Here is a 56,924-nt window from a genome sequence, read left to right as displayed (position 1 = left end):
GCGCGGTCGAGACGGTCGAGCCCGATCGGGTCGACGTCGTAGAGCTCGAGCGCCCCGTTGACCGACGCCATCCCCGCGCCGCCGCCCCTCACCAACGCGAAGTCGCGCACGCGACGCAACAGGCGGTTGGCGATGCGCGGGGTGCCCCGGCTGCGAGTCGCGATCTCGCGACGGGCGTCGCCCGGGATGTCGAGCCCGAGCAACCGCGCCGCGCGCGCGAGCACCTCGTCGAGCTCGGCGTCGTCGTAGAACTCGAGGTTGGCGGTGAAGCCGAAGCGGTCACGCAGGGGGTTCGGCAGCAGACCGGATCGCGTCGTCGCGCCGACGAGCGTGAAGGGCGCCAGATCGAGCGGGATGCTCGTCGCGCCCGCACCTTTGCCCACCATGATGTCGATGCGGAAGTCTTCCATCGCGAGGTAGAGCATCTCCTCTGCCGAGCGGGCCATGCGGTGGATCTCGTCGATGAAGAGCACCTCCCCCGGCACGAGGCTCGAGAGCAGCGCGGCGAGGTCGCCGGCGTGCTGGATGGCCGGGCCGCTCGACATGCGCAGCGGACGGTTCGACTCGTGGGCGACGATCATCGCGAGGGTCGTCTTGCCGAGCCCGGGCGGGCCGGCGAGCAGGATGTGGTCGGGCGTGCGGTTCTGCAGCGCCGCCGCGTCGAGCAGGAGCTGCAGCTGACCGCGCACCTTGGCTTGTCCGACGAATTCGGCGAGCGATCGCGGCCGCAGCGCACCTTCGAAGGCGAGCTCGGCCTCGGACTCCGCGGCGGGGATGCCGATTCCGTCGTCGCTCATGTCTCGACTCGATGGGGGCTCGGATGCTGTTGCGGACCCAGCCGGGCGAGCGCGAGACGCAGCAGCGCCGGCACGGGCAGGGCGCCATCCTCGGTCGCCGCCTCGACGACCTCGTCGACGACCTGAGCGGCCACCTTCTCGTTCCAGCCGAGACCGACCAGTGCCGTGACGACGCTGCGCGTCGTCGACGTGGCGGGTGCGGACGGAGCGGTCGGGGTGCCCGCCGCCGGCAGGATCTTGCCGGCCAGCGAGACCACGATGAGTTTCGCCGTCTTCGGACCGATCCCCGAGACCTTCCGGAACGGGGCGTCGTCTTCGCTGGCGACCGCCGCGGCGATCTGATCGGGGGTGAGCGTCGCGAGCACGCCGAGTGCCGACTTCGGTCCGACGCCGGAGACACCCCGGAGGAGGTCGAAGGTCTCGAGCTCTTCGCGCGTCGCGAAACCGAAGAGGCTCTGGTCGTCTTCCCGCACGATGAGTGCCGTGTGCAGACGCGTCTCCTGCCCGACGCGCAGCGAGAGCCCGAGCTGCGGGGTGATCTGCACGGCATAACCGAGCCCACCGACCTCGACGATGACGTGCGAGCCGGTGAGGCTCAGCACGTCACCTCTCACCGACGCGATCACGACGCCACCCTACGTTTGCCCGCCGACCTCTCGGCCGCATGCCACGCCGCCTGCGCCGGTGTGAGCGCGCCGCCCGCCGCCGCGCCGGCTGCCGGGGCGCTCGCGGCGCCGCCTCGCCAGCCGTGGCAGATCGCGAGCGCGAGCGCGTCGGCGGCATCCGCAGGTTTCGGGATGGCGTCGAGCCCGAGGATGCGCATCACCATCGCGCCGACCTGGGGCTTCTCCGCGGCACCGTACCCCGTGATCGCGGCCTTGACCTCGCTCGGCGTGTGGAGACCGACGGGGAGTCCGTGCTCCGCTGCCGCGAGAATGGCGATGCCGCTCGCCTGCGCCGTGCCCATGACCGTGCGGAGGTTGTGCTGCGCGAAGACGCGCTCGACGGCGACGGCCTCCGGCGCGTAGTCGGCGATGAGGGCGCGGATGCCCGTCGAGACCGCGAGGAGGCGGGACTCGAGCGGGTCGTCGGCGGGCGTGCGGATCACCCCGGCGTGCACGAAGGTCACGCGGCGACCGGCGCCGAGCTCGACGACGCCCACGCCGCACCGGGTCAGGCCCGGGTCGATACCGAGGATGCGCACGCCGCGAGCCTATCGAACGTATGTGCGAATAGGAGTCTCGACACGCGCGACGCCCGTCTCGGGCGTCGGTTGTCGGCCGAGGCCGTCTACTCGTCGGCGTCGAGCTCGGCCTGCACCGATTCCGGGATGTCGAAGTTGCTGAAGACGTTCTGCACGTCGTCGCTGTCCTCGAGCGCGTCGATGAGCCGGAAGACCTTGCGGGCCGTCTCGGCGTCGACCTCGATCGCGAGGTTCGGCACGAACTCCGCTTCGGCCGCGTCGTACTCGATGCCGGCCTCCTGGAGCGCCGAGCGCGCCCGGACGAGATCTGACGGGTCGGTGACGACCTCGAATCCACCGCCGTGGTCTTTGACCTCCTCGGCGCCCGCCTCCAGCACCGCCTCGAGGATCGCGTCCTCGGTGACGCCGTCGGTCTTCGTGATCGAGATGACGCCTTTGCGGCTGAAGTTGTAGGCGACGCTGCCCGGATCGGCGAGCGTGCCGCCGTTGCGGTTGAGCGCCGTGCGCACCTCGGCGGCCGCGCGGTTCTTGTTGTCGGTGAGGCACTCGACGAGGAAGGCGACGCCGTTCGGACCGTACGCCTCGTACATGATCGACTCGTAGTTGACGGCTTCGCCGCCGATGCCCGCGCCGCGCTTGATCGCCCGATCGATGTTGTCGTTGGGAACCGACGTCTTCTTGGCCTTCTGCACGGCGTCGAAGAGGGTCGGGTTGCCGGCGAGGTCGGCGCCGCCGATCTTGGCCGCGACCTCGATGTTCTTGATGAGCTTCGCGAACGACTTGGCACGCCGGGCGTCGATGACCGCCTTCTTGTGCTTGGTCGTCGCCCACTTGGAATGACCGCTCACGATGCTCCTCTACTGCATTCGAAACCGCGGCACGGGCCGCGGGTTGAGGAGCGCCTGGCGAATGCCGGACGCGTCTCGAAACCCGTCCGATCTTAGCTGGCGTGGCATCCCGGCCCCGCCTAGGCTCTCGGGGTGGTCGCCCGCTGGTTCCGGATCTCGTTCGCCGAGAACGCGTTCCGCCGCTACCTCGCGCAGACCGACGACGCCCTCGAGGAGTTGCGCATCGCGGGAGCTCTCGCCGCGACGACGGCCTTCTACGCCGATGCGCGCGCGCAGCACACGTCGATCCCCGACGAGGGTGACGGGCTTCTCTGGCAGTGGGGACCGGATGCCGACGCGACGCGTTTCACGGCGGGCATCACGCGACAACTCCTCCGCGAGGGCGACGATCAGCCGATCGTGCAGGTGACGCTCTGCCTCGCGTACCGCTGGACGCCGGCGCGGCGCGCCCTCGGCCGCGGACACCTCTGGCACTTCGACCCCGCGACGGTGGGCGACTTCGCGGCAGCGGTGCGTCGCTCCCCCGGCTATCGCGCCGTCGCCACCGCGGCTCCGGTCGAGGTCACCCTCACGACCGACGTGCTCTGAGCGACGTCCCTAGCTCTCCCGCAGCCGCACACCGGCCGCCTTCAGCTCGAGCTGGGCGAGTTGCCGGACGGTGTCCGGATCGCCGCGGCGCCAGGCGCCCAGGGCATCCGGATCGATCTTCACGATCGCCGCGAGCTTCTGCGTCGTGAGGGCGCGAAGCGCGAGCAGGTCCATCCCCGCCTCGGCCTGCACGACCGCCTTCGCGCGCCCGGCGCGACGGATGAAGAGGATGCGCGGCACGAGCCAGAGGGCGAGGATCGTGAGGATCGGGAGCAACGGGATGCCGACGCCGAGCGTGATCGCGAGTTGCAGCACCGCCTCCTGCTGTTGCTGCCCCGCCGCCTCGAGCGCCGCACCCGCGTCGCTCGCACCGTCGAACGGGAGTCGGATGCCCGGTCCGATGAGCGGGATGCCGCCGAGGGTGTCGCCGATGTCGGTCATCGTGTCGCCGAAGCCGGCGCCCGCCTGCTCCATCTGCACGCCCCACGACGCGAGGCCTTGGATGAGGTGGAAGACGGTGACGCCGAACCAGATCCACAGCGTGATCGCGCCGAGCGCGACGACGTCGCCCACGATCTGACGGGTGCGACGTCCGGCGTAGTCCGAGTAGATCTTCATGACCCGATCATGCCGTCGTCGACCGGGTCGTGGTGCGGGACGCGGACTACTCGATCGCGTCGATCTTCCAGGAACCGCCCTCATCGACGAGGGTGTAGGTGTACTCCGCCGTGTTCTCCTGGCCCTCGAGCACCCACGACTCGGTCGTCACGATCGTCGCGGTGGCACCGTCGATCGTGGTCTCGTCGATGACGACTTCGTAGTCGGAGAAGTTGTCGACGAAAGTCTGCGCCTCGGCCTCGAAGTCGGCGCAGGTCGGTGCGAGCGCCTCGCGATAGGCGTCGGTGGTCACGGAGACGAACAGTGCGCAATCGACATCGGCGTACGCCTGGTCGTAGCCGACCACCGCCGTCGACGGCCCGCTCGCGGTCGTCGGGGTGAGCAGCAGGAACGCGGCGGTGCCGGCACCCGCGAGGAGCAGCACGGCGAGCACGATGCCGCCGATGACCCAGGGAAGCCTCGACGTCGCACGACTCGGAGGCGAAGCATCATCGAGTTCCGCCGGCGGCGGCGCGACGGGCTGTCGGGCCAGGGCGTCGGAGGCGGTGGAGGTGTTGGAGACGCCGGAGGCTTCGGAATCGCTCACCTGCCGACCCTATCCCGCGACGTTCGCGAGGAAGCGCGCGTGGAACCTCGCGTCACCCGCGACTTCCGGATGGAACGACGTGCCGAGAAGCGGACCCTGCTCGACCGCGACGACGCGTCCGTCGGGCAGCGTCGCAAGTGCGCGTGCCGCGGGGCCTACCTGCTCGATCACGGGGGCGCGGATGAAGACGGCATGCACGGGTTGCCCACCCAGCTCCGGCACGTCGAGGTCGGTCTCGAACGAGTCGTTCTGGTTGCCGAAGGCGTTGCGACGCACGACGACGTCGAGCCCGCCGAGGGTGCGCTGCCCGTCGATCGCGTCGCGCACCGTGTCGGCGAGCATGATGAGGCCCGCGCACGTGCCGTACACCGGCATCCCGTCGGCGATCCGCGACCGTAACGGCTCGTACAGCCCGAACAGGCGGGCGAGCTTGTCCATCACGCTCGACTCGCCGCCCGGGATGACGAGGCCGGCCACGTCGGCGAGCTCGCTCTCACGACGCACCGGCACGGCATCCGCCCCCAGTCCGCGCAGCACCGCGAGGTGTTCGCGCACGTCGCCCTGGAGCGCGAGGACGCCGACCCTCGGTGTCGACACGCCTGCGGCTACTCGACCACCGAGGCCGTTACCAGCCACGCTCGGCGAGGCGGTGCGGTGCGGCGAGGTCGCTGACGTTGATGCCGACCATCGCCTCGCCGAGTCCGCGCGACGCCTCGGCGATGACGCTCGGGTCGTCGTGGAAGGTCGTCGCCTTGACGATCGCGGCGGCGCGCGCCTCCGGGTTGCCCGACTTGAAGATGCCCGAGCCCACGAAGACGCCGTCGGCGCCGAGCTGCATCATGAGCGCCGCGTCGGCGGGGGTCGCGACTCCCCCGGCGGTGAACAGCACGACCGGGAGCTTGCCCGTCTCGGCGATCTCGGCGACGAGGTCGTAGGGCGCCTGAAGCTCCTTCGCGGCGACGTAGAGCTCGTCCTTCGTCTTGGACTTCAGCGCGTTGATCTCCCCCGTGATCGTGCGGATGTGCTTCGTCGCCTCCGACACATCGCCCGTGCCCGCTTCGCCCTTCGAGCGGATCATCGCCGCGCCCTCGGTGATACGACGCAGCGCCTCGCCGAGGTTGGTCGCACCGCAGACGAAGGGCACGGTGAACGGCCACTTGTCGATGTGGTTGACGTAGTCGGCGGGCGAGAGCACCTCGGACTCGTCGATGTAGTCGACACCGAGCGACTCGAGCACACGGGCCTCGACGAAGTGGCCGATGCGCGCTTTCGCCATGACGGGGATCGAGACCTCGGCGATGATGGCGTCGATCAGGTCGGGATCGCTCATGCGGGCGACGCCGCCCTGCGCACGGATGTCGGCCGGCACGCGCTCGAGCGCCATGACGGCGACGGCTCCGGCATCCTCGGCGATACGCGCCTGCTCGGGCGTCACGACGTCCATGATGACGCCGCCCTTGAGCATCTCGGCGAGGCCGCGCTTCACGCCGCGCGTTCCGGTGGCCGTCGTGCTGGAGCCGGTGTCCTGGTTCGTCGTCATGGCGACGATGCTACGGCGGTGCGCACCGGCGGAGCCGCCCCGGCATCAGGCCAATCGAGGAAGAAGTGGCATGATCGACGCCGCGCCGCCGAGGCACGCGAGAATGGCGGGATGAGGGTTCTCTCCATCCAGTCGGCCGTCGCGTACGGACACGTGGGCAACTCGGCTGCCGTGTTCCCGCTCCAACGGATCGGCGTCGAGGTGCTTCCCGTCTACACGGTGAACTTCTCCAACCACACCGGATACGGCGCCTGGAAAGGTCCGCTCATCCCGCCCGCGGACGTCGCGGCGGTCATCTCCGGCGTCGAAGACCGCGGCGTCTTCCCCTCCCTCGACGTCGTGCTCTCCGGCTACCAGGGCAGCGCGGGTATCGCCGACGTCATCATCGACACGGTCACACGGGTGAAAGCCGCCAACCCCTCGGCGATCTACTCGTGCGACCCCGTCATGGGCAACGCGAAGTCGGGATGCTTCGTCGCCCCCGAGATCCCGGTGCTGCTGCGCGAGCGCGTCGTGCCCGTCGCGGACATCATCACACCGAACCAGTTCGAGTTGGGCTTCCTCACCGACACCTCACCCGACACCGTCGAGTCGACGCTCGCCTCGGTCGAAGCCGCCCGGGCGATGGGGCCGCGCACGGTGCTCGTCACGAGCGTCGAACGGCCCGATCGCGAGCCCGACACGATCGAGATGCTCGTCGTCGACGACGCCGGTGCCTGGATCGTGCAGACGCCGTTGCTGCCGATGAAGGCGAACGGCTCGGGCGACGTCACCGCGGCGCTGTTCACCGCGCACTACCGCGAGACCGGGGAGGCCGCCGTCGCCCTCGCCCGCACGGCGTCGAGCGTCTTCGGGTTGCTGTCACGCACCCACGCGTCGGGCGAGCGCGAGTTGCAGCTCGTCGAGTCGCAGGAGCACTATGCGCACCCGCGGCTGGAGTTCGACGTCAGGAAGCTCTAGGCCACGCCGCGGCGAGCTCGTCGCGCACCTCGCCGAGCAGACGCGGGAGCGCCTTCGTGCGGGCGACGATCGGGAAGAAGTTCGCATCCGCCGCCCAGCGGGGTACGACGTGCTGGTGGAGGTGCGCGGCGATGCCGGCACCCGCGATCGCGCCCTGGTTCATCCCGATGTTGAACCCGTCGGCGCGCGACGTCTGCGCGATGACACGCATCGCGGTCTGGGTGAGCGCGCCGATCTCGGCCACCTCGTCGGCACTCGCCTGGTCGTAGAGCGCCACGTGGCGGTACGGCACGACGAGCAGATGACCGGAGTTGTAGGGAAACAGATTGAGGATCACGTACGCGGTGTCGCCGCGGTGCACGATGAGCGCTTGCTCGTCGGTCAGCGTCGGGGCCGTGCAGAACACGCAGTCGTCACCCGGCGCCGCACCGCCCTGTTCGATGTAGGCGATGCGATGCGGGGTCCACAACCTCTGGAAGCCGTCGGGGATGCCCGCGAACGCGGCCGATGACTCGACGTCGGGATGCTCGGTGCCGTCGTAGTCGGTGGGCGCGCCGTCGTGCGTCACGTCAGACCTGCGCGTGCGTGTCGATCGCCTCGCGGATGCGCCGCACGGCTTCGTCGACCGGCACGCCGTTGTCCTGGGTACCGTCGCGGAAGCGGAACGACACCGTGCCGGCGTCCCGATCCTTCTCTCCCGCGATGAGCTGGAACGGCACCTTGGCGAGCGTGTGGTTGCGGATCTTCTTCTGCATCCGCTCGTCGCTCGTGTCGAGCTCGGCCCGCACGCCGTCGCGCTTCAGCCGGTCGACGATCCCGCCGAGGTAGTCGGCATAGTCCTCGGCGACCGGGATGCCGACGACCTGCACGGGCGAGAGCCACACGGGGAACGCTCCGGCGTAGTGCTCGAGCAGGATCGCGAAGAACCGCTCGATCGAGCCGAAGAGCGCCCGGTGGATCATGATCGGACGCTTCTTCTCGCCGTCGCGATCGGTGAATTCGAGCTCGAAGCGCTCCGGCAGGTTGGGGTCGACCTGCACCGTCGACAGCTGCCAGGTGCGCCCGATCGCGTCGCGCGTCTTGAGGTCGATCTTGGGTCCGTAGAACGCGGCCTCGCCCGGCATCTCGGTGAGCTTCAGCCCGGAGGCCTTGGCGACATTCCGCAGCGCGTTCGTCGAGTACTCCCAGAACTCGTCGGAGCCGATCCACTTCGACTTCTCGTCGTCGCGCATCGAGAGTTCGAGCTCGAAGTCGTCGAGCCCGAAGTCGCGCAGCATCGAGATGACGAAGTCGAGCACCTTGCTGGTCTCGTCCTCGAGCTGCTCGGGGGTGACGAAGAGGTGCGAGTCGTCCTGCGTGAACCCGCGTACCCGGGTGAGGCCGTGCAGCGCGCCGGAGAGCTCGTTGCGATAGACCGTGCCGTTCTCGGCGAGCCGCATCGGCAGGTCGCGGTAGCTGCGCGCGCGCTCCTTGTAGATCAGGATGTGCATCGGGCAGTTCATCGGCTTGAGGTAGTAGTCGACGCCCTGCTTGGTGACGTTGCCGTCGGCATCCGTCTCCTCGTCCATGCGGATCGGAGGGAACATCCCCTCCTTGTAGGTGACGAGGTGGTTGGACTGCAGGAAGAGATCCTGCTTCGAGATGTGCGGCGTGTAGACGTAGGTGTACCCGGCCTCGACGTGGCGGCGGCGGGCGTGCTGCTCCATCTCCATGCGGATGACGCCGCCGCGCGGGTGCCAGACCGAGAGGCCCGAGCCGATCTCCTCCGGGAAGGAGAAGAGGTCGAGCTCTCTGCCGAGCTTGCGGTGGTCGCGCTTCGCGGCCTCCTCGAGTCGCTCGAGATACGCCTTGAGCTCGCCCTTGTCGGGCCACGCGGTGCCGTAGAGCCGCTGGAGCTGCGGGTTCTTCTCCGAGCCGCGCCAGTACGCCGCGGCGATGCGGGTGAGCTTGTGGGCGCCGAGGGCGCCGGTGTTGGGCACGTGCGGGCCGCGGCAGAGGTCTTTCCAGACCGTGACGCCCTCGCGGTCGACGTTGTCGTAGATCGTGAGCTCGCTGCCGCCCACCTCGACGCTCTCGTCTGAACCGGCAGAGCCGTCCGCTCCCCCGCCCTTGAGCCCGATGAGTTCGAGCTTGTACGGCTCGCCCGCGAGTTCGGCGCGCGCCTCGTCTTCGGTGACGACCCGGCGCTGGAAACGCTGGCCCGAGCGGATGATGCGGTCCATCTCCTTCTCGATCGCGGGCAGATCCTCCGGGGTGAAGGGGGTCGCGACGTCGAAGTCGTAGTAGAAGCCGTCCTGCACGGGCGGGCCGATGCCGAGCTTCGCCTCCGGGTTGATCCGCTGCACCGCCTGCGCAAGGACGTGCGCGGTCGAGTGGCGCAGGATGTCGAGGCCGTCGGGCGAGTCGATGTGCACGGGCTCCACGGCATCCGTCGCCTCGACCGTGGTGGCCTTGTCCTTGAGCTCGCCGTTGACGCGAAGGGCGACGACGGCGCGGTCGGGGAAGAGGTCGAACCCGGTCTGACTCGTCGGCTGCGCGGCACTCACCCGGTCAACGATAGTCGCGCTAGGACGGTGGAATTCTCAGGGGTGAGGGAGGCCACTCGCTCAGTTCAGCCCGAGCCCCGCACCCACGCCGGCCATCCACTCCTGCACGATCGGACGCGTGAGGGCGGTCGCCCACGCGATGCCGATCTGCGCCACCGCGACGAGGTCGGACAGGAAGGTCTGCCATCGGGTGCGCGCGGCAGGGATCAGGGCGATCGCGAGACTCGTCATGAGGATGAACGTGTTGCCCGCGGAACCCGAGGGGATGAGTCCGGCGACGAACGCGCCGAGGATCGCGAGGAAGACGAGGGTGGAGATGAAGATCGCGCCCGGTCGCCGCACGATGATCGCGACCAGCCAGGCGCTCACGACCGCGGCGATGAGGAGGGCGCCGTTCGTACTGAAGATCACGTCGCCGAGGCGGGTCCACCGTTCGCCGGTGCCCGCGAGCAGCCCCTCCCCGATCGAATTGAGCGGCCGGCCGGTGAAGATCCAGTTGAGGAAGAACATCGCGCCGAGCGCGGCCGCCGTCGGATAGATCACGACGAGCACGTTCGCGCCCCGCGCCCCCTTCTGGTCGGCGCGGGCGAGCGACAGGAACGGCGCGGCGAGGGCGACCGTGAGCACGTAGAGCGGTCCGCTGAGGTCGGAGAGGGTGGCGAGCATGAGCAGGATGCCCGCTCGGAACCCCGCGCGGGTGTTGCGCCACGAGACGAAGCGCCCGAGGTCGGCCGCGGCGAGGGCGAAGAAGCTGAGGCCGAGGAACGTGGCGAAGTTCTCGGTCGCGTTGTACGCGAACAGCGGGTTCGCGGCGAGAGCGAGGATGAGCAGGACGATCGTCGACGGCGGGAAGCGCCGCTGCACCATGACCTCGATGAGCTTCTGCAGCAGGATGCCTGCGACGAGCGCACCCGCGACCGCGAGCCCCGCGCGCCCACCCGGGATGATCGCCGCGAGCAGGGTGCTGAGCGGCGGGAAGATCTGCCCGATCCACTCCGGGTCGGCGCGGTTCCACTCGATCGTCGCGAGGTGGTCGAGCAGCTGCTGATTCGGGGTGGCGACCTCCGCGGTGCGCCCGCCCGTGCCGAACCAGGCGACGAGCAGGTAGGGCACCGCGAGAGCCAGTCGCAGCGACCAGCGCAGCAGCGGGTCGCGCGGGAAGTCGTCGAGACGCGTGCGCGGCGCGACGCGTCCGTGCCGGTGGCGGTCGGGCGACATCCGCTCGTCACCGTCGCGCGAGACCACCGGGGCCGTCACGGAGCCACCGCTTCGGCGTCGTGGCTGCGGTTCGTCAACCCGTGCTCGGTCTTCTCCCAGTAGTGCGGCTTGAACAGCAGCTGCCAGAGCGCCTTGTAGGAGGCGAGCGAGTGGAGGATCCAGTACACCGGGTTGAGCAGGGCCCAGAGGATGAGGTCGAAGGTGCCGCGCTTGAACGGCCCCATCATCGACAGGTAGACCATGACGGCGTTGCCGATGATGAAGTTGATGAGCGTGATCCAGAGCAGCCAGACCGGGAAGTAGGGGCTGAACCATCCGTTCGGGACGAAGACCGACAGCAGCGTCACGAGGTAGAGCGGGATGACGCCGAGGAAGGTGAGCGGCGTGCCGGCGATGAGCAGCGCGAACGCCGCGAAGCGTCGCAGACCGATCTCGCGGATGAGTGCCAACGGGCGACGCGCGTGCACGAGCGAGGTCTGCATGTAGCCCTTGATCCACCGGCTGCGCTGGCGGACGAAGTTCGGCATCGAGGTGTTGGCCTCCTCCATCGTCGTGGAGTTGATCACCCCCACCCGGTAGCCGAGCGCGCTCGCGCGGATGCCGAGGTCGGCATCCTCGGTGACGTTGTAGGGGTCCCAGCCGCCGAGTTCGATGAGCGCGGAGGTGCGGAAATGGTTGCTCGTGCCGCCGAGCGGGATCGGGAGGTCGTAGGCGTCGAGTCCGGCGAGCATGTAGTCGAACCAGTAGTTGTACTCGAGCGTGAACATGCGGGTGAGCACGTTCTCGTCGGCGTTGAAGTAGTTGAGTGCCGCCTGCACGCACACGGTCTTCGCGCCGCCGCGGCGGAAGGCGATGAACGCCTTCTTGAGCTGGTCGGGCTCGGGGGCGTCTTCGGCGTCGAAGATGACGAGGTACTCCCCCGACGCGAAGAACAGCCCGACGTTGCAGGCCCGCGGCTTCGTCTGGGGGGTGCCCTTCGGGATGGTCACGATGTGGAAGTTGGGCGGCGGGTTCGACCCGAGGTACGCGTCTCGGGTGAGGTGGTCTTCCTCCTCGATCAGCACGAGCACCTCGAGCTTGTCGGCCGGGTAGTCGATCTTGCCGAGGTTGCCGACGAGCTGCGGCACGATGTTCGCCTCTTTGAAGACCGGGACGAGCACCGTGTAGACGGGCAGTTCGGCATCGGTCAGGTTCTCGACCTGTTCGCGCGTGACCCGCTCCACGATGTCGTACTTGGCACCCTGCATCGCGACGGCGTACTTGAAGACCGTGCTCGCGAGGAACGTGACGCTCACCACGGTGATGATCGTGACGACCGTCGGCACCGGCCAGACGATGAGGGCGGCGAGGGTCAGGATGCCGAGGGCGATGAAGCCGACCTTCTGACCACGGGAGAACACGACGCGCGCCGACAAGCCCGGGTTCTGACGGAACAACTCGTTCGCCGCCTCGTCGGCGATCTGCGTGCGGAACACGGTGAGCACGAGGTTGCGGATGTCCCACGAGGTCGCCGCGACGAAGCTCGCCCGCTCCCCGATCACGGCCTCGATCTCCGCGCGACGCTCGGCGTCGGGCACCCGCGCCGTGGCGACGAGGACGCGACCGTCGCCGTCGCGGCGCACCGGCATCCAGTTCTCGGCGATCATCCGCTGCCCCGACCAGCGGCTGATGAGCTGCTCGTCACGCTCGGTCGCCGCGAGGTCGATCACGGGGATGCCCCATGTGCGCGCCATGAGGCTGCGCAGTTCGTCGGTGGAGATCATCCCGAGGCTGATGAGCACCTCGTCGATGTGGGAACCGGTGCGCTCCTTCGCGGCGCGCGCGAGTTCGAGTTGTTCCTCTGTGATCAGCCCCGATCCGACCAGAAGCTCCGCGAACTCGGCACTCTGCGTCGAGGGCACCCCCCGTGCCATGACTCCATCGTGTACCCCGGGCGTCCCCGGGAGCAACCCCCGATGCACCGATGGGTCGGGGAGGCGTGCCCCTGACGCTTCCCGCCATCGGCGGCCGCTAGGACCTCACGGGGTGGGTGCGGGGGTCGGGTCGACGGGTGGGTCGGTCGGCTCGACCGGGGTCGTGGGCTCAGGGGTCGGCGCCGGTTCCTCCGGCTCGGGCTCGGGCTCGGCGGGAGCCGGGTCGACCGGCGTCTCGACCTGCTCGGTGGGCGTCGGGGTCGGCGTCGACGACGGCGACTCGGGCGTCAGCGGAGTCCCGCTGCGGGAGAGCAGAGGCCCGAGCGCCGCGAGAGCGAACACGAGCGCTCCGACGACGACCACCGCGATCAGGACGCCGATCAGGACGCGATCGGCTCGCGTGCGCCGCGGAGGCGGCGGCGCCGCGGCATCGAGCTGGGCGGTGCGGACGTCGGCGACGGGGACATGCGGTGCGATGACGGGCGCGTCGGCGACGGGGTCGACATCGGCGGGTTCGACGCCGAGCGGCTCGGTCGGCTGGTCGGCCGCGCCCGGGGTCGGTCGGTCGGACGCAGGTTGATCGGATGCCGGCAGCGGTTTCGTCGGGTCGTCGTCTCGGGACATGGGTCGAGCCTGACGGTGTCGTGCGGTGTCGCCCAGTGTCTTGCGCGCGAACGCGCGGTCGGATAGCGCCGAGTCGGAGAGCGCTCGAGTCTTCTAGAACGGCGGCGGGTCGTCGGAACGGTGGACGGCACCGGTCGGACTCGTCCATTCGAACGCCGTGTCAGCGCGCCGATATCGCCACCGTGTGACGTGTTTCAGACGGTGGTGATGTCGACAGAGCGGCGCGAGGTTTTCGACCGAGGTGACCCCGCCATCCGCCCAGTCGTCGCCGTGGTCGAGGTCGGAGTCGCGCGCCCGGCGTCCGCAGCCGACGAACACGCACCGTGGATGTCGTGCCAGCACCGCCCTGCGGAGGTCGGCCGGAGGGCGATAGCTGGTTCTGTCGACGTCGAGCAGCGCACCCGAGACCGGGTGGGTGAGGAGACGCTGGAACGAGGGAGCGTCGGCTGCGAGTCGACGGGCCGTCTCGGCGTCGATGGGTGTGACACCGTCGAGCGTCGCCGGCTCGTCGGAGCAGCCGAGCAGGGTGAGCACCGGGACGGTGACCAGGACCGTCGCCCGGACGGCGGTCTCACCGCCCGTACCGGTGGTCAAGAGGTCGACGGCGATGTCGGCTCGGAGCTGGTCTTTCGTGCGAGTCTCGCCGGGAAGCGACGAGAGCAGACGCGCCTCCTCGTCGACACGAGCCATCACCCGGGCCGCCGCCTCGTCGGGTACGTAGAGACCGAGCCATGACATTCCGTCGCGATCCGAGTCGATGCAGAGGCGACGTCGTTCGGCAGCACGTCGATGCCGCACGGCGAGGGGCTCGGTCGCGAGTCGCTCGACCACGGTGCGCAGGCGGCCGGCGAATCGCGCCGGCGAAAGCCCCGCGAACGTCAGAGCGGCCTCGTCGAGCTCGCGCCAGCGGCTGTCGGGAACATCCGCCACCCGGTCGGCCAGCGCCCGAGCGTTGGGCGCCGAGATTCCACCGTCGCGGAAGGCGGCCCAGACGCGTGGCGTGGCACGCAGGAGCGACCGCCCTTGGTGAGCCAGCACGAAGACGGTGCCCTCCGCCATCCCGATGCGCGCGGCCAGATCGGCCGCCGCGGCGCGCTCGGCGTAGGAGCGCAGCTCTTCGTCGGCCATCCGACCGATCATCTGGGGCACGATGAACGACCCGGGGTGGCGGCGTGCCTCGTCGAGCACCTCGACGATCGCGCGCATCTGCGCCGCGGTCGCCCGCGCGATGGCCGCCGCCGCGATCTCGGCCTCGGCGAGCCCGAACTCGAGGCGCACGTCGGAGTGCGTCTCGTCGAGCAGCCAGAGGTCTTCCATGACCTCAGTAGAGCACCTGCCACCGACATCGGACCCGACTACGATCAGGTCTTTGCGATCGATCGGTATCGCTGGTCTGGGGAGGAGAAGCAGAAAGCCCCCGACCGGCGGGGCTCTCATTCGGTGGGCGATACTGGGATCGAACCAGTGACCTCTTCCGTGTCAGGGAAGCGCGCTACCGCTGCGCCAATCGCCCGTTCCCGGCGCGGTACCTATCCGGGTGGGTGAGAGAGGTGGCGACGGGATTCGAACCCGTGTGGACGGCTTTGCAGGCCGCTGCCTCGCCTCTCGGCCACGCCACCATGTGTGTGGGCCACCCGTTCCGCCGTGTGACCGGCGGTCCGACTGGACCGTGAGACTTCTCCCTCGAGCGGATGACGAGATTCGAACTCGCGACCCTCACCTTGGCAAGGTGATGCGCTACCACTGCGCCACATCCGCGTTGCCCGCTTGCGCGTGCGGGTTCGACTCTAGCCGATGCCTCGACCCCCGCCAAACCGAACGCGCCGTGTTACGCGGATGCCCGCTCCGGCGGCACGCGCGACCAGGCGAGTCCGTCGGGCGAGCCGCCGACGCCGATCTCGCGGCGCACCTCGCCGGCGGCGATGTCGATCTCGACGACGAGGTCGGACTGGTCGCACGAGACGTAGGCGTAGTCGTCGGGCCGCTCGTCGGACGCGGTGCGCTCGCGATCCTCCTCCGACGTGCGCGGCGGCGGGATGACGATGCGCTGCGGTGTCGGGGGCACGTCGAGCAGGTTCAGCAGCTCCCCCGACACGAGATCGAGAATGCCGACCTGCGACGTCGGCCGGAAGCCGATGAGCAGGCGGGTGCCGTCGGGCGTCGGCGCGGTGGCGTAGCCGATCGCCGGCAGCACGACCCAGCGGATCGACCAGTCGGTGGTGGAGAGGATGCCGAGTCGCGGCGACTCCTGGTCGGCGACGTAGACGACGCTGTCGTCGCGCGCGATCGAGATGCGGTTGATCCTGGTGCCGAACTTGACGATCTGAATGAGGGTTCCGGCGCCGAGGTCGAGCACGCTCACGCTGCCCGGCTCGACGTTCGCGGTGTAGGCGAACCGGCCGTCGGACGAGAGCGCGACCATGTGCGACTGGTCGTGCCCGGTGCGTACCGACTGCACGACCTCGAGGGTCTCGGGATCCAGGATGGTGACCGCGCGCAGGTTCTCGGTGGTGACGTAGATGCGGCCCTCGACGCCGAGCGCGACGTCGTGCGGGCGGGCCGGTTCACCGAGATCGATCGTGACGTGCTGACCCTTGTCCTCTTTGACCTTCCGGTCGTCGAGCTCGCGCAGATCGATCACATCGATGGTCTGCCCGTCGACGCCGGGCTGCCCGACGTTCGCATCGCCGTAGACGGGAAGGAACGCGCGCTTACCGTCGGCGGTCGCGACGACCTCGTGCGGCGTGAAGCCGCTCGCGCGCACTCCCCCGATCCGGCGCCCCGAGTCGAGGTCGATCACCCCGACCGAGCGGTCGGCCTTTTCCACCACGAGCAAGCGTCCTGCGGGCATGGCGTCAGCCTAGAGTCGCGACGTTCCGGGAGGGTCCGGGGGCCCGGGGAATGGGACGCGGCCACCGTCGGCGCGACACGACCGGGTGTCGCGATATGGCAGGATGGAGCCCGCGGGCGATTGGCGCAGTTGGTAGCGCGCTTCCTTCACACGGAAGAGGTCATCAGTTCGAGTCTGGTATCGCCCACCACTCATTCGCCCTCCGGCTCCCGCTCGACGCGGAGCAGCTGCCCCCGCATCGCGTCACGCTGCTCGGGGCTCAGGTTGGCGATCGCGACGATGACGTCGACGACCAGTGCGCGGATGCTCACGCGGTCCTCCTCGGGGTCTCACCCTGTCGACGTTCGGCGAGGCCGCGAATCGACAGGGCGACCCCGGGATCAGACCTCGTGCCCCAGTTCCCGCAGCCGTCGGCGGAGGAACCGCACGTCGGCATCCGTCGGCGCGAGCCGCAGCGCCTCCCGGTAGGCGTCGACGGCCTCCGCATCTCGACCCGCCCTCCGCAACAGGTCGGCGCGCGCGGCAGGCAGCAGGTGGTACTCCCCCAACGTTTCCTCGGCGACGAGACGGTCGAGCGCGGCGAGCCCGGCCGGGATGCCGTCGGCGAAGCCCACCGCGATCGCGCGGTTGAGGGCGACGACCGGCGACTCCCCGAACGTCGCGAGTTCGTCGTAGAGCTCGACGATGCGCGGCCAGTCGGTCAACGCCACCTCGCTCACGAGCGCGTGGGCGGCGGCGAGCTCGGCCTGCACGCGGTAGCCGCCGCGCACCCGGTACGGTCGATCGAGCAGCGCCGCCGCCTCGGAGAGCATCCCGGCATCCCAGGTGCGACGGTCCTGCTCCTCGAGCGGAACCAGGTCACCTGAGGCGTCGACACGCGCCCCGCGTCGCGCGTGGTGGAGCAGCATGAGCGCCAGCAGCGCCCGCGTCTCGTCACCGTCGTCTTCCGGCACGACCTCGACGACCAACCGCGCGAGCCGGATCGCCTCGGCCGCGAGATCGAGGCGCATACCGCCGGTCCCCGACGACGCGGAGTAGCCCTCGGAGAAGATCACGAACAGCACCGCGAGGATGCCGTCGAGCCGAGCCGGCAGCTCCTCCGCCGTCGGCACGCGATACGGGATGCCCGCGGTGCGAATGCGCCGCTTCGCCCGCACGAGGCGCTGCGCCATCGTCGCCTCCGAGACGAGGAAGCTCGCCGCGATCTCGCGCGTCGTGAGGCCTCCGACCGTCTGGAGCGTCAGAGCGACGCGGGCCTCCATCGCGAGCGCCGGGTGCGCGCACGTGACGATGAGACGCAACCTGTCGTCGGCATCCTCGTCCCAGGTGTGAGCTGCCGCGTCGGCGGGGTCGGGGGCGACCGAGGCGCCGCCGCGCTCATCCAGCACCGTCACCTCCCTGAGCTTCCTGAGTTCGTTCGTCTGCCGACGCAGCACATCGAGCGCGGCGTTGCGGGCGACGGTCGTCAACCAGGCGCCGGGGTTGTCCGGGATCCCGTCGGCGACCCACCGCGTCGCCGCCTTCTCGAACGCGCCCTGCGCGACGTCCTCCGCGAGCGACCAGTCCCCCGTCACACGGATGAGCGTCGCGACGATGCGCGCCCACTCCTCCCGGTGGGCGCGCGCGAGCGTCTCGGCGACGCCGGGAACGTCGGGACTCAGTCGGCGCCCCCGGCCGCGTCCTCGACGGGATGCCCGTCCTCGTCGACCTCGAGCGGCCAGAACGGACGCAGCTCGAGCGTGCCGAAGCGCGCCATCGGATGCTTCGACGCGACCTCGATCGCCTCGTCGAGGTCGCGGCACTCCAGGATGTCGAACCCCGCGACCCACTCCTTCGCCTCGATGAACGGACCGTCGGTGACGAGCAGCTTGGCCCCGCGCACGCGCACCGTCGTCGCATCCTCGACGGGACGCAGGCGGTCGCCGTCGATCGCGATGCCGCGCCCGGTCATCTCCTCGACCCACTGGCCGATGTTGTCCTGCTCACGGTCGTACGGCTCCGCCGCCGGGTCGGCGACGACGAACATCAGATAGCGCATGGTGTCTCTCCTTCTCGAGGATTGTCCTCACCCCCGCGACGAACGGCTCGGGCCGGAAACGACAGTTCAGCTCAGATTCCTCGACGGTCGAGCAATTCCAGCAGCGCCGTGGGGTCGACGTCCACCCGTCCGTCGAGCACCCGAGCGAGCGTCGCCCCCTCGAGCTCATCCCACACGGCGACGCGGGCGAGCCGCACCTCCCCGGCGGCGGCGAGGGCATCCCGCATCGCGTCGTAGAGCGCGCGTTGCTTCCACCGGGGTGAGCCGTTGCCGGTGAACTCGCCGGGTTCCGCGGCGGGCCCGAACATCCGCTCCGTCGACGGACTCGCCCAATAGCCGCCGCGCTTCGCCTTCCGCAGCGCCGCCGCCTCCTCCTCGTCGCAGTAACGCCGGTAGTCGGATGCCCACGGCAGCCCGTCGGCCCAGTCCGGTTCGAGGGTCGCGCGGCGGTAGCGGTTGAAGTGCTGCTCCTCGTCGAGTTCGACGATCAGTCCGTCGGTGAGCACGATGTCCCAGACCCCGGGGCGGAACACGACGAACTCCGCGGCGCTCCCGCCGAGCGCGCGATAGAGATCGAGCACGCGCTCGGCGGCCACCGGCGGCATCGCGTCGAGACGCGGCGCGGGTGGTCGCACCGCAGCCTCGCGCCGACCCAGGTCGGAGAGCAGGCTGGCGAGCCGCGCCTGCCGTTGCCGCTGATTCGCCATCAGTCCGTCACCGGTCGTCCGAAGCGGGTCTCGACCCCGGGAGAGAACAGCACCGAGTCGGGTGCCCGATCGACGATCCCCGGCAGTCCCGCCGCCGCGACGAGCCCGTCGTCGAGCTCGAGCAACTCGGCGGCGCGGAGCGGCCACGGTTCGTGCCAGTTGGGCATGAACACCGTGCGACCGCGGCGGCGCGTGAACATCCCCCATCGCGCCGTGAGGAAGTCGGCGAGCGGGTCGGCCTCGACGACGTCGCCCACCCGTGCGACGATCCGGCTCGACACCCCGCCGACGTGGCGTCGCGATCGGTAATCGATCACGTCTCCCGACCGCGCCATCGACGTTGACGCCCATGCGTAGGGCAATGCGAACGCGGCCCGCGCGGCGAGGACCGCGAGCAGCCGCGACGCCTCGAGCGACCGGAACACGACTCCGCGCCGACCCGCGGCGTCGACGCCGTAGAGGCGCACGTTCACCTCGACGAAGGTGCCGACATACGGGACGGGCGGGCTGCCGAAGATCGTCGCCCGGTCGAGCAGGAACGGGATGAGCCCCACCCACGTCGAGCCGTCGTGCTCGTCGGGGCGGACGCCCGCCGGGAGGAGCGGCGCGATCCGCGACGACTCGACCCGCCAGTGCAGGAAGGTCAGGTCGCTCCAGCGCTGGCTCGCGATCGCCGGACCCGCGAGCGGCGGCGCGGTGCGCGAGATCGGCTCCGGCATCCGTGCCGTCACGCTGTCGCCGACTTCTCGCCGGGACCGGAGGAGGCATCGGCGTCCTCCCGAGCGGCCTGGCGTCGCCGCAGCAGCACCCAGACCGGCGCCGACACGAGCGCCGATCCGACCGCGACGCCGAGGAACGCCATGAGAGGCGCGGCGAGGATCCCGACCTGCGCGCTGAACAGGATGCCGATCGTGTCACCCCAGACCGGCGGAGCGAGGAAGCCGACCGCGGTCGCCCCGAGCAGTGTGAGTCCCCAGCGCGGAGCCGGCCCGGCCCGGGAGATCGGCCGAGCCGAGTGGATGAGCGCCGCGAGGATGCCGGCCAGGATGCCCACGACCGCCGACCACGGGAACGACACCGTGACGGCACCCGACGTGGTCGCGGCGATGCCGGCGAGGAACCCGAAACCGAGGGAACGGGGCACCGAGCGGTCGACGGCCTTGAGTCGGTCGACGAGCAACCAGCCGAGCGCGGCGGCCGCCGGCCCGACCGCCCCGGCGAGCAGGATGCGCGGGAGGTAGGCGTCGAACGCCGCCTCGAGACTCGTGAGCCAGAGCGCGAACGCGAACCAGAATCCGAGCACGCCCGCGAGTGCCTCTTGACCGCGTGGGATCGGCAGCGCCCGCGCACGACGCGGTGCCCAGGCGAGCAGCACGAAGGCGCTCGCGGAGACGAAGAGCGGCAGCGCCCCGCCGAAGTCGACGAAGGCGCAGCCCGTGAAACGGCAGGATGCGGTCAGCGCGAGCGGCACGAGGGCGGCCGCCGGGAAGACGACGACTCCCCAGGTGAGCATGAGCGCCCAGCGCGACAGGCGGTCGGCGCCGGAGCCGATGGCCGCCGCCTCGAGCATCACAAGCACGGGGAGCGTGAACGCCGAGAGCGCCAGCAGGTAGTCGAGCCGAGCGATGCCGCTCAGGGTGCCGGCGAGGCTCGTGACGAGGGTCGTGAGTGCCGCGGCGGCGAGTGCCGGCCAGATCATGCGGCCGCCGAGCACCGGTCGGACGAGCTGGAAGGCGGCGAGAGTGGCCAGCGCGCCGCCCGCGAACGAGATCGCGACGAAGAGCGTGGTCATGGAGCGAATGTACGGGGCGCCGCCTCCGAAGAGACGGCGCCCCGCGCGGCCATATCAGCGAACAGACTGAGTACGGCCAGGTGCTCGACCTACTTGGCGTCGAGGACGTAGCCCTCTTCGCCGTGGACGATCGTGTCGATGCCGGCGAGCTCGTCCTCGTTCTTCACGCGGAAGCCGATCGTCTTCTCGATGATGAAGCCGATCACGAACGCGAGCACGAACGAGTAGATCATCACGCCGAAGGCGGCGATCGCCTGCACGATCAGCTGCGACGGGTCGCCGCTGAAGAAGAGTCCCGTGCCGTTGGCGAGGAAGCCCAGGTAGAGCGTTCCGATGAGACCGCCGACGAGGTGGATGCCCACGACGTCGAGCGAGTCGTCGAAGCCGAGCTTGAACTTCAGCTCGATGGCGAGGGCGCAGACGACACCGGCGACGAGGCCGAGCACGATCGCCCAGAGCGGGTGCAGCGAGGCGCACGCGGGGGTGATCGCGACCAGACCGGCGACGGCACCGGAGGCGGCGCCGACCGACGTGGCCTTGCCGTCCTTGAGCTTCTCGACGACGAGCCAACCGAGGAGCGCGGCGGCGGGAGCGGCGATCGTGTTGATGAACGCGAGTGCCGCGGTGCCGTCAGCGGCGAGCTCCGATCCGGCGTTGAAGCCGAACCAGCCGAACCACAGGAGGCCGGCGCCGAGAAGCACGAAGGGCGGGTTGTGCGGCTGGTGCGCACCCTTCGCGAAGCCGACGCGCTTGCCGAGCACGAGCGCCAGGGCCAGGGCGGCCGCACCGGCGTTGATGTGCACCGCCGTGCCACCGGCGAAGTCGATCGTGCCTACGCCGAAGACCGACTGCAGGCCGTGCGTGATCCAACCGCCGTAGGCGAAGCTTCCGTCCTCGGCGAGACCGAAGTTGAAGACCCAGCTCGCCACGGGGAAGTAGACCACGGTGGCCCAGATACCCGCGAAGATCAGCCAGGAGCCGAACTTCGCGCGGTCGGCGATCGCACCGGAGATCAGGGCGACGGTGATGATCGCGAACGTCGCCTGGAAGGCGGCGAACGCGAGCGGCGGATACGCGGCGCCTTCGGGAACCTCGAGGAGGTTGTTGAGGAAGACCGCGCCCGAGTCGAACGACCACGGGAAGATCGTGCCCTCGGCACCCGGGAACGCGATCGCGTAGCCGTAGATGACCCACAGGACGCCGATGAGCCCGATCGCGCCGAAGCTCAGCATCATCATGCTGATCACGCTCTTCGCCTTCACGAGACCGCCGTAGAAGAACGCGAGTCCCGGGGTCATGAGAAGGACGAGAGCGGCCGCGATGAGCAGGAAGGCGGTGTTGCCTTGATCCATTTCAAAACCTCTCTAGGGGTTGCAGGAGATGCACCGTCGGACCGTCGCACTCGGGAGAGAGTCGTGCCTCGGGTACGCCGGTCAGTCTGTCGGCGGGGTGTTACCGGAGCACTGTGTGAATGTTTCGCGATCGTTACACCCCGGGCATCGGTGTAAACATCGTGTTTCGCGCGGCCACCGATCCGCTTGGAGTCTCGCAATCGGGCTGGCGGTGGAGCGCTGCGGGGAGGCTGTTACTCCCGAGCGCCCGACGTGAGCGCGATGAGGCGCGAGATCGCCCGGAGGTACTTCTTGCGGTAGCCGCCCGCCAGCATGTCCTCACCGAACACCTGATCGAGCGGCACCCCGGTCGCCAGCACCGGGACTCGCGCGTCGTAGAGCCGGTCGACCGCGGCGACGAAGCGCAGGGCATCCGTCTGGTCCTGGAGCACACGCACGCCGCGCAGCCCGACCGCCGAGAGCCCGTCGAGCAGCTTCACGTAGCGCGACGGGTGCACGGTCGCGAGGTGCCGCAGCACGGCGTCGAAGTCGTCGACCGCGACGGTGCCGCCGATCCGGTCGACCGCCGCATCGAGCGCGGCCTCGTCGGCGAGGGCGACGGCGTGCCCTTCGACGTCGCGGCGGCGGTAGTCGAGACCGTCGATGCGCTGGATGTCGAAGCGCTCCGCGAGCGCATGGATCTCGCGGAGGAAGTCGACCGCGGCGAACCTCCCCTCGCCGAGCGCGTTCGGCGGCGTGTTGGAGGTCGCCGCGATGCGCGTGCCCGACTCGGCGAGCTGACCGAGCAGCCGCGTCATCATCATCGTGTCGCCCGGATCGTCGAGTTCGAACTCGTCGATCGCGACGAACGTCGACCCGGTGAGCAGCTTCACGGTGGCCTGGTAGCCGAGCGCGCCGACGAGCGCGGTGTACTCGATGAACGTGCCGAAGTACTTGCGGCCCGGCGCGAGTTTCCAGAGGGCCGCGAGCAGGTGGGTCTTGCCGACGCCGAAGCCGCCGTCGAGGTACAGCCCCGGCTTCGCAGGTGCAGGGCCCTTCTTGCGGAACAGCCCTCCCCCGCCACTGCCCTTCCATCCCGCGGCGAACGCCCGCGCGCGCTCGACGGCTTCCGTCTGCGACGGGTAGTCGGCATCCGGTCGGTAGTTGTCGAGCGTCGCGTCGTCGAACTGACGCGGGGGCACGAGCGAGCCCGCGATCTCGTCGCCCGACATCGCCGGCGCGCGGTCGAGGAGCGAAGTGATCGTGGTCATGGGAGCCTTGTCGGAACGGTGCCGGCTGGAGACGGCGGACGTGTGTCGAACTCTTACGGCACACCAGCGGGCTGAGAGCCGACTGCCTAACCTGAAAGACAACGCACCAACCCTATCCACAGGAGCATCCGATGACCGTCGAGACCGACGCCTCCCCCGAGTTCGCGGGCTACGCCCATCCCGAGCGACTCGTCAGCACCCAGTGGCTCGCCGACAACCTCGGAACGCCCGGGCTCGTCGTCGTCGAATCCGACGAAGACGTGCTGCTCTACGAGACCGGCCACATCGAGGGCGCGGTCAAGATCGACTGGCACACCGACCTCAACGACCCTGTCGTGCGCGACTACCTCGACGGGGCCGGGTTCGCGAAGCTCCTCTCGGCGAAGGGCATCTCGCGCGACGACACCATCGTCATCTACGGCGACAAGAACAACTGGTGGGCCGCCTACGCGCTGTGGGTGTTCTCGCTCTTCGGACACGACGACGTGCGCCTCCTCGACGGTGGCCGTGCGAAGTGGGAGGCCGAAGGGCGCCCCTACACGACCGAGGCGACGACCCGGCCCGCAACCGACTACCCGGTCGTCGAGCGCGACGACACGAAGCTGCGCGCCTACAAGGACGACGTGCTCACCCACCTGGGCAACCCGCTGATCGACGTGCGCTCCCCCGAGGAGTACTCGGGCGAGCGCACCACCGCCCCGGCCTACCCGGAAGAAGGCACCCTGCGCGCGGGCCACATCCCGAGCGCCCAGAGCGTGCCGTGGGCGAAGGCGGTCGCCGACGACGGCACCTTCAAGAAGACCGACGAGCTCAACGCGATCTACCGCGACGGTGCCGGGCTGAAGGAGGGCGACGACGTCATCGCCTACTGCCGCATCGGTGAGCGTTCGAGCCACACGTGGTTCGTGTTGCAGCACCTCCTCGGCTTCGAGAACGTGCGCAACTACGACGGCTCGTGGACCGAGTGGGGCAGCGCGGTGCGCGTCCCGATCGTCAAGGGCGCCGAGCCCGGCGACATCCCGGCGAAGTAGTCGACCCCGCGAAGTAGGCGGGCGGCGCCGCGAAGTAGGCTGAAACACGTGAGCGACTCCGACCTGCCGTCCGCGCTCGCGACCACGCGCGACGACTTCCTGGCCCTCGAACAATACGAACGCCTGCAGCTGCTGCTGGAGTTCGCGAACGAGCTGCCCGAGCTGCCCGAGCGGTACGCCGACCATCCCGATCTGCTCGAGCGCGTCGAGGAGTGCCAGTCGCCGGTGTTCATCTTCGTGGAGGTCGTCGACGACATCGTGCACCTCCACGCGACGGCTCCCAAGGAGGCGCCGACGACCCGCGGCTTCGCCTCGATCCTCGTGCAGGGCCTCGCCGGACTCACCGTGCAACAGGTGCTCGACGTGCCCGACGACTATCCCCTGACGCTGGGGCTGACCGAGGCCGTGAGTCCGCTGCGCATCCGAGGGATGTCCGCGCTCCTCGGCCGCACGAAGCGCCAGGTGCGCGAGAAGACCGCAGCGTGATCCTCCGCCGGCTGTCGCCCGTGGGCGACGCGACCGACGCTGTCGCCATCGACACCACCTCGCCCGACGCGCGCGCGCAGGTCGCGGCGCTCTATCCGCCGCCGGGCCTGCGTGTCAACCTCGTCGCGACGCTCGACGGCGGCACGTCGGATGCCGAGGGCACGAGCGAGGGCATCACGGCGGGTGCCGATCGCCTCGTGCTCGGCGCCATCCGCTCGGTCAGCGACACCGTGCTCGTGGGCGCGGCGACGCTGCGCGCCGAGCCGGGCCTCGTACCGAGACGCACGCATCTCACGGTGCTGACGACGACCGGCGACTTCACCGGGGCGGCCGTGCGTGACGACATCGAGCCCGGTCGCATCCTCGTGGTCGGCCCCTCCGGCGCGGAAGACCGCGCACGCCGCACCTTCTCGGCACCGTTCGAATATCTCGCGGTCGACGGCGACCGCGCCGTGCCGTTGTCCCGCCTGCTCGAGGCGCTCCGCGAGCGGGGACTCGCGCGCGTCGTCTGCGAGGGCGGTCCGCGTCTCGTCGGCCAGCTGCTCGCCGCCGATCTCGTCGACGAGCTCTGCCTCACGACGGTGCCGCGCATCCTCGGCCGTCCGCAGGTGCTCTTCGGCGGAGCCGCCCCCGGGCCGCGCGACCTGGAGCTCACGCAACTTCTCGCCGACGACACCGGCACGCTCTACGCGCGGTGGCGTCCGACCCCGTAGCGAGACCCGCGGGTCAGCGCGGCAGCTTCGCGAGCCAGCCGCGGATGGCACCCTCCCAGCGCTCGCGGTCGTAGTTCCACAGCTTCGTGTGGCGGGCGACCTCGAACGCCTCGAAGGTCACGATGTCGGGCCGTGCGACGGCGAGGGCGCGGGACGCCGTCGAGGGCACGAAGCCGTCGTCGTCGCTGTGCAGCACGAGCATCGGCCGATCGAGTTCGCGGGCTCGCGTCACGAAGTCGAGGCGGTCGACGTCGAGTGGCTCGGCGAGACCCGTGAAGATCCTCCCCCAGCGCTTCTGGAAGAGCAGGATGACGAACGACCGCACGAACACGGGCAGCCGACGCACCCTCACCTGGAAGTCGAGCGCCGCGATCCAATCGACGACCGGCGACTCGAGGATGACGCCCGCGACGCGGTCGCCGAAGGTCGAGCGGGTCAGCGCCTGCAGCACCGTCGCTCCACCCATCGACCAGCCGACGAGCACCAGCTCGGTCGCACCGTGACTGACCGCGTAGCGCATCGCCGCGTCGACATCCAGCCACTCACGGTCGCCGAGCGCGTAGCGGAAGTCGTCGCTGCGCGGCGCCTCGCCGTCGTTGCGATAGGAGACGACGAGCGAGGTGAACCCCGCCTCGCGGAAGATCGGCACCGCACGCAGCGTCTCGGGGCGCCGCACGGCGCGCCCGTGCACGTGGATCGCCCAGCGCGTGCCGGACTCCCCCGACGCCGGCGGGACGAGCCACGCGGGGGCGTCGCCGAGCGGGGTGGCGATGTCGATGTCGTCGAATGCGACGCCGAGGTCGGCGGGCGTCAGGTAGAACCAGCCGGTCAGCCGACCGCGACGCGCCGTGGTGAGGTCGCCCAGGTCGACCCCGAGGATGCGGCGGGTCACCGAATCGGAGGTCGTCGCGACGATCTCGCCGAGACGCGCATGGCCCGACTCCCGCGTGAACCAGAAGCTGTAGTCGCCGGGGAGGAGTGAGTCGGGAGTGCGGTCGAGCACGATGAGTCCCTCGTCGAGGTCGACGGCACGCACCGCGACATCCTCCTCGCGACGCGACGGCGGGATGATCACTCTGCGGGCCACGAGCACCGCGACGGTGGCGGTCGCGACAGCCGCCGCCCCGACGAGCGCGAGGGTTCCGACGACGCCGCCGACGGCGATTTTCGTGCGGGTGCGCATGCCGTCCTCCTCAGTGGCCGCCACCCTCGCGACGTGATCGGTGTCGGCGTGGCACGTGACGGGCCCCTGTCATGAACCCTAGTGTTCCTTTCGTGGCCTCTGATGCGTACGAACCGGTCGTTCCGGCCGTGTTCGGTCGTGCGTTGACCGCGGTTCGCGGTGCCACCATCCGTCCGGAGTTGCAGCTCGGCGAGATCCCCGCACCGGGCGGACTCGCGCCGCACGCGATCGCGATGGCCGCCGACGTCATCCCCGTGAAGCACGGCCTCGACTCGGTGCTGGGCACCGGCAGGTTCGTGCTGCTCTACGACCCCGAAGAGCCCGAGGCCTGGGGCGGGGCGTTCCGCGTGGTGTGCTTCGCGCAGGCACCGCTCGAGACCGACATCGGTCTCGACCCGTTCGTCGCCGAGGTCGCCTGGTCGTGGCTCGTCGACTCCCTCACCTCCCGCGACGCCGGCTACACGGCCGCGTCCGGCACCGCCACCAAGGTGCTCTCCACGGGCTTCGGCGAACTCGCCGGTCAGGGCGACGGCGCTCAGCTCGAGGTGCGCGCCTCGTGGACCCCCGACGCCGCGGGCGTCGGTGCCTCCGTCGAAGCCTGGAGCGACCTGCTGTGTCGCCTCGCCGGGCTGCCGCCGACGCCCGATGCCGTCGGCCTGCTGCCGAATCGCCGAGCGGCGCGTGGCTGACGGCCTCTTCTCGCACGCCCCGGACAGCGAGCCGATGCGTCCGGCTGCGTCGCCGCCCCCGGCAGCTCGCGAACCTGCCGAGGTACGCGAACCCGCACCGGCACGCGAACCCGCCCCGGTACGCGAACCCGCTCAGGCTCCGAAGCCCGCCGCGGCGCACACGACCCACGAGCACGTCGAGGTGCTCGACACCGTCGAGCAGTACCGGGACGCCGTCGCGAAACTCGCTCAGGGCACCGGCCCGTTCGCCGTCGACGCGGAACGCGCCTCGGGGTTCCGCTACTCCCAGCGCGCCTACCTGATCCAGGTCTACCGCCGCGGATCCGGGTCGTTCCTCTTCGACCCACCCGCGATCGGCGACTTCTCGGAGCTCGCGGAGGTGATGGCCGGCGAGGAGTGGATCCTGCACGCCGCGAGCCAAGACCTCGCCTGCCTGCGCGAAGTCGGACTCGACCCGGAATCGCTGTTCGACACCGAACTCGGCGCACGGCTCGCCGGGCTCCCCCGCGTCGGCCTCGGCACCGTCGTCGAAGACCTTCTCGGCATCCACCTCGCCAAGGAGCACTCGGCCGCCGACTGGTCGACCCGTCCGCTGCCGCAGAGCTGGCTCGTCTACGCGGCGCTCGACGTCGAGCTGCTGCCCGACCTGCGCGACAAGATCGCGGAGCTGCTCGAGCAGGAGGGCAAGACCGAGATCGCTCGGCAGGAGTTCGAGGCCGTGCTGCACCGCGAGCCCGTCTCGCGGCACGATCCGTGGCGGCGTCTGTCCGGCATCCACGCGCTGCGCCAACAGCGCAACCTCGCCGTCGCCCGCGAGCTGTGGATCGCGCGCGACGACTACGCGCGCGAGATCGACAGCGCGCCCGGTCGGCTCGTGCCCGACGCGTCGCTCCTCGCCGCGGCGCGCGCGCTGCCGCAGAGCAAGCGCGACCTCGCGGCCCTGAAGGAGTTCAACGGCCGCGCCAGCCGCTCGCAGCTCGACCGCTGGTGGGGTGCCGTCGAGCGCGGGCTCACGACCGACGACCTGCCGGTCAGCCGCCCGCCCGGCGACGGGATGCCGCCGCCCCGGGTGTGGGCCGACAAGAACCCAGAAGCGGACGGCAGGCTCAAGCGCGCCCGCGCCGCCGTGGTCGCGCGGTCGGAGGAGCTCAACATCCCGACCGAGAACGTGCTCACCCCCGACACCCTGCGCCGCGTGGCGTGGGCGCCGCCCGCCGACATCGACGCAGGAGCCGTCGGGGAGGCGCTGCGGGAGCTCGGCGCACGGGACTGGCAGATTGAGGCAACCGCACAGTTGATCGCGCAAGCCTTCGTGGAGAACCCACAACAGCCGGAAACCCCCGAACTGCCCGAGTCGTCGGAATAGTCAAAGGATTCTCGGGCCCAAAACCCCCTGCCTAGGATCGAGAAGCAAGCCGATCTAGTAGAGGTGGAGGCATCGTGGCCGAGGTGAAGGACGTCGTGTTCGTCGACGGGGTGAGGACCCCGTTCGGGCGAGCCGGTGAGAAGGGTCAGTACTGGAACACCCGGGCTGACGATCTCATCGTGAAGGCCATGATCGGGCTGCTCGAGCGCAACCCGAACCTCCCGCCGGAACGCGTCGACGACGTCGCGATCGCCGCCACCACCCAGACGGGTGATCAGGGGCTCACGATCGGGCGCACCGCCGCGATCCTCGCCGGTCTGCCCATCACCGTTCCGGGCTTCGCGATCGACCGCATGTGCGCGGGCGCGATGACCTCCGTCGCCACGGTCGGCAGCATGATCGGCGTCGGCATGTACGACGTCGCCATCGCCGGCGGTGTCGAGCACATGGGGCACCACCCGATGGGTGAAGGCGCCGACCCGAACCCGCGGTTCCTCGCCGAGAAGCTCGTCGACCCGCAGGCGCTCAACATGGGCAACACGGCCGAGCGTCTGCACGACCGCTTCCCGTCGCTCACCAAGGAGCGCAGCGACCGGTTCGGCATGCTCAGCCAGCAGAAGGTCGCCGCCGCCTACGCCGCGGGCAAGATCCAGCCCGACCTCATCCCCGTCGCCATCAAGAGCGAGCAGGGCTGGGGCCTCGCCACGACCGACGAGGGGCTGCGCCCCGAGACGACGATGGAAGGTCTCGCGACCCTCAAGACGCCGTTCCGCCCGCACGGGCGGGTCACCGCCGGCAACGCGTCGCCGCTCACCGACGGCGCGACCGTGTCGCTGCTTGCGAGCGCCGACACCGCGAAGGATCTCGGTCTCACGACCAAGATGCGGATGGTGTCGTTCGCGTTCGCCGGCGTCGAGCCCGAGGTCATGGGCATCGGCCCGATCCCGTCGACCGAGAAGGCGCTGCGCAAGGCGGGCCTGACGATCGACGACATCGGACTGTTCGAGCTCAACGAGGCGTTCGCCGTGCAGGTGCTGTCGCTGCTCGACCACTTCGGCATCGACGACGAGGATCCGCGCGTCAACCCGTGGGGTGGTGCGATCGCGATCGGGCATCCGCTCGCCTCGTCGGGCGTGCGGCTCATGATCCAGCTCGCCCGGCAGTTCGAGGAACGTCCCGACGTGCGCTACGGCCTCACGGCGATGTGTGTCGGCCTCGGCCAGGGCGGCAGCATCATCTGGGAGAACCCGCACTACAAGGGAGCCAAGAAGTGACCGACTTCAGCAAGCTGGTCGGGCTCGACCCCGACGAGGTCGTCACGCACTCCTACGTGCGCGACATCCGGATGCCGAGCGGCAAGACCCTCGCGCTGCTCACGCTCGACAATGGCCGCGACCACACGCGCCCGTCGACGCTCGGACCCGCCACGCTGCTCGAGTTCTCCGAGCGCCTCGACGAGTTGAAGGGCCGCGCGGCCAAGAACGAGATCGACGGGGTTGCCGTCATCGGCAAGCAGTTCATCTTCGCGGCGGGCGCCGACCTGTCGAAGGTGGGCGACATCCCCGATCGCGAGACGGGTCTGCTCATGGCGCAGCTCGGCCACGAGGCGCTCGGCAAGCTCTCCGACCTCGGAGTGCCGTCGTTCGTCTTCTACAACGGGCTCGCGCTCGGCGGTGGCGTGGAGATCGGTCTCAACGCGACCTACCGCACGGTCGACTCGTCGGTGCCGGCCTTCGCGCTGCCCGAGGTGTTCCTCGGCATCATCCCCGGCTGGGGCGGCGCGTGGTTGCTGCCCAACCTGATCGGCATCGAGAACGCTCTCGAGGTCGTCATCTCCAACCCGCTCAAGAACAACAGGATGCTCAAGGGCCCCCAGGTGTTCGAGCTCGGCATCGCCGATGCGATGTTCGGGCCGGCGAACTTCCTCGAGGACTCGCTGAGGTGGGCCGACGGCGTGCTGACCGGCACGATCAAGGTCAAGCGCAAGAACGAACCCGGCAAGATCGAGCGCGCGGTGAAGTGGGATGTCGCGATCGGCATCGCCGAGAAGACCCTCGCCTCGCGTATCGGCCGGGTCGCGAAGAGCCCCTACGCGGCGCTCGAGCTGCTCAAGGCGGCGAAGAACACCGACAAGAAGACGGGGTTCGCCGCGGAGGACGAGGCGTTGGCCGACCTCATCTCGGGCGACCAGTTCCGTGCGTCGATCTACGCGTTCAACCTCGTGCAGAAGCGCGCGAAGAAGCCCGCGGGGGCGCCCGACAAAGCGCTCGCCCGCAAGGTCACGAAGGTCGGTGTCATCGGCGCGGGTCTCATGGCGACGCAGTTCGCGCTGCTCTTCGTGCGGCGACTCCAGGTGCCGGTGGTCATCACCGACCTCGACCAGGAGCGCGTCGACAAGGGCGTCGCGACCATCCACGGCGAGATCGACGAGCTGCTCGGCAAGGGCCGCATCGACGCCGACGAGGCCAACCGCCTCAAGGAGCTCGTGACCGGGACGACCGACAAGGCCGACTTCGCCGACTGCGACTGGGTCATCGAGGCCGTCTTCGAGGAGCTCGGCGTCAAGCAGACGGTGTTCGCCGACGTCGAGAAGCACATCTCGCCCGAAGCGATCCTCGCCACGAACACGTCGTCGCTCTCGGTCGAGCAGATCGGCGCGAAGCTGAAGCACCCGGAGCGAGTCGTCGGCTTCCACTTCTTCAACCCCGTCGCGGTCATGCCGCTCATCGAGGTCGTGAAGACGCCGAAGACCACCGACGAGACCCTGGCGACCGCGATGGCCGTCGCGCAGCAGCTGCGCAAGACCGCGGTCATCACGGCCGACACGCCCGGCTTCGTCGTCAACCGCATCCTCGCCAAGCTGCTCGGCGAGGCGATGCACGCACTCGAGGTCGGCACGGAGCCGTCCGCCGTCGTCGAGGCCGTCAAGCCGTTCGGCCTGCCGATGGACCCGTTCGTGCTGCTCGACCTCGTCGGGCTCAAGGTCGGCGCCCACGTGCTCGACACGCACCACACGGCGTTCCCCGAGCGGTTCTTCGAGTCGCAGGCGCTGCACGAGCTCGCCGAAGCGAACGTACTGCTCGAGAAGGACGGCAAGGGCAAGCCGACCGGCAAGATCGACAAGAAGGCGCTCGCGATCGTCGCGAAGCACCGCCCGGCCGACGCGAAGCCGTACACCGCGGAGGAACTGCGCGCGCGCGTCGAAGACGGCCTCGCCGATGAGATCCACCGGATGCTCGAGGGCGACGTCGTGCACGCGGCGGAGGACATCGACCTCTGCCTGCTGCTCGGCGCGGGCTGGCCGTTCCAGATGGGAGGCGCGACGCCGTACCTCGACCGGGTCGGTGCGAGCGAACGGGTCTTCGGCTCGACGTTCCACACGCCGCCGATCAAGGGCGTCGCTTAGGAAGACCGCCATCTCGGTGGTCGAGTAGCGCGAAGCGCGTGTCGAGACCGCGCTCCCGGGTCTCGACACGCCGCCTGCGGCGGCTACTCGACCACCGAGGTTGAGTCAGTGCCCGCCGTGCGCGGGTGCCCCTTGAGCCTCGACCGGACGCCGCACGAAGAACGACACGGCGATGTTCACGAGCGACACGACGGCACCGACCATGAACGCGAGGTGCACACCCGCGACGATCTGTTCAGGCGACGCGATCGTCACGTCGGTCTCGCCGGCGCCCGCCATCCCGATCGCGAGCAGGGCGATGAAGATCGCCGTGCCCGCGGCACCCGCGACCTGCTGCAGTGTCGCGACGAGTGCTGAACCGTGCGAGTACAGGTGCGGCGGGAGCGAACCGAGACCGCTCGAGAAGAGCGGCGTGAAGAGACCGGCGAGCCCGAGGCCGAGCAGCACGTTCGCGAGGACGACGACCCAGATGGGGGTGCCGACGCCGAGGCCGAGGGCGAACACCCAGAACGAGAGGCTGAGCACGATCGCCCCGGGCACGACGAGCGGCCGCGGGCCGACCTTGTCGTAGATGCGGCCGACGATGGGACCGAGCAGGCCCGAGAGCAGCGGCCCGGGCAGCAGCATGAGACCGATCGTCGTCGTCGGCAGGTCGAGCGCGTTCTGCAGGTAGATCGGCAGCAGGATGACCATGCCGAACAGCGACAGCATGCCGATCGAGAGCATGATGACCGCGATCGTGAACGTGCGCGATGAGAACGTGCGCAGGTCGAGGAACGCGGCGTCGCGTCGCTGCAGCGTGAACTGGCGCAGGGCGAACAGCACGAGGAACACGACGCCGATCGCGAGAGGAACCCACGGCGGCAGAAGCGTGCCGGTATCGGCGGCCTCGCCGATGCTCGAGAGCCCGTAGACGAACCCGCTGAAGCCGATCGCGGAGAGCAGCACCGACGGCACGTCGAGCGGCACCCGGCGCAGCTCGGACACATTGGGCACGCGCCAGATGCCGATCGCCAACATCGCCAGAGCGATCGGCAGCATCACCCAGAAGAGCGCGCGCCACTGGTGATCGAACGCCTGCAGCAGAACGCCCGAGATGGCGGGTCCGACGGCGGGTGCGACCGACATGACGATCGAGATTCGCCCCATGATGCGACCGCGGAGGTGCATCGGCACGATCGTGAGCACCGTCGTCATCATGAGCGGCATCATGAGCGCCGTGCCGCTCGCCTGTACGACGCGACCCAGGACGAGCACGCCGAACAGCGGCGCGGTCGCCGCGATGAGCGTGCCCGCGGCGAACAGCGACATGCCGACGGTGAAGACCTGGCGCGTGCTGAGTCTCTGCAGCAGCCAGCCGGTGATCGGGATGACGACCGCGAGGGTGAGGGCGAACGCCGTCGTGAGCCACTGACCGCTCGCGGCCGTGATGCCGAGATCCTCGATGATCGTCGGGATGGCGACGCTCATCGTCGTCTCGTTGAGGAACACGACGAAGACCGCGGCGAGCAGCAGCACGAGAGCCTGGCGCGACCGGGTGTCGAGGCGGTCGGCGACCACCGGGACCGAGGCAGTGGAGGGCCCTGCGGGCGCAGTCGTATCCGTCATGGTTCCTCCGTGGTGGTGGGGCGATCGCCCGACGTCAAAGCTAGCGCCCACCCCCGACGCGACCCGCCGGGCGCGTTCCGCCGAGAGTGAACAACCGCCGCCGACGGCGGATCTATTCCCGCTCGCGAAGCTCCGAGCGCACGGAGACGTCCTGCTCATCCGGCAACGGCCGGGCGACCGGGATGCGGGTGCCGAGCACCTGGGAGACGATGTCGCGGGCGATGCGCTGATCGGAGAGGCCCACCTCGGTGAGGATGTCCGCACGGTCGCCGTGGTCGAGGAACTCGTCGGGAAGCCCGAGCTCGTCGACCGCCGTGTCCACCCCAGCCGCCCGCAGGTCCTGGCGGATGCGCGTGCCGATCCCGCCGACACGGATGCCGTCCTCGATCGAGACGACGAGTCGGTAGTCGCGGGCGAGCTCGATGATCGACCGCGGCACGGGCACCACCCAGCGCGGGTCGACGACCGTCGCGCCGATCCCCTGCGCCGCGAGACGCTCCGCGACCTGCAGCCCGAGCTTCGCCATCGGGCCGACGGTCACGATGAGCACGTCGCGGTGGGCGGCCTCGCGCAGCACGTCGACGCCGTCCGCGGTGCGCCGCACGGCATCCATCTCACCGCCGACGCTGCCCTTCGAGAAGCGCAGCACCGTGGGTGCGTCGTCGACCGCGACGGCCTCACGCAACTCTTCACGGAGCCGGGTGGAGTCGCGCGGCGCGGCGATCTTGATGTTGGGTACCGCCTGCAGGATCGCGAGGTCCCACATCCCGTGGTGACTCGGGCCGTCAGGCCCGGTGACACCGGCGCGGTCGAGCACGAAGGTGACGCCCGCCTTGTGCAGCGCGACATCCATGAGGATCTGGTCGAATGCGCGGTTGACGAACGTCGCGTAGAGGGCGACGACCGGATGCAGTCCGCCGAACGCGAGACCGGCGGCGCTCGTCACGGCGTGCTGCTCGGCGATGCCGACGTCGAACACGCGGTCGGGGTGCTTCTCGGCGAACCGGTGCAGCCCGGTCGGCCTGAGCATCGCGGCCGTGATGCCCACGACGCGTGGTTCGGCATCGGCGATGTCGACGATCTCGTCGGCGAAGACGCTCGTCCACGACGGCCGCGACGGGGCCTCCACCGGCTCACCCGTCTCCGGGTCGATCTGGCCGACGGCGTGGAACTGGTCGGCGATGTCGGCCACCGCGGGACCGTACCCGTGGCCCTTCTCGGTGATGACGTGCACGATCACCGGCGCGTTGTAGTCGCGGGCCTGGGTGAGTGTCTCCTCAAGGGCGGCGAGGTCGTGTCCGTGCACCGGCCCGAGGTACTTGATGTCGAGGTTCGAGTAGAGCGCCTCGTTGTTGGTGAACCGGGAGAGGAAGCCGTGGACGGCACCGCGGGTGCCGCGGTAGACCGCGCGACCCGCGGGCCCGAGCCGCTGGAAGACCGCGCGGCTCGTGCGGTGCAGGCTGCGGTAGGACCGGCGGGTGCGCACGTCGTTGAGGAAGCGCGCCATGCCGCCGATCGTCGGCGCGTAGGAGCGGCCGTTGTCGTTGACGACGATCACCAGGCGGCGCGAGTTGTCGTCGGAGATGTTGTTGAGCGCCTCCCACGTCATGCCGCCCGTGAGGGCGCCGTCCCCGACGACGGCGACGACGTGCCGGTCGGCCTGCCCGGTCATGGTGAAGGCGCGCGAGATGCCGTCGGCCCACGACAGCGAACTCGAGGCGTGCGACGACTCGACGATGTCGTGCTCGCTCTCGGAGCGCTGCGGGTAGCCGGCGAGACCGCCCTTCATACGCAGGCGACTGAAGTCTTGACGGCCGGTCAGCAGCTTGTGCACGTAGCTCTGGTGCCCCGTGTCCCAGACGACGGCGTCGCGCGGAGAGTCGAACACCCGATGGATCGACATCGTGAGCTCGACGACCCCGAGGTTCGGACCGAGATGCCCGCCCGTCTTCGAGACCTCGGTCACGAGGAAGCGCCGGATCTCCGCCGCGAGCTCGACGAGTTCCGATTTGGAGAGGCGATCGAGGTCGCGCGGTCCGGAGATCCCCTCGAGCAGGCTCATGCCTTGAGCCTACTGAGGGAGTTCCGCATCCACCTGGAGGTTGACTCCGAACCGCTCAGACGGCCGCTCAGACGAGGCTGCGGAGCACGTACTGCAGGATGCCGCCGTTGCGGTAGTAGTCGGCCTCACCGGGGGTGTCGATGCGCACGACCGCGTCGAACTCGACCGTCTGCTTGCCCTCGGGCGAGAACTCCGACGGCGCCGCGGTGACCTTGACCGTCTTCGGCGTGCGGCCTTCGTTGAGCTCCTCGAGTCCCGCGATCGACACGATCTCGGTGCCGTCGAGGCCCAGCGACTCCCACGACTCACCCGCCGGGAACTGCAGCGGCACGACGCCCATCCCGATGAGGTTGGAACGGTGGATGCGCTCGAAGCTCTCGGTGATGACGGCCTTGACGCCGAGCAGCGAGGTGCCCTTCGCCGCCCAGTCACGCGACGAGCCGGAGCCGTACTCCTTGCCGCCGAAGATCACGAGCGGCGTGCCCTGCGCCTGGTAGTTCATGCACGCGTCGTAGATGTACGACTGCGGGCCGCCGGGCTGCGTGAAGTCGCGCGTGTAGCCGCCCTCGACGACGTTGCCGTCGTTGACCGCCGCGAGGAGCGCGTTCTTCAGGCGGATGTTCGCGAAGGTGCCGCGGATCATCACCTCGTGGTTACCGCGACGCGAGCCGTACGAGTTGAAGTCGACGCGGTCGACGCCGTGCTCGGTGAGGTACTGCGCGGCGGGCGTGCCGGCCTTGATGTTGCCGGCCGGGCTGATGTGGTCGGTCGTCACCGAGTCGCCGAGCGTCGCCATGACTCGGGCACCGTGGATGTCGGCGACGGGCGTGAGTTCCATCGTCATGCCGTCGAAGTACGGGGGCTTGCGCACGTAGGTCGAGTTCTCGTCCCACTCGAAGATCGGGCCGGTCGGCGTGGGCAGGCTCGTCCAGCGCTCGTCGCCGTCGAACACCGTCGCGTACTGCTTGATGAACTGCTCGCGCGAGATCGACGAGTCGATCGTCTGCTGCACCTCGTCGGGCGACGGCCAGATGTCCCGGAGGAACACGTCGTTGCCGTCGGAGTCCTTGCCGAGGGCATCCGTCTCGAAATCGAAGTGCATCGACCCCGCGAGGGCGTACGCGACGACGAGCGGCGGCGACGCGAGGTAGTTCATCTTCACGTCGGGGCTGATGCGGCCCTCGAAGTTGCGGTTGCCCGAGAGCACCGCGGTGACCGCGAGGTCGTGGTCGTTGACGGCCGCCGAGACCTCGTCGATGAGCGGGCCCGAGTTGCCGATGCAGATCGTGCAGCCGTAGCCGACCGTGTAGAAGCCGACGGCCTCGAGCGACTTGTCGAGACCCGACTTCTCGTAGTAGTCGGTGACGACCTTCGAGCCCGGGCCGAGCGTCGTCTTGACCCACGGCTTGCGCTTGAGTCCCTTGTCGACGGCGTTCCGCGCGAGGAGGCCGGCGGCGATCATGACAGACGGGTTCGACGTGTTCGTGCACGAGGTGATCGCCGCGAGCGTCACCGCGCCGTTGTCGAGGAGGTAGGACGTGCCCTCGGGGGTCGTCACCTTGACTGGCTTGGACGCCGCCGCGGGAGCACCGGACGAGATGTGCACCTCGCGGGTCTCCTCCTCTTCGACGCCCGGGGTGTTGCCCGGGTCGGACGTCGGGAACGAGTGCTTCGACTCGAGGTCGACGATGTCGTGGTTGGTGCTCGCCGTCATGTAGCCGACGATGTCCTTCTCGAACTGCGACTTCGACTCCGACAGCAGAATGCGGTCTTGCGGGCGCTTCGGGCCGGCGATCGACGGCACGACCGTGCCGAGGTCGAGCTCCATGTACTCGCTGAACGCGGGCTCGATCGACGGGTCGTGCCAGAGCGACTGCAGCTTCGCGTAGGCCTCGACGAGTGCGACCGACTGCTCGTCGCGGCCCGTGAGACGGAGGTACTCGAGCGTCACGTCGTCGATCGGGAACATCGCCGCGGTCGAGCCGAACTCCGGGCTCATGTTGCCGATGGTCGCGCGGTTGGCGAGCGGCACGGACGCCACCCCGGCACCGTAGAACTCGACGAACTTGCCGACCACGCCGTGCTTGCGCAGCAGATCGGTGATCGTGAGCACGACATCCGTCGCCGTCACCCCCGCCGGGATCTCGCCCGTGAGTTTGAAGCCGACGACGCGCGGGATGAGCATCGACACCGGCTGCCCGAGCATCGCGGCCTCGGCCTCGATGCCGCCCACGCCCCAGCCGAGCACGCCGAGGCCGTTGACCATCGTCGTGTGGGAGTCGGTACCGACGCACGTGTCGGGGTAGGCCTGGAGGACGCCACCGTTCGTGCGGTCGTAGATGACCTTCGCGAGGTGCTCGATGTTGACCTGGTGCACGATGCCGGTGCCGGGCGGCACGACCTTGAAGTCCTGGAATGCCGTCTGGCCCCAGCGGAGGAATTGGTAGCGCTCGCCGTTGCGCTGGTACTCGATCTCGACGTTGCGCTCGAGGGCGTTCTCGGTGCCGAAGAGGTCGGCGATGACCGAGTGGTCGATGACCATCTCGGCGGGCGAGAGCGGGTTGATCTTGTCGGGGTCGCCGCCGAGCGCCGTGACCGCTTCGCGCATCGTCGCGAGGTCGACGATGCACGGGACGCCGGTGAAGTCCTGCATGACGACGCGCGCCGGCGTGAACTGGATCTCGGTGTCGGGGTCGGCGGCCGGATTCCAGGCGCCGAGCGCCTCGATCTGCGACTTGGTGACGTTGGCGCCGTCTTCGGTGCGGAGGAGGTTCTCGAGCAGCACTTTGAGGCTGAACGGGAGCTTGTCGTAGCCCGGGACCTTGTCGATGCGGAAGATCTCGTACTCGGTGCCCCCGACGGTGAGGGTGTCCTTCGATCCGAAGCTGTTGACCTGCGACATGGCGTCTCCTCGTGCGCGGCCCTTGTCGAGCCTCTCTCGGCACCCATCCTGACCGCGGCGTGGCGCCGCTGCCAGTAAGCCAAGCCTAAGCCCGATGAACTCGCTCGGCCGGGGCAATTTATCTTGACATCAAGATAAATCTACCACCCTCAGCGTCCGTCGTCCGGCTCCTCGCGTGCGCGCCACGCCGTGCGGACCAGCAGCCAGGTCACCCAGAGCAGACCCGCATAGAGCGGCACGCCCATGATGAGTTTCGTCGCCGCGAGGGCGTCGGCGGTCGAGGCGAAATAGAGCGGCACCTGCACCGCGAGGCGCAGCGCCGAGAGCGTCGCCCACAGGATGGTGGCGATCGCCGCGACCCGCAGCTTCGCGGGATCCTTGCGCCAGTCGTCGTCGTTCAGCAGCAGGCCGACGAGCACGCCGACGAACGGACGCCGCACCGCGAGGCTCACCAGCATGACGAGCAGCACGGTGGCGTTGATGAAGAACCCGGGCACGAAGTTGTCGTTGGCATTGCCTGTGAACAGGGCGAGTGCGGCGGAGATCCCGATGCCGAGCGCCCCCGCGAGCGCCGTCGTCACCGACTGGCGGGTGAGCACCCGGACGATGATGAAGATCACCGAGAGCGCCAGCGGCGCGAGCACCGACGGCAGCAGCTCCTTCGTGATCGTGTAGGTCACGAGGAAGCCGAGACCGGGCACGATCGACTCGACGAGGCCGCGGATGCCGCCGATCGCCGAGAGCAGCGCGCCGGCCGTCGGGGTCTCCCCCGGCTTCACCCGCCCGAGGCCCGAGCGCTGCGCGGCGGCCGCCATCGCCTCGCGGAACGTCGGGACGGCGTCGTTCCCCTGGTCGGGATCGGGCGTCGAGGGATCGGTCGCCGCGGCCATCAGACGGCGGTCGCCGGGCCGGTGGGCGTGGTACCGGTGGTGGGGGCGGCACCGGTCGGCGTCGCACCGGTCGCTGTCGCACCCTGCACCGAGCCCGGCACGTGCAGCGGGATGAGGTCGCGCGGCGGCATCGGAGTCGACCCGCGCACGACGACGATGCTGCGCAGCAACTCCTCGACGCGCGCCGCCGCCTCGGGGTTGACCGCCGCTTCGCCGCTGATCACACCGCGGAGGAACCAGCGCGGGCCGTCGACGCCGACGAAACGTGCGATGCGGCTGCCCTGACCGCTCGGCGCCGGCAACTCCGCACGCAGCTCCGGCCCGAACGGACCGGTCGTCTCCTGGGTGCGCCCGCCCTGCTTCTCGATCTGCTGCACGATCTGCGCGCGGATCTCGTGCCAGAGGCCGCTCGACCGCGGTGCCGCGAAGGGCTGCAACTGGAGCGTGGAGCCCGCGTAGTCGAGCGCGACGGCCACGACGCGCTTGTTGCCCTCCTCGACCTCGAGTCGCACCGCGAGCTCGGGTCGGGGCAGCAGCTTGATGCCGCCGAGATCGACGTACGGTCGCACCGGGTTGGCCTCGGACTCGTCGAACGGGCCGGCGGTGGCCCGATCGTCGGGGGCGGACTTGGGATGCTCGAGGTCGCTCACGAGGAAGCCTTCTGTTGAGAGCCGGTGGGGCTCTGTCGATAGCCGGTCGAACCGAACCCGCCCTCGCCGCGCTCGCTGCCCGGAAGTCGCTCGACCTCGACGAACCTCACACGCGGCAAGGTCATGACGATCAGTTGCGCGATCCGGTCGCCGGCGGAGATGGCGTACGACTCGCGGGCGTCGGTGTTGAGCAGGGTGATGCGGATCTCGCCGCGGTAGCCGGCATCCACCGTGCCCGGCGAGTTGACGATCGTGATGCCGTGCCTCATCGCCAGACCGCTGCGGGGCACGACGAAACCGACGTACCCGTTCGGCAGCGCGATCGAGAGGCCGGTCGGCACGGTCGCGCGCTCCCCCGGGGCGAGCACGACATCCTCGGTCGAGACGAGGTCGGCGCCGGCATCGCCCGGGTGCGCGTAGACCGGGAGGGCGCCGGTGAACAGCACCTCGATCGACTCGGTCACCCCACCGAGGCTAGTCCATGGTCGAATGGGGCAATGCAGGACCGCGAACCGCCCGCCGTCTATCGGGAGCGACTCTGGCCCGCCTGGTGGGTGTTCGTCGCCACGGCGCTCGTCATCCCCGCGAGCCTGCTCGTCTTCCTGCCGATCTCGGTGATCGCCGGCTATGTGAGCGCGGGCGTGCTCTACGTCGCCATCGTCGTCACCCTCGTCGTGACCACCCCGCTGATCGAGGTGACCGACGGGATGCTGCGCGCGGGCCGGGCGCGCATCGAGCGTTCCTACGTGGGTGCGGTGACGGCGCACGAGGGCGCCGACGCCTTCGCCGAGCGCGGCACGCGACTCGACGCCCGAGCCTGGCTGCTGCTGCGACCGTGGCTCTCCGGCGTCGTGCGCGTCGAGCTCACCGACCCCGACGACCCGACGCCCTACTGGCTCGTGTCGACCCGCCGTCCGCGAGAGCTCGCGGCGGCCCTCACCTCGGTGGTCGAGTAGCGGCGAAGCCGCGTGTCGAGACCTGGCTCCGGCCGCCGAGACGGCGACCGGCGCGGCCTGAGCGACGGCGCGAAAGCGCCCTCGCCTTCAATCAGGCCGCGCAGTCCTTGCAGACGGCGCCGAGCTTCGTGTCGTGGTCATGCTGCGACTGGTGCTTCACCAGGAAGCAGCTGACGCACGTGAACTCGTCCTCCTGCGGCGGGAGCACGACCACATCCAGGTCGAGGTCGGACAGATCCGCCCCGCCCAGTTCGAATCCATCTGCCGAGGCGTCATCGACGTCGACGACCCCCGACAGCTTGTCCGGGGTGCGCTCCTGAAGGGCCTGGATGGACTCGGTGTCCTCGTCGGTCTTCCGCGGTGCGTCGTAGTCGGTTGCCATGCCCATCCATCTCGTGTGTTACTGCCGGGGTGCGATTCGGCGGCGTCAGTCTGCATGATCGAACCTGGATTCGCAAACCACCCGGAATCCGCCGTTGGTCGCGGTCGAGACAACTTCCGGCGCGCCCGCGTTATTCCCCGCAATCGGCGACGAGCCGTGGCATCCTGACCCCGGAGAGGAGGGGCTCGATGCAGGAACTCAAAGTCATCGGCGTGGAGGACGGCTCACTGCTCGTCGCCTCCGACGAGGGCACCCGCTATCGCGTCGCGATCGACGACGTGCTGCAGTCACGACTGCGCCAGTCGTCGCCGGCCGCCGGCGACGCCCGCAAGCTCTCGCCCCGCGAGATCCAGTCGCACATCCGCGCCGGGATGTCGGCCGAAGACGTCGCCGCCATCACCGGGGTGCCGCTCGAGTACGTGCAGCGGTTCGAAGGCCCTGTGCTCGCCGAACGCGAGTACGTCATCGAGTCGGCGCTCGGGGTGCCCGTGCAACTCGCCGCCGACACCGACCCGTTCGGCGGCGGGGCCACCTTCGGCTCCGTCATCCGCCGTCGCCTCGCCGACGCCCACGCCATCAGCGAACGCTGGGCGTCGTGGAAAGAGGAAGGCGGAGGCTGGATCGTGAAACTCACCTTCGTCGCCGAGACGATCGAGCACGACGCGCGGTGGTCGTTCGAGCCGAAGAAGTCGACGCTCGCACCCCTCAACCAGGAGGCGATCTCACTCTCCCAGCAGGGCGACCTGCCGACCAACCTCGTACCGCGTCTGCGGGCCGTGCCGCTCGGCGAACAGCCCGACGCCGCGCGCTTCGACAGCGGAGCCTTCTCCGTCACGCCCGCGGGCGACGAGACGGGACCGCTGCTCGAACCCGTCCCGTACGGTCGCGTCGGCGACGCCGAACCCCTCCCGGCGAAGAAGAACCAGACCGCCGACCTGCTCGAAGCCCTGCGCAAGCGGCGCGGGGAACGCGACCCGATGGACCCCGACCACGAAGAGTCGCTCGCGGCGCATCCGTCGACGGGTACCGTCCGGCTCATCGAGGTTCCCCTCGACACGAGCGACGACCAGCCCGTCGAGTCGATGCGCACGAAACCCACCGCGCGCGACCGCAACTCCACCGGGCCCCAAGGCAAGCGCGGCTCGAAGGGGCGGCAGTCCATGCCTTCCTGGGACGAGATCGTGTTCGGGGCGCGTACCGACGACGACCTCTAGGTCGGTCGGGCACGGGCAGGGCCTCGCGAGTCAAGAGCGGGGACCCCTACCCCGATTGACTCGCGAGGCCCTGCCCGCACCCTCCTTCTGTTGCTCGGATGGGGGGCTTCCTCCAGCTCCCTCGCGGGTCCCTCGTGTGAGAGGGGCTACTTTCCGAAGGCTCCGAAACGGAGGAGGGGGATGTCGCGCTCCTCGGGGGTGAGGGAGCCGTGCTGGCCGACCATCGTGCGGCCGGGGTCGCCGGCGTCGGGGTAGTAGGCGATCCGGGAACGGGCCGCCACGAGGATGTCGCCGATGCGCGGCAGCACGTCGGGGTCGACCTCGCCGAAGAAGCCGGCGTCGACGGCTTCCTCGCGCGTCGCGATCCACGCCCGCTTGCCCTCGGCTGCCTGCCAGCGCGCGAGCACCTCGTCGGTGTCGGCGCCGGGCTCCAGGTGCAGCGCGAGACAACGCGGCTCCCCCGACACGTGCCGGACGCCCGCGAGCAGGGCGGGATCGAGGATGACGTGGTCGTCGAACGGGATGTCGAGCCCGCCGTGGTCGCCCGTGACGAGAAGCCCACTGCGCGCTCCGAGCCCGCCCGCGAACGCGGCGACCGCGGCATCCACGTCTTCCAACGCCGCCGTCCACGCGTCGGAGCCGACGCCCTTCGCGTGCGCGGCCGCGTCGACCTCGTGCGCGTACACGTAGGTGAGCGATCGCGGCTGCTGCGCGTGGATGCGCCGCACCTCCGCGAAACGGTGGGCGATCGAGTCGCCCGGGCGGTACTCGGCACCGCGGAGCACCGCTGCTGTGAACCCCGAATCCCGGTAGCGCGCCGGTCCCACGGCGAAGGCAGGGATGCCCTCGGCCCCCGCGCGCTCGAAGAGCGTCGGCACGCGCTGCCACGAGCCGGGATCGAGATCCGCCCCCCACCCGGTGAGCAGATTGACGACGCGATCGCCGCTCGAATCGAAGCCGAGGTAGCCGACGAGACCGTGGACGCCGGGCAGTTCGCCGGTCGTGAGCGACGCCAGCGCCGACGCCGTCGTCGAGGGGAAGACCGACTGGATGACCGACGATCGGGGTGCCGCCAGGAGTCGGCGGGCGTACCCGCGATGCGCCTCGAGGGGCACCTGGCCGAGGCCGTCGACGAGCAGCACGACGGCGTGATCGACGGCGGGCAACCCGAGCGTTCCCCGGTCGCCGCGTACCGCGTCGAGGCAATTCCTCAGCACGTCGGTGAGGCTGAACCGGTGAGATCGGGCCGCCGGTAGCATGGCCCCGATCTTATGACTCCCCCACCTGCACCCCCCGCCGACAACGCTTCCGCGACCGGCGGCAGCACCACGACCTCCGCCCCCGGCGAACGCATCGAAGACGTCGACGTCTCCGCCGAGATGGAGGGCTCGTTCCTCGAGTACGCGTACTCGGTGATCTACTCGCGCGCCCTGCCCGACGCGCGCGACGGGCTCAAGCCCGTGCAACGCCGCATCCTGTTCCAGATGTCGGAGATGGGGCTGCGCCCCGACCGCGGGCACGTGAAGAGCGCGCGCGTCGTCGGCGACGTCATGGGCCGCCTGCACCCGCACGGCGACACGGCGATCTACGACGCGCTCGTGCGGCTCGCGCAGGACTTCACGATGCGCGTGCCGCTCGTCGACGGCCACGGCAACTTCGGCTCCCTCGACGACGGCCCCGCCGCGGCGCGCTACACCGAGGCGCGGATGCGAGCCTCCGCCGTCGCGATGTGCGAGGGGCTCGACGAAGACGTCGTCGACTTCGTGCCCAACTACGACAACCAGCTCACCCAGCCCTCGGTGCTGCCGGCGGCCTACCCGAACCTGCTCGTCAACGGAGCCTCGGGCATCGCCGTCGGCATGGCGACCAACATGGCACCGCACAACCTCATCGAGGTCGCCGCCGCGGCGCGCCACCTGCTCGAGAACCCCGACGCGACGCTCGACGAGCTGATGGCCTACGTGCCCGGGCCGGACCTGCCGACCGGTGGCCTGATCGTCGGGCTCGACGGCATCCGGGATGCCTACGCGACCGGCCGCGGCTCGTTCAAGACGCGCGCGAAGGTCGCGGTCGAGCAGGTCGCGGCGCGCAAGACCGCGCTCGTCGTCACCGAGCTGCCCTACCTCGTCGGCCCCGAGAAGGTCATCGAGAAGATCAAAGACGGCGTGCAGGCGAAGAAGATCACCGGCATCTCGGATGTCACCGATCTCACCGACCGCAAGAACGGCCTGCGTCTCGTCATCGGCATCAAGACCGGGTTCAGCCCCGAGGGCGTGCTCGAGCAGCTCTACCGCCTCACGCCCCTCGAAGACGGCTTCGGCATCAACAACGTCTGCCTCGTCGAGGGCCAGCCGCAGACGCTCGGCCTCAAGCCGTTGCTGCAGGTCTACCTCGACCACCGCATCTCGGTCGTCACCCGCCGCTCGCGCTACCGCCTCACCCGTCGGCAGGAACGCCTGCACCTCGTGCTCGGCCTCCTCATCGCGATCCTCGACATCGACGAGGTCATCCAGGTGGTGCGCACGTCCGACGACGCCGCGCAGGCCCGCACCCGGCTCATGGATGTCTTCGACCTCTCGGTGCCGCAGGCCGACTACATCCTCGAACTGCAGCTGCGCCGCCTCACCAAGTTCTCGCGCATCGAGCTCGAGACCGAGCGCGACAAGCTGCAGGCCGAGATCGCCGAACTCGAGGCGCTGCTCGCCGACCCGACGCTCGTGCGGCGCCGCGTCGCCGAAGAGCTCGACGAGGTCGCCGAACGCTTCGGCACCCCGCGGCGCACCCTGCTGACCGAGGCGAAGGCCTCGATCGCCGCCACCCCCGCTCAGCGTCGCGCCGCGGCGGCAGGTGGCCCGGCCCTCGAGATCGCCGACGGACCCACCCTCGTCGTGCTCTCCACGACGGGCCGCACGGTGCGCGTCGAGGGCGGCGAGATCACCGCCCGCAGCGGCCGGCGCAACCGGCACGACGCCATCCTCTCGACCGTCGCCACGACCGTGCGCGGCGAGCTCGGCGCCATCACGTCACGCGGTCGTCTCGTGCGCTTCACCCCCGTCGACCTGCCCTCGGTGCCCGGCAACTCGGTGCAACTCGCCGCGGGAGCGAAGATCACCGAGTACCTCGCCCTGCCCGACAAGAAGGAGCGCGTTCTCGGGCTCGTCTCGCTCGACTCCGACGAGCCGATCGCCCTCGGCACCGCGTCCGGCGTCGTGAAGCGGGTCACGCCGGGCGCGTGGCCGAGCAAGCCCGACTTCGAAGTCATCGCCCTCAAGCCCGGCGACGAGGTCGTCGGCGTCGCCCAAGGACCGGACTCCGAGGAGCTCGTCTTCATCACGACCGACGCACAGCTGCTGCACTTCCCGGCATCCCAGGTGCGTCCGCAGGGTGTGGCCGCGGGCGGCATGGCCGGCATCAACGTCTCCACGGGGGCGAAGTCGCTCTTCTTCACGTCGGTCGACACCTCGGTGCCGCTCGTCGTCGCGACGATCTCGACGCCCGCCGACACGCTGCCCGGCGCCGACCCGGGGCGCGCGAAGGTCTCGGCGTTCGGCGAGTTCCCGGGCAAGGGCCGCTCGACCGGCGGAGTGCGCGCACACGCCTTCCTCAAGGGTGAGAGCGCCCTCGCCCTCGCCTGGGTCGGCCCCGAGCCCGCCCTCGCCGTCGGCACCGACGGGTCGCTGCGCACCCTCCCCGAGAGCGGCGCGAAGCGCGACGGATCGGGCACCCCGATCGATGCCGTCGTCGGCTCGATCGGTCGCGCGCTCTAGGACCCGGCTCTACTCCTCGATGAAGCCGCCGGACTGGCGCGCCCACAGCCGCGCGTAGCGTCCGTCCGCCTCGAGCAGCTCCGCATGCGTGCCCTGCTCGACGATCCGTCCGTCTTCCATCACGAGGATGCGGTCGAGCTTGGCGATCGTCGACAGCCGGTGCGCGATCACGATGCTCGTACGGTCGCGCATGAGCTCGTCGAGGGCCTCCTGGATGAGCACCTCCGACTCGCTGTCGAGCGCCGAGGTGGCTTCGTCGAGCAGCAGGATGGGCGCATCCTTGAGCACCGCTCGGGCGATCGCGATGCGCTGCCGCTGGCCACCGGAGAGCTTCACGCCGCGCTCCCCCACGAGCGCTCCGTAGCCGCCGTCGATGCGGCGGATGAACTCGTCGGCCTGCGCGCGCCGCGCCGCACCCTCGACGTCGTCGCGCCCGAGCGGGCGGGTGGTGCCGTAGGAGATGTTCTCCTCGATCGAGCGGTGGAACAGGCTCGTGTCCTGCGGCACGAAGGCGATCATGCGCGCGACCGAGCGGATGTCGACCCGCTGCCCGTCGAGCTCGATCTCGCCGACCTGCGAGGGGTAGTACCCGAGGAGGATCTTCGTGAGGGTGCTCTTGCCGCTGCCGCTCCGACCGACGACGCCGATCTTCTCGCCGCGCCGGATGACGAGCGAGAAGTCGCGGATGACCTCGTGCTCCGGCTGGTCGGGGTAGGCGAACGACAGCCCCTCGAACGCGAGACGGTCGCGGAACTCCGGCGCGGGCTCCGGCTCGGCCGGGTCGACGTCGTCGATGATCTTCGGCCCGAACAGGTAGAGGTGCGACTCCTCGACGCGCGCGAACTTCATGCTCAGGTACGACACCTGCCAGATGAGCTGCCAGATCGTCGTCGAGAACAGCACCGCGGTCGTGAGCACGGTCGTCAGCTGGGCGATCGTGATCTGCCCGTCGAGGAAGAGCACGACGTTGAGGATGATCGCCGCCGGCCAGATCGCATTGCGCACGACCATGCTCATGACGATCCAGAAGATGATGTCCCACCGGAACGCGGAGCGCGCGGCCAAGAACGACCGCCGCTGCTCGCCGATCATGTGGCCGACCTCGGCGAGGTCGGTGAAGAACGCCTTGACCGACGCGAAGTTCGCGACGGCGTCGATGACGCGCCCGTTCTTGGTCGAGATGACGTCGGTCTCGATGCGCTGCGTGCGGATGGCGTGGCCCAGCGGCCAACGGCCTACGACGAGAAGCAGCAGCATGCCGCCGACGAAGATCGCGCCGGTCTGCCAGTTGATCGAGGTGAGGATGGCGACGGTCGCGACGACCCCGATGATCTGCCCGATGTAGGAGAAGAAGACATCCATCAGCAACTGCCGGATCTCCTGCGCGATGCCCGTGATGTACGAGCCGATCTTGCCGGTGAGCTTGTCGACGAAGTAGTCGTACGGCCGCGTGACGACGTTGCGGAAGAGAGCCGTCTCGTAGCGGAAGCTCAACGGCAGCACGAATCGCGCGTAGAGGAACTCCGACCCGTGCCACGTGACCATGTGTCCGGTGGAGCAGGCGATGAGGAGCCCGACGAAGAGCCACGGGTCGGTGCCCTCGGTGAGCGCGCCGACGAGCCAGCCGATGACGAGCGGGATGATCGCCGTCGCGATGTTCGCGACCGTGAAGGTGGTCGCGACGAGACCGAATCCGGGCAGCGCAGGGCGGATGAAGCGCAGGAAGGACCGTGTTCCCGGCAGGCGCGGGGCCGGCGGGCGCGGCGAAGTGGTGGCGTCGTTCATGGTGGCGTTCGGTGGGGTCGTGACAGGGATCGGTGAGGGAGCAGCCCGCCAGCCTATCCCTTCACCGCATCTCGTCGGACTAGTGCGGTATCCCGAACACGAACGCGAGCACCGCGATAATGGCCCACCAGAGCAGCAGCCCGGCGAGCAGCCCGACCGCGATCTGTTTCGTGAACCGCCAGACGAGCCAGGTGGCGACCGCCGCGACGACCGCGGGGATCGTGTCGACGAGGGTGATCGCGTCGCGCGGCGCGAGGATGCCGGGCACGGCGATCGCGGCGAGCACGGCCGGGCCGACGAGCGGAAGGTAGCGCTCGACCTTCTTCGGCGGTCGCAGCTTGCGGCTGACGAGGAAGATCGCGCGGCTCACGAAGGTGACGATGCCACCGAGGACGATCGCGAGGAGCTCAAGCATCGACCGCCTCCGTCTCGCCCGTGAGCGGCTGCGTACGGCGGTCGGAGAGGCTGAGCGTGATCGCCCCCGCGACGACCCCCGCGACCGCGCCGACCAGCAGGCCGAAGCCGTTCGGCAGGCCGTTCGCGATCGTCGCGGCCGTGCCTGCGACGGCGGCCGCGACGAGCCCCGCGCTGTTGCGGATGAGCGGCAGCGTGAGCAGCAGGAACGTGAGCGGGATCGCGAGCTCGAACGGCACCCACGCCGGGATGAAGGCTCCCGCGACGATACCGATCGCCAGCAGCGAGGTCCAGCCGACGAGGCACGTGAACCCCGCCGCGAAGTAGAAGGCACGCTTCTCGCGCTCGGCACCGCCGCCGTCGGGCCCGTCGAACCGGGCCGCCGCGAGGGCGTACACGGGGTCGGCGAGGAGGAACGCGGCGCCCATCCGCTGCGATGTCGACCAGTCGGCGAGGTGCGGCGCGAGCGCGGCGCTGTAGAGGAGATGCCGCGCATTGATGACGGCGACCGTGAACACCACGAGCGCGAGCGCGGCCCCGACGTGCAGCAGCTGCACCGCCGCGATCTGCGCCGCTCCGGCGAAGATGATCGGCGAGCTGACGATCGAGATCCAGGCCGGCACCGAGGTCGCGCCCATGGCGGCGCCGGCCGCGAGGCCGAACGGGATGTAGCTGACGACGATGATTCCCGCTCCGCGCATCCCGGCGTGCCGTGCCGCGCGCACACGCTCCGTCTCGGACAGCGGGATGGGCTCGCTCACGGCTTCACTGTCCCACCGCGCACCGACACCCGCCACGTCCGATCGACTCCGAGTGGACCGTCAACGCTCGACGCCGTAGAAGTCCGCGATGCGCGCGAGGGAGTCCGCATCCTCGTACCGCCAGACCAGCTGATCGTCGGAGCACACGTACACCGAATCCGGCTCGCCGAAGCGTGCGCGCAGGAGCTCGGTGTCGAGCGCGAGCTCGTCGCCGCGACCGTTGACGTAGAAGAACGTGCCCGCCTCCGTGCGGGAGGTCGCGCGGTTCGCCATCCAGGTGTTGGGTTCACCGCCCGGCAGGATCGGGATGAGTCGCAGACCCGATGCCGACGGGAGAGCGAGGCGGCGCGCATCCGAGAACGTCGCGTAGCCGAGCTCCCCGGGGGCGGCCGCGTCGAGGCACCGGGTCTCGGCAGTGCGGTACCCGAAGTAGCCACCCGCCGCGGGGAGGTGGCCGATCGCCCCGGTGACGATCCCCAGCACGACGAGACCGCCCGCCGCGACGACGGCCGCCTCGGCGAGAAGGCTCCGCGGCAGCTTGAGCAGCGCGAGCACGAACGGCAGGATGAGCACCGGCCACAGGTAGTAGTAGTGCGTGATGAGCGCGACGAACGTCGCCGCGAGGCCGCCCAGCGGCACGACGCCGAGGTAGACGGCGGCGAGGAGACGGCGGTCGGCGAGGGTGCGACGCCGCAGCACGACCACGGCGGCCGCGACGGCCGCCCCGAGACACGCGACGGCGAGCACCGCGCCGAGTAGGAGCACGAACGCCGTCGCCGGATCGCGCAGCTCGTAGGCGTAGTACTGGCGGAGGCCGTCGAGGCGCCCCTGGAACCGCACGAGATCGACGTACGTCAGCGGCGAGGTGCCCTGCAGCGGGGACACGGCGATCCGCACGACCGCCGCGGTGGCCAGCGTCGCGCCGACCCAGAGCGCAGGACGCACCGCCGACCGCGGCCCGGACCGTGCGAACCCGACGAGCAACGCGGCCGCTCCCCCGGCGCCGGCGAACACGAGCGTGAGCGGATTGGCCGCGATCGTGAGCGCGAGGAACGCCGCCGTCGCGATGCGGGCGCCCCGGGATCGGGCGAGCAGGAGCACGGGCGCCAGCAGCAGCGCGGCGTACTCCCCCGCGTAATAGCTCGGCGCGAGGTGGAAAGAGAGGATCCACGACGTGCCGACGAGCGGCAGTGCGACGAGCGGCGTCGACGCGACCAGGCTGCGCAGCAGCCCCGTCCCCTCGCCCGGGAACAGCACGCGCACGAGCGCGAGCACCGCGAGGAACATCCCGGCGCCGTGCAGTGCCGCGACGACGAGGTAGTAGACGTACACGTCGCCCGCGGCCGCGAGGAACGCGACCCCGCTGACCGGCAACTCCGGGAAGACGAAGACCTGCGGCGAGAACGACCAGTCGAGCGGGCGACCCGCCGCGACGTCCTGCAGGAACTGGAACAGCACGCCGTTGTCGCTCGACCGCAGTTCCCACTGGATCGGCCACGTCCCGGGCGAGGTCGGTTCCCCGCCCGCGCGGATGAGGAACACGAGCGCCGAGAGCATCCCGACCCCGACCGCACCGACGGTGGGGAACAGGAGGCGACGGAGCACCGAGCGCAGAGCCACCGAACTACATGTCGATGCGGTCGCGGTCGAGACCCTGCCCGGCGATGATGAAGTCCTTGCGGGGGGCGACGTCGTTGCCCATGAGCAGCTCGAACACGCGCGACGCGTTCTCGGCGTCGCGCACCTGCACGCGGCGGAGGGTGCGGTGCGCCCGGCTCATGGTCGTCTCGGCGAGCTGGTCGGCATCCATCTCGCCCAGTCCCTTGTAGCGCTGGATCGGGTCCTGATACCTCTTGCCCTGCTTCTCGAGACCCTTGAGCACACCGTTCAGCTCGGCCTCGGAGTAGGTGTAGATGATGTCGTTCGGCTTCGAGCCGGGGTTGATGACGACCACGCGGTGCAGCGGCGGCACGGCCGCGAACACCCGCCCCTCGTCGATCATCGGACGCATGTAGCGGAAGAACAGGGTCAGCAGCAGGGTGCGGATGTGGGCGCCGTCGACGTCGGCGTCGCTCATGATGATGACCTTGCCGTAACGCGCCTGCTCGAGGTCGAACGTGCGCCCCGAACCGGCCCCGATCACCTGGATGATCGACGCGCATTCGGTGTTCGAGAGCATGTCGGCCACCGAGGCCTTCTGCACGTTGAGGATCTTGCCGCGGATGGGCAGCAGCGCCTGGAACTGCGAGTCGCGCGCGAACTTCGCGGTGCCGAGTGCGGAGTCGCCCTCGACGATGAACAGCTCGGTGCTCGCGATGTCGTTCGAGCGGCAGTCGACGAGCTTCGCCGGCAGCGACGACGACTCGAGGGCGTTCTTGCGACGCTGCGTCTCTTTGTGGGCGCGCGCGGAGATGCGGCTCTTCATCTCGGCGACGATCTTGTCGAGCACGAGCGCGGTCTGCGCCTTGTCGTCGCGCTTGCTGCTCGAGAAGCGCTCGGCGAGAGTCTTCGTGACGACGCTCGTGACGATGTTGCGCACGGCCGGGGTGCCGAGCACCTCCTTCGTCTGCCCCTCGAACTGAGGCTCGGGAAGACGCACCGTGAGCACGGCGGTGAGGCCGGCGAGGATGTCCTCCTTCTCGAGCTTCTCGGAGGCGGCGACCTTCAGTCGGCGGGCGTTCTTCTCCACCTCGGAACGCAGGAACTTCATGAGCCCCTGCTCGAAGCCCGACTGGTGCGTGCCGCCCTTGGGCGTCGCGATGATGTTGACGTACGAGCGGAACGTCGAGTCGTACCCGGTGCCCCAGCGCAGGGCGATGTCGACCTCGCACTCGCGCGACACCTCGGTCGGCACCATGTGACCGTTCTCCTGCAGCACCGGCACCGTCTCGGTGAAGCCGCCCGACCCTTGCAGGCGCCAGGTGTCGGTGACCGGAGCGTCGGGGGCGAGGAAGTCGACGTACTCGGCGATGCCGCCCGCGAAGCGGAACGTCTCGCGCGTCGGCGCGCCCTCGACCCGCTCGTCGACGACCTCGAGCGCGAGACCGGGCACGAGGAAGGCCGTCTGCCGGGCGCGGGCGAGGAGCGAGTCCATCTCGAACTCGGCGCCCTTCGTGAAGATCTGGCGATCGGCCCAGTAGCGGATGCGGGTGCCGGTCACCCCCTTGGCGACCTTGCCGGCCTTGCGCAGCTCGCTGCCCGAGGTGAACGGCGTGAACGGATTGTCGGGGCTCGGCGCCCCTGGGTCCTGGAACGTGCCCGGCTCGCCGCGGTGGAAGGACATCGCCCACGTCACGCCGTCGCGGTCGACCTCGACGTCGAGGCGCTCCGAGAGCGCGTTGACGACCGAGGCACCGACGCCGTGGAGGCCGCCCGACGCTGCGTAGGAACCCCCGCCGAACTTGCCGCCCGCGTGGAGCTTCGTGAAGACCACCTCGACGCCCGAGAGCCCCGTCTTCGGCTCGATGTCGACGGGGATGCCGCGCGCCCGGTCGCGCACCTCGACGCTCGCATCCGGATGGAGCACGATCTCGATCTGCGACCCGTGTCCGCCGAGCGCCTCGTCGACGGAGTTGTCGATGATCTCCCACAGGCAGTGCATGAGGCCGCGGGAGTCGGTCGAACCGATGTACATGCCGGGGCGCTTGCGCACCGCCTCGAGTCCTTCGAGCACGGAGAGGTGGCGGGCGGAATAGTCGCTGCTCGCCACGGGTTCTCCTCCTCGGACAGGGTCAGGGACGTCGGCCGGACGCAGGCCGTCGATCAGACTAACCCCGGCCGCCGACCGACTCGGGCACGCCACCCCGACCGGGGGAGAACCCCTCGCGCTCACACCTATTCCCCAGTGCGCCGAGAGCGAAATGCCCGGCTCATGACACACCCGTGACCGTGGCGCGTGCTTGGATGGGAGCACGGCAACCCCGAGGAGGAGCACATGTCGCAGTTCGCACCCGACAACACGGTCGACGAGCTCGAGCGTCCCGAGCAGCTCCTCACCGCGCTCGACCGCTGCGACTACTGCGGCGCTCAGGCGTACGTGAAGGCGACGCTCACCACCGGTGAGCTGCTGTTCTGCAATCACCACGCGAACGAGTTCAAGTCGAAGCTCCAACCCGTCGCGCTCGACTGGCACGACGAGTCGAGCCGGCTGTTCGAGCCCGTCGGCGAGTAGACACCGAACTTCCGAAGGCCCCCGGCCGGATCCCCGAGATCCGAACCGGGGGCCTTCGTCGTTCGTGCTTGGATGAACCGTGCCTGGGATCCGTCGTCGCGCGCTCGTCGACCTCGACGTCTTCGCGCGGCAGCTCTCCGACTCGCTCGACGCCCGCGCCGACGCCTTCGGACACGGCCTCCGACTTCTCGCCCCCGTCGCGCGCGCCGCAGGCGTGGAGCGGATCGTCGTGTCCGATGACCGCGACGCTGCGATCGCTCGGTCGGCCGGGTTCTCCGAGCGCGCCGTCATCGTCGATCGTGGCGGCGCGGGTACCGACAAGGCTGCCTACGGGCTGTCGACGGGCTCCCCCGTGCTCACGGTCGTCGGCGAGGTCGTCGCGCTCAAGCGCGTCCCCGCGGGCGCTGGGGTCTCCTATGGCTACACCTACCGGGCGCCGGTGCCGACGATGCTCGCCCTCGTCGCTCTCGGCTACGCCGACGGGGTTCCCCGGGGCGCCTCCAACCGTGCGGAGGTCGCGGTCGCCGGCACGCGACATCCCCTCGTCGGCAGGATCGCCATGGATCAGCTCGTACTCGACGTCGGTGACGCATCCCTCGACGTCGGGATGGACGCCGTGCTCTGGGGACAGGAGTCTCGCGGCGAACCCACCGCGCTCGACTGGGGTGTGTGGTCCACGCGCGACCCCTGGGTCCTGACTGCGGGCCTCGCCCCGCGGGTCACGCGGGTGGCGCGATGACGAGCCGGATCGAGATCGACCTCGCCGCCTTCCGCAGCAACGTCCGCACGCTCGCGGCGATGGCGGCCCCGGCTCGCACGATGCTCGCCGTCAAGGCCGACGGGTACGGCCACGGCATGATCCCCATCGCACGTGCCGCCCTCTCGTCGGGTGCCGACTCCCTCGCTGTGCTCGACGTCGACGCCGCACTGGCGGTGCGGAGCGCCGGGATCGACGCACCCGTGTTCGCGTGGCTGCACGGGGCCGAGACCGACTTCCGTGCCGCCGTCGACGCCGACGTCGACCTCGGGGTCTCGTCGCTCACCGAACTGCATCGCATCGCCGACGCGGGTGGATCGCGAGCCGCGGCCGTGCACCTCAAGATCGACACGGGCCTCCATCGCAACGGCGCCAACCCCGAGGACTGGCCGGCTCTCGTCACCGCAGCCCTCGCCGACGACCGCGTGCGAATCGCGGGGATCTGGTCCCACCTCGCCGACGCGTCGCCGGAGGCGGACGACGTGGCGCTCAGCGAGTTCCGTGCGGCCGTCGCGGCGGCGGCGGCGCTCGGGGTGCCGATGGACGGGCCGGATCGACCGCTGCTCCATCTCGCGGCGAGCTCTGCGGGCATCCGCATGCCGGAGGCGCGATTCGATCTCGTCCGCTTCGGGATCGCCGCCTACGGCTCGTCGCCGTTCGACGACCGGACGGCGGCCGAGCTCGGGATGCGTCCTCCGATGACGATGTACGGCACCGTGATCGGACGCCGCGGCGATCGCGCGACCGTCGACCTCGGAGCCGCGGACGGCATCCCGCCGCTCCTCCTCGGTGCCCACATGGTCGTCGCTGGGCGTCCGGCGGGGGTGCAGGCCGTCGACGTCGACACGTCCACGGTCGAGGGTCCGGCCGAGGTCGGCGACGAGGTGATCGTGTTCGGACCGGGCGACCGCGGGGAGCTCACCGTCGAGGAGGTCGCCGCGTGGAGCGAGACGATCGGCGACGAGGTGCTCGCGCGCGCGTCGACCCGCATTCCTCGGGTCTACCTCCACGAGTGACGCGCGAGTTGCAGAACTCCCCCGGAGGACGGAGCAATGTGCAACTAAGTCGACAAAACCCTCACACGACGCGACGGATGATGCCGAGCGGGGTGGACTCGTGGCCCTGGCCGATCGGGTTGTCCTTCAGGATGCGCACCGCCAGGGCCTCGTCGGACTTCGAGATCGTCGAGCCGAGGATGTTGCCGCCGATGTCGTTGATGTCGACGAGCAGCACCTCGACGTCCTTGCCGTGCGTGGCGAGGAGCGCCTTGACCTCGCGGCACACCCGGTACGGCTTCGCCGCGGTGAGCACGACCATCTCGTCGTAGGGCGGGATCGTCGGGTAGCCGGGGCCGTCGATGCCGCGCGCCTTCTTGCCGGCGATGCGGTAGAAGTCGCCCGTGCGCTTGAACAGCTTCTTCGACACGACCGAGACGGCGGCGGCGAACAGGATGCGCGGCGTGCCGACCTCCTGGATCGCCATCTCCATCGTCTCGGGGATGCCGAGACCGATGCCCCACGGCGTGCGCACGACACGCTTCGCGAGGTAGATCGCGAGCGGACGCGGCTTCACATCCTCCACTCGGGTCGCACGACCCTGGGAACCTGCGACCATCTTCTCGGTCATGAAGAACCAGTCGCCGTCGCGCAGGTCGGGAAGACCGTACTGCTCGACCACCGGGCCGAGCGGCTCTCCGGGCAGCACGACGTGCGTCTTGATCGGGTGCCGCTCGAAGCGGACACCGTCGACCTCGACCTCGCGCGGCCGGACGCGGTTCTCGTCGTAGGGGACGTCCACGCTGCTGCGCTCGCGCTTACTCGAGGTAGTCGCGGAGCGACTGCGAGCGGCTCGGGTGACGCAGCTTCGCCATCGTCTTCGACTCGATCTGACGGATGCGCTCGCGCGTCACGCCGAACGTGTCACCGATCTGGTCGAGCGTCTTCGGCATCCCGTCGCCGAGGCCGAACCGCATGCGGATGACGCCCGCCTCGCGTTCCGAGAGGGAATCGAGGAGCGACTCGAGCTGCTTCTGCAGCATCGTGAAGCCCACCGCGTCGGCCGGGACGACCGCCTCGGTGTCCTCGATGAGGTCGCCGAACTCGGAGTCTCCGTCTTCGCCGAGCGGCGTGTGCAGCGAGATCGGCTCACGGCCGTACTTCTGCACCTCGATGACCTTCTCGGGCGTCATGTCGAGCTCGCGCGACAACTCTTCCGGCGTGGGCTCGCGCCCCAGGTCTTGCAGCATCTGGCGCTGCACGCGGGCGAGCTTGTTGATGACCTCGACCATGTGCACCGGGAT

Annotated in this window: 53 protein-coding genes and 4 tRNA genes (1 of these 57 running past the window's edge); 16 read left to right on the top strand and 41 right to left on the bottom strand. The window is 69.9% G+C overall.

Features of this window, described 5'->3' with window-relative positions:
* The 4 genes from ruvB to ACO1X9_RS15905 all read right to left on the bottom strand — a co-directional run.
* Positions 1-797, bottom strand: partial view of a Holliday junction branch migration DNA helicase RuvB gene (gene ruvB, locus ACO1X9_RS15920; protein WP_486351833.1) — the 5' portion only. It extends 247 nt beyond the left edge of the window; only the first 797 of its 1,044 coding nucleotides appear in the window; its start codon is at positions 795-797; the stop codon falls past the left edge of the window.
* A complete protein-coding gene (gene ruvA, locus ACO1X9_RS15915; protein ID WP_486351832.1) occupies positions 794-1,423 on the bottom strand; it encodes a Holliday junction branch migration protein RuvA in 630 nt (209 codons plus the stop codon). Before ruvA ends, ruvB begins: the two co-directional genes overlap by 4 nt.
* Positions 1,420-2,001, bottom strand: a complete 582-nt coding sequence (ruvC, locus tag ACO1X9_RS15910) for a crossover junction endodeoxyribonuclease RuvC (RefSeq protein ID WP_486351831.1) — start codon at positions 1,999-2,001, stop codon at positions 1,420-1,422. Before ruvC ends, ruvA begins: the two co-directional genes overlap by 4 nt.
* Positions 2,002-2,087: 86 nt before the next feature.
* Positions 2,088-2,849, bottom strand: a complete 762-nt coding sequence (locus ACO1X9_RS15905) for a YebC/PmpR family DNA-binding transcriptional regulator (RefSeq protein WP_486351830.1) — start codon at positions 2,847-2,849, stop codon at positions 2,088-2,090.
* A 132-nt stretch (positions 2,850-2,981) separates the two neighbouring features.
* On the opposite strand from ACO1X9_RS15905, the gene ACO1X9_RS15900 reads away from it, so the two are divergent.
* On the top strand, positions 2,982-3,437 hold the full coding sequence (locus ACO1X9_RS15900) for a hypothetical protein (protein WP_486351829.1): 456 nt from the start codon (positions 2,982-2,984) through the stop codon (positions 3,435-3,437).
* A 9-nt stretch (positions 3,438-3,446) separates the two neighbouring features.
* On the opposite strand, the gene ACO1X9_RS15895 is transcribed toward ACO1X9_RS15900, so the two are convergent.
* Genes ACO1X9_RS15895 through pdxS form a run of 4 tightly spaced genes read right to left on the bottom strand, consistent with a single transcriptional unit; the run spans position 3,447 to position 6,181 of the window.
* Positions 3,447-4,055: a hypothetical protein gene (locus ACO1X9_RS15895; RefSeq protein WP_486351828.1), complete on the bottom strand. Its 609-nt coding sequence runs from the start codon at positions 4,053-4,055 to the stop codon at positions 3,447-3,449.
* Between the two features lie 46 nt (positions 4,056-4,101).
* On the bottom strand, positions 4,102-4,641 hold the full coding sequence (locus tag ACO1X9_RS15890) for an Rv0361 family membrane protein (protein WP_486351827.1): 540 nt from the start codon (positions 4,639-4,641) through the stop codon (positions 4,102-4,104).
* A 9-nt stretch (positions 4,642-4,650) separates the two neighbouring features.
* Complete coding sequence (pdxT, locus tag ACO1X9_RS15885) at positions 4,651-5,238, bottom strand: pyridoxal 5'-phosphate synthase glutaminase subunit PdxT (protein WP_486351826.1); 588 nt, start codon at positions 5,236-5,238, stop codon at positions 4,651-4,653.
* A gap of 28 nt (positions 5,239-5,266) precedes the next feature.
* Positions 5,267-6,181 (bottom strand): pyridoxal 5'-phosphate synthase lyase subunit PdxS, encoded by a 915-nt coding sequence (gene pdxS, locus ACO1X9_RS15880; RefSeq protein WP_486351825.1) that lies wholly within the window; start codon positions 6,179-6,181, stop codon positions 5,267-5,269.
* 111 nt (positions 6,182-6,292) lie between these two features.
* On the opposite strand from pdxS, the gene pdxY reads away from it, so the two are divergent.
* Positions 6,293-7,141, top strand: coding sequence for a pyridoxal kinase PdxY (gene pdxY / locus ACO1X9_RS15875; RefSeq protein ID WP_486351824.1), 849 nt, complete (start codon positions 6,293-6,295; stop codon positions 7,139-7,141).
* Here pdxY and ACO1X9_RS15870 read toward each other — a convergent pair.
* The 10 genes from ACO1X9_RS15870 to ACO1X9_RS15825 form a co-directional block, all read right to left on the bottom strand.
* Entirely contained in the window at positions 7,128-7,709 is a 582-nt protein-coding gene (locus ACO1X9_RS15870) for an HIT family protein (RefSeq protein ID WP_486351823.1), read from the bottom strand. The two genes, pdxY and ACO1X9_RS15870, sit on opposite strands and share 14 nt — an antisense overlap.
* Before the next feature lies 1 nt (position 7,710).
* Complete coding sequence (gene thrS / locus ACO1X9_RS15865; protein WP_486351822.1) at positions 7,711-9,687, bottom strand: threonine--tRNA ligase; 1,977 nt, start codon at positions 9,685-9,687, stop codon at positions 7,711-7,713.
* Between the two features lie 60 nt (positions 9,688-9,747).
* Entirely contained in the window at positions 9,748-10,944 is a 1,197-nt protein-coding gene (locus ACO1X9_RS15860; protein WP_486351821.1) for a hypothetical protein, read from the bottom strand.
* Positions 10,941-12,818, bottom strand: coding sequence for a glycosyltransferase family 2 protein (locus ACO1X9_RS15855; RefSeq protein WP_486351820.1), 1,878 nt, complete (start codon positions 12,816-12,818; stop codon positions 10,941-10,943). Before ACO1X9_RS15855 ends, ACO1X9_RS15860 begins: the two co-directional genes overlap by 4 nt.
* 105 nt (positions 12,819-12,923) lie before the next feature.
* Positions 12,924-13,442, bottom strand: a complete 519-nt coding sequence (locus ACO1X9_RS15850; RefSeq protein WP_486351819.1) for a hypothetical protein — start codon at positions 13,440-13,442, stop codon at positions 12,924-12,926.
* A 93-nt stretch (positions 13,443-13,535) separates the two neighbouring features.
* Positions 13,536-14,759: an HNH endonuclease signature motif containing protein gene (locus tag ACO1X9_RS15845; RefSeq protein WP_486351818.1), complete on the bottom strand. Its 1,224-nt coding sequence runs from the start codon at positions 14,757-14,759 to the stop codon at positions 13,536-13,538.
* 124 nt (positions 14,760-14,883) lie between these two features.
* Positions 14,884-14,955, bottom strand: a tRNA-Val gene (locus ACO1X9_RS15840).
* A gap of 35 nt (positions 14,956-14,990) precedes the next feature.
* Positions 14,991-15,061, bottom strand: a tRNA-Cys gene (locus ACO1X9_RS15835).
* Positions 15,062-15,128: 67 nt separating this feature from the next.
* A tRNA-Gly gene (locus ACO1X9_RS15830) sits at positions 15,129-15,200 on the bottom strand.
* 70 nt (positions 15,201-15,270) lie between these two features.
* A complete protein-coding gene (locus ACO1X9_RS15825) occupies positions 15,271-16,293 on the bottom strand; it encodes a YncE family protein (protein WP_486351817.1) in 1,023 nt (340 codons plus the stop codon).
* 114 nt (positions 16,294-16,407) lie between these two features.
* Between ACO1X9_RS15825 and ACO1X9_RS15820 the strand changes: the two genes are divergently transcribed.
* A tRNA-Val gene (locus ACO1X9_RS15820) sits at positions 16,408-16,483 on the top strand.
* A 190-nt stretch (positions 16,484-16,673) separates the two neighbouring features.
* On the opposite strand, the gene ACO1X9_RS15815 is transcribed toward ACO1X9_RS15820, so the two are convergent.
* The 7 genes from ACO1X9_RS15815 to zapE all read right to left on the bottom strand — a co-directional run bounded on the left by ACO1X9_RS15815 (position 16,674) and on the right by zapE (position 23,432).
* Positions 16,674-17,888 carry an RNA polymerase sigma factor gene (locus ACO1X9_RS15815; RefSeq protein WP_486351851.1) on the bottom strand — a complete coding sequence of 405 codons (1,215 nt, stop codon included), beginning with the start codon at positions 17,886-17,888 and terminating at the stop codon, positions 16,674-16,676.
* Between the two features lie 62 nt (positions 17,889-17,950).
* Complete coding sequence (locus ACO1X9_RS15810; protein ID WP_486351816.1) at positions 17,951-18,331, bottom strand: YciI family protein; 381 nt, start codon at positions 18,329-18,331, stop codon at positions 17,951-17,953.
* 71 nt (positions 18,332-18,402) lie between these two features.
* The gene (locus ACO1X9_RS15805) at positions 18,403-19,038 is read right to left on the bottom strand and encodes a DUF7255 family protein (protein WP_486351815.1); all 636 of its coding nucleotides are present in this window, start codon (positions 19,036-19,038) and stop codon (positions 18,403-18,405) included.
* The gene (locus tag ACO1X9_RS15800) at positions 19,038-19,769 is read right to left on the bottom strand and encodes a YqjF family protein (RefSeq protein ID WP_486351814.1); all 732 of its coding nucleotides are present in this window, start codon (positions 19,767-19,769) and stop codon (positions 19,038-19,040) included. Before ACO1X9_RS15800 ends, ACO1X9_RS15805 begins: the two co-directional genes overlap by 1 nt.
* On the bottom strand, positions 19,766-20,830 hold the full coding sequence (locus ACO1X9_RS15795; protein ID WP_486351813.1) for a hypothetical protein: 1,065 nt from the start codon (positions 20,828-20,830) through the stop codon (positions 19,766-19,768). The genes ACO1X9_RS15800 and ACO1X9_RS15795 overlap by 4 nt, the downstream gene beginning before the upstream one ends.
* 89 nt (positions 20,831-20,919) lie before the next feature.
* The gene (locus ACO1X9_RS15790; RefSeq protein ID WP_486351812.1) at positions 20,920-22,182 is read right to left on the bottom strand and encodes an ammonium transporter; all 1,263 of its coding nucleotides are present in this window, start codon (positions 22,180-22,182) and stop codon (positions 20,920-20,922) included.
* 233 nt (positions 22,183-22,415) lie between these two features.
* Positions 22,416-23,432: a cell division protein ZapE gene (gene zapE, locus ACO1X9_RS15785; protein ID WP_486351811.1), complete on the bottom strand. Its 1,017-nt coding sequence runs from the start codon at positions 23,430-23,432 to the stop codon at positions 22,416-22,418.
* A gap of 131 nt (positions 23,433-23,563) precedes the next feature.
* On the opposite strand from zapE, the gene ACO1X9_RS15780 reads away from it, so the two are divergent.
* Genes ACO1X9_RS15780 through ACO1X9_RS15770 form a run of 3 tightly spaced genes read left to right on the top strand, consistent with a single transcriptional unit; the run spans position 23,564 to position 25,662 of the window.
* Positions 23,564-24,463 (top strand): sulfurtransferase, encoded by a 900-nt coding sequence (locus tag ACO1X9_RS15780; RefSeq protein ID WP_486351810.1) that lies wholly within the window; start codon positions 23,564-23,566, stop codon positions 24,461-24,463.
* A gap of 48 nt (positions 24,464-24,511) precedes the next feature.
* The gene (locus ACO1X9_RS15775; RefSeq protein WP_486351809.1) at positions 24,512-24,949 is read left to right on the top strand and encodes a SufE family protein; all 438 of its coding nucleotides are present in this window, start codon (positions 24,512-24,514) and stop codon (positions 24,947-24,949) included.
* Positions 24,946-25,662, top strand: a complete 717-nt coding sequence (locus ACO1X9_RS15770) for a dihydrofolate reductase family protein (RefSeq protein ID WP_486351808.1) — start codon at positions 24,946-24,948, stop codon at positions 25,660-25,662. Before ACO1X9_RS15775 ends, ACO1X9_RS15770 begins: the two co-directional genes overlap by 4 nt.
* Positions 25,663-25,675: 13 nt before the next feature.
* On the opposite strand, the gene ACO1X9_RS15765 is transcribed toward ACO1X9_RS15770, so the two are convergent.
* Complete coding sequence (locus tag ACO1X9_RS15765) at positions 25,676-26,845, bottom strand: alpha/beta hydrolase family protein (RefSeq protein ID WP_486351807.1); 1,170 nt, start codon at positions 26,843-26,845, stop codon at positions 25,676-25,678.
* A gap of 92 nt (positions 26,846-26,937) precedes the next feature.
* On the opposite strand from ACO1X9_RS15765, the gene ACO1X9_RS15760 reads away from it, so the two are divergent.
* The 4 genes from ACO1X9_RS15760 to ACO1X9_RS15745 all read left to right on the top strand — a co-directional run bounded on the left by ACO1X9_RS15760 (position 26,938) and on the right by ACO1X9_RS15745 (position 32,306).
* Positions 26,938-27,534, top strand: coding sequence for a DUF3000 domain-containing protein (locus tag ACO1X9_RS15760; protein ID WP_486351806.1), 597 nt, complete (start codon positions 26,938-26,940; stop codon positions 27,532-27,534).
* Complete coding sequence (locus tag ACO1X9_RS15755) at positions 27,527-28,900, top strand: HRDC domain-containing protein (protein ID WP_486351805.1); 1,374 nt, start codon at positions 27,527-27,529, stop codon at positions 28,898-28,900. Before ACO1X9_RS15760 ends, ACO1X9_RS15755 begins: the two co-directional genes overlap by 8 nt.
* A 74-nt stretch (positions 28,901-28,974) precedes the next feature.
* On the top strand, positions 28,975-30,174 hold the full coding sequence (locus ACO1X9_RS15750; protein ID WP_486351804.1) for a thiolase family protein: 1,200 nt from the start codon (positions 28,975-28,977) through the stop codon (positions 30,172-30,174).
* Positions 30,171-32,306, top strand: coding sequence for a 3-hydroxyacyl-CoA dehydrogenase NAD-binding domain-containing protein (locus ACO1X9_RS15745; protein WP_486351803.1), 2,136 nt, complete (start codon positions 30,171-30,173; stop codon positions 32,304-32,306). The genes ACO1X9_RS15750 and ACO1X9_RS15745 overlap by 4 nt, the downstream gene beginning before the upstream one ends.
* A 105-nt stretch (positions 32,307-32,411) precedes the next feature.
* On the opposite strand, the gene ACO1X9_RS15740 is transcribed toward ACO1X9_RS15745, so the two are convergent.
* From ACO1X9_RS15740 to dut, 6 genes are all read right to left on the bottom strand, one after another.
* A complete protein-coding gene (locus ACO1X9_RS15740) occupies positions 32,412-33,914 on the bottom strand; it encodes a DHA2 family efflux MFS transporter permease subunit (RefSeq protein ID WP_486351802.1) in 1,503 nt (500 codons plus the stop codon).
* 112 nt (positions 33,915-34,026) lie between these two features.
* Positions 34,027-35,976, bottom strand: coding sequence for a 1-deoxy-D-xylulose-5-phosphate synthase (gene dxs, locus ACO1X9_RS15735; RefSeq protein WP_486351801.1), 1,950 nt, complete (start codon positions 35,974-35,976; stop codon positions 34,027-34,029).
* Positions 35,977-36,043: 67 nt separating this feature from the next.
* Positions 36,044-38,878, bottom strand: a complete 2,835-nt coding sequence (acnA, locus tag ACO1X9_RS15730; RefSeq protein WP_486351800.1) for an aconitate hydratase AcnA — start codon at positions 38,876-38,878, stop codon at positions 36,044-36,046.
* Between the two features lie 149 nt (positions 38,879-39,027).
* Positions 39,028-39,768, bottom strand: a complete 741-nt coding sequence (locus ACO1X9_RS15725; RefSeq protein WP_486351799.1) for a DUF3159 domain-containing protein — start codon at positions 39,766-39,768, stop codon at positions 39,028-39,030.
* The gene (locus ACO1X9_RS15720) at positions 39,768-40,418 is read right to left on the bottom strand and encodes a DUF3710 domain-containing protein (RefSeq protein WP_486351798.1); all 651 of its coding nucleotides are present in this window, start codon (positions 40,416-40,418) and stop codon (positions 39,768-39,770) included. The genes ACO1X9_RS15725 and ACO1X9_RS15720 overlap by 1 nt, the downstream gene beginning before the upstream one ends.
* Complete coding sequence (gene dut, locus ACO1X9_RS15715) at positions 40,415-40,882, bottom strand: dUTP diphosphatase (protein WP_486351797.1); 468 nt, start codon at positions 40,880-40,882, stop codon at positions 40,415-40,417. Before dut ends, ACO1X9_RS15720 begins: the two co-directional genes overlap by 4 nt.
* A gap of 33 nt (positions 40,883-40,915) precedes the next feature.
* Between dut and ACO1X9_RS15710 the strand changes: the two genes are divergently transcribed.
* A complete protein-coding gene (locus ACO1X9_RS15710) occupies positions 40,916-41,374 on the top strand; it encodes a DUF3093 domain-containing protein (protein ID WP_486351796.1) in 459 nt (152 codons plus the stop codon).
* A 91-nt stretch (positions 41,375-41,465) separates the two neighbouring features.
* Here ACO1X9_RS15710 and ACO1X9_RS15705 read toward each other — a convergent pair whose 3' ends face one another.
* Positions 41,466-41,756: a DUF4193 domain-containing protein gene (locus ACO1X9_RS15705; protein WP_486351795.1), complete on the bottom strand. Its 291-nt coding sequence runs from the start codon at positions 41,754-41,756 to the stop codon at positions 41,466-41,468.
* A gap of 188 nt (positions 41,757-41,944) precedes the next feature.
* On the opposite strand from ACO1X9_RS15705, the gene sepH reads away from it, so the two are divergent.
* Complete coding sequence (sepH, locus tag ACO1X9_RS15700; protein ID WP_486351794.1) at positions 41,945-42,970, top strand: septation protein SepH; 1,026 nt, start codon at positions 41,945-41,947, stop codon at positions 42,968-42,970.
* Positions 42,971-43,116: 146 nt separating this feature from the next.
* Here sepH and ACO1X9_RS15695 read toward each other — a convergent pair whose 3' ends face one another.
* Positions 43,117-44,229: an alkaline phosphatase family protein gene (locus tag ACO1X9_RS15695; RefSeq protein WP_486351793.1), complete on the bottom strand. Its 1,113-nt coding sequence runs from the start codon at positions 44,227-44,229 to the stop codon at positions 43,117-43,119.
* Between the two features lie 12 nt (positions 44,230-44,241).
* Between ACO1X9_RS15695 and ACO1X9_RS15690 the strand changes: the two genes are divergently transcribed.
* Complete coding sequence (locus ACO1X9_RS15690) at positions 44,242-46,737, top strand: DNA gyrase/topoisomerase IV subunit A (RefSeq protein ID WP_486351792.1); 2,496 nt, start codon at positions 44,242-44,244, stop codon at positions 46,735-46,737.
* A gap of 9 nt (positions 46,738-46,746) precedes the next feature.
* Here the strand turns inward: ACO1X9_RS15690 and ACO1X9_RS15685 are convergent, their stop codons facing one another.
* The 5 genes from ACO1X9_RS15685 to ACO1X9_RS15665 form a co-directional block, all read right to left on the bottom strand.
* Complete coding sequence (locus ACO1X9_RS15685; protein WP_486351791.1) at positions 46,747-48,522, bottom strand: ABC transporter ATP-binding protein; 1,776 nt, start codon at positions 48,520-48,522, stop codon at positions 46,747-46,749.
* 79 nt (positions 48,523-48,601) lie between these two features.
* Entirely contained in the window at positions 48,602-48,937 is a 336-nt protein-coding gene (locus ACO1X9_RS15680; protein ID WP_486351790.1) for an AzlD domain-containing protein, read from the bottom strand.
* Positions 48,930-49,697: an AzlC family ABC transporter permease gene (locus ACO1X9_RS15675; protein ID WP_486351789.1), complete on the bottom strand. Its 768-nt coding sequence runs from the start codon at positions 49,695-49,697 to the stop codon at positions 48,930-48,932. The genes ACO1X9_RS15680 and ACO1X9_RS15675 overlap by 8 nt, the downstream gene beginning before the upstream one ends.
* A gap of 60 nt (positions 49,698-49,757) precedes the next feature.
* Positions 49,758-51,317: a hypothetical protein gene (locus ACO1X9_RS15670; protein WP_486351788.1), complete on the bottom strand. Its 1,560-nt coding sequence runs from the start codon at positions 51,315-51,317 to the stop codon at positions 49,758-49,760.
* Between the two features lie 4 nt (positions 51,318-51,321).
* Complete coding sequence (locus tag ACO1X9_RS15665; protein ID WP_486351787.1) at positions 51,322-53,406, bottom strand: DNA gyrase/topoisomerase IV subunit B; 2,085 nt, start codon at positions 53,404-53,406, stop codon at positions 51,322-51,324.
* 225 nt (positions 53,407-53,631) lie between these two features.
* On the opposite strand from ACO1X9_RS15665, the gene ACO1X9_RS15660 reads away from it, so the two are divergent.
* The 3 genes from ACO1X9_RS15660 to ACO1X9_RS15650 all read left to right on the top strand — a co-directional run bounded on the left by ACO1X9_RS15660 (position 53,632) and on the right by ACO1X9_RS15650 (position 55,641).
* Positions 53,632-53,868: a DUF7455 domain-containing protein gene (locus tag ACO1X9_RS15660; RefSeq protein WP_486351786.1), complete on the top strand. Its 237-nt coding sequence runs from the start codon at positions 53,632-53,634 to the stop codon at positions 53,866-53,868.
* A gap of 79 nt (positions 53,869-53,947) precedes the next feature.
* Positions 53,948-54,607 (top strand): alanine racemase C-terminal domain-containing protein, encoded by a 660-nt coding sequence (locus ACO1X9_RS15655; protein ID WP_486351785.1) that lies wholly within the window; start codon positions 53,948-53,950, stop codon positions 54,605-54,607.
* A complete protein-coding gene (locus tag ACO1X9_RS15650) occupies positions 54,604-55,641 on the top strand; it encodes an alanine racemase (protein ID WP_486351784.1) in 1,038 nt (345 codons plus the stop codon). Before ACO1X9_RS15655 ends, ACO1X9_RS15650 begins: the two co-directional genes overlap by 4 nt.
* A gap of 61 nt (positions 55,642-55,702) precedes the next feature.
* Here the strand turns inward: ACO1X9_RS15650 and ACO1X9_RS15645 are convergent, their stop codons facing one another.
* Together ACO1X9_RS15645 and ACO1X9_RS15640 are read right to left on the bottom strand one after the other, a co-directional pair.
* Positions 55,703-56,422: a coenzyme F420-0:L-glutamate ligase gene (locus ACO1X9_RS15645; protein WP_486351783.1), complete on the bottom strand. Its 720-nt coding sequence runs from the start codon at positions 56,420-56,422 to the stop codon at positions 55,703-55,705.
* Between the two features lie 16 nt (positions 56,423-56,438).
* Positions 56,439-56,924: sigma-70 family RNA polymerase sigma factor (locus tag ACO1X9_RS15640; RefSeq protein ID WP_486351782.1), on the bottom strand; the 486-nt coding region annotated here is incomplete at its 5' end.

Source organism: Pseudolysinimonas sp. (assembly GCF_057350545.1).
Note: the sequence above shows the minus strand (reverse complement) of the source record. Positions and strands in the feature narration are given on the sequence as shown.

Coding starts and splice junctions, on each gene's coding strand:
- ACO1X9_RS15895 (WP_486351828.1), bottom strand. CDS start 4,055: ATGAAGATCTACTCGGACTACGCCGGACGTCGCACCCGTCAGATCGTG.
- pdxS (WP_486351825.1), bottom strand. CDS start 6,181: ATGACGACGAACCAGGACACCGGCTCCAGCACGACGGCCACCGGAACG.
- pdxY (WP_486351824.1), top strand. CDS start 6,293: ATGAGGGTTCTCTCCATCCAGTCGGCCGTCGCGTACGGACACGTGGGC.
- ACO1X9_RS15855 (WP_486351820.1), bottom strand. CDS start 12,818: ATGGCACGGGGGGTGCCCTCGACGCAGAGTGCCGAGTTCGCGGAGCTT.
- ACO1X9_RS15850 (WP_486351819.1), bottom strand. CDS start 13,442: ATGTCCCGAGACGACGACCCGACGAAACCGCTGCCGGCATCCGATCAA.
- ACO1X9_RS15845 (WP_486351818.1), bottom strand. CDS start 14,759: ATGGAAGACCTCTGGCTGCTCGACGAGACGCACTCCGACGTGCGCCTC.
- ACO1X9_RS15825 (WP_486351817.1), bottom strand. CDS start 16,293: ATGCCCGCAGGACGCTTGCTCGTGGTGGAAAAGGCCGACCGCTCGGTC.
- ACO1X9_RS15810 (WP_486351816.1), bottom strand. CDS start 18,331: ATGCGCTATCTGATGTTCGTCGTCGCCGACCCGGCGGCGGAGCCGTAC.
- ACO1X9_RS15805 (WP_486351815.1), bottom strand. CDS start 19,038: ATGGCGAATCAGCGGCAACGGCAGGCGCGGCTCGCCAGCCTGCTCTCC.
- ACO1X9_RS15795 (WP_486351813.1), bottom strand. CDS start 20,830: ATGACCACGCTCTTCGTCGCGATCTCGTTCGCGGGCGGCGCGCTGGCC.
- ACO1X9_RS15790 (WP_486351812.1), bottom strand. CDS start 22,182: ATGGATCAAGGCAACACCGCCTTCCTGCTCATCGCGGCCGCTCTCGTC.
- zapE (WP_486351811.1), bottom strand. CDS start 23,432: ATGACCACGATCACTTCGCTCCTCGACCGCGCGCCGGCGATGTCGGGC.
- ACO1X9_RS15780 (WP_486351810.1), top strand. CDS start 23,564: ATGACCGTCGAGACCGACGCCTCCCCCGAGTTCGCGGGCTACGCCCAT.
- ACO1X9_RS15765 (WP_486351807.1), bottom strand. CDS start 26,845: ATGCGCACCCGCACGAAAATCGCCGTCGGCGGCGTCGTCGGAACCCTC.
- ACO1X9_RS15740 (WP_486351802.1), bottom strand. CDS start 33,914: ATGACGGATACGACTGCGCCCGCAGGGCCCTCCACTGCCTCGGTCCCG.
- dxs (WP_486351801.1), bottom strand. CDS start 35,976: ATGAGCCTGCTCGAGGGGATCTCCGGACCGCGCGACCTCGATCGCCTC.
- acnA (WP_486351800.1), bottom strand. CDS start 38,878: ATGTCGCAGGTCAACAGCTTCGGATCGAAGGACACCCTCACCGTCGGG.
- ACO1X9_RS15725 (WP_486351799.1), bottom strand. CDS start 39,768: ATGGCCGCGGCGACCGATCCCTCGACGCCCGATCCCGACCAGGGGAAC.
- ACO1X9_RS15710 (WP_486351796.1), top strand. CDS start 40,916: ATGCAGGACCGCGAACCGCCCGCCGTCTATCGGGAGCGACTCTGGCCC.
- ACO1X9_RS15705 (WP_486351795.1), bottom strand. CDS start 41,756: ATGGCAACCGACTACGACGCACCGCGGAAGACCGACGAGGACACCGAG.
- sepH (WP_486351794.1), top strand. CDS start 41,945: ATGCAGGAACTCAAAGTCATCGGCGTGGAGGACGGCTCACTGCTCGTC.
- ACO1X9_RS15695 (WP_486351793.1), bottom strand. CDS start 44,229: ATGCTACCGGCGGCCCGATCTCACCGGTTCAGCCTCACCGACGTGCTG.
- ACO1X9_RS15690 (WP_486351792.1), top strand. CDS start 44,242: ATGACTCCCCCACCTGCACCCCCCGCCGACAACGCTTCCGCGACCGGC.
- ACO1X9_RS15685 (WP_486351791.1), bottom strand. CDS start 48,522: ATGAACGACGCCACCACTTCGCCGCGCCCGCCGGCCCCGCGCCTGCCG.
- ACO1X9_RS15680 (WP_486351790.1), bottom strand. CDS start 48,937: ATGCTTGAGCTCCTCGCGATCGTCCTCGGTGGCATCGTCACCTTCGTG.
- ACO1X9_RS15660 (WP_486351786.1), top strand. CDS start 53,632: ATGTCGCAGTTCGCACCCGACAACACGGTCGACGAGCTCGAGCGTCCC.
- ACO1X9_RS15650 (WP_486351784.1), top strand. CDS start 54,604: ATGACGAGCCGGATCGAGATCGACCTCGCCGCCTTCCGCAGCAACGTC.